This is a genomic window from Campylobacter sp. CCS1377, assembly GCF_040008265.1.
In the GTDB taxonomy this organism is placed as follows: Bacteria; Campylobacterota; Campylobacteria; order Campylobacterales; family Campylobacteraceae; genus Campylobacter_D.
Genome location: NZ_CP155620.1, coordinates 115,343 through 173,013, shown reverse-complemented (window position 1 = coordinate 173,013; position 57,671 = coordinate 115,343). Strand labels below are relative to the sequence as shown.

At 31.9% G+C, this 57,671-nt stretch carries 62 protein-coding genes and 1 pseudogene (1 of these 63 cut by a window edge); 18 read left to right on the top strand and 45 right to left on the bottom strand.

The annotated features are described in order from the left end of the window. Window positions 1-130 precede the first annotated feature (130 nt). The 6 genes from AAH949_RS00930 to ung form a co-directional block, all read right to left on the bottom strand. Window positions 131-811: an ATP-binding cassette domain-containing protein gene (locus tag AAH949_RS00930; RefSeq protein ID WP_348518696.1), complete on the bottom strand. Its 681-nt coding sequence runs from the start codon at window positions 809-811 to the stop codon at window positions 131-133. Then, on the bottom strand, window positions 802-1,566 hold the full coding sequence (locus tag AAH949_RS00925; RefSeq protein WP_134238373.1) for an ATP-binding cassette domain-containing protein: 765 nt from the start codon (window positions 1,564-1,566) through the stop codon (window positions 802-804). Before AAH949_RS00925 ends, AAH949_RS00930 begins: the two co-directional genes overlap by 10 nt. After that, a complete protein-coding gene (locus tag AAH949_RS00920) occupies window positions 1,566-2,351 on the bottom strand; it encodes an ABC transporter permease (protein ID WP_348518695.1) in 786 nt (261 codons plus the stop codon). The genes AAH949_RS00925 and AAH949_RS00920 overlap by 1 nt, the downstream gene beginning before the upstream one ends. After that, window positions 2,344-3,297: an ABC transporter permease gene (locus tag AAH949_RS00915; RefSeq protein ID WP_348518694.1), complete on the bottom strand. Its 954-nt coding sequence runs from the start codon at window positions 3,295-3,297 to the stop codon at window positions 2,344-2,346. The genes AAH949_RS00920 and AAH949_RS00915 overlap by 8 nt, the downstream gene beginning before the upstream one ends. Further along, complete coding sequence (locus AAH949_RS00910) at window positions 3,282-4,826, bottom strand: ABC transporter substrate-binding protein (RefSeq protein ID WP_348518693.1); 1,545 nt, start codon at window positions 4,824-4,826, stop codon at window positions 3,282-3,284. The genes AAH949_RS00915 and AAH949_RS00910 overlap by 16 nt, the downstream gene beginning before the upstream one ends. A gap of 375 nt (window positions 4,827-5,201) precedes the next feature. Then, window positions 5,202-5,903, bottom strand: coding sequence for a uracil-DNA glycosylase (gene ung / locus AAH949_RS00905; protein WP_348518692.1), 702 nt, complete (start codon window positions 5,901-5,903; stop codon window positions 5,202-5,204). A 223-nt stretch (window positions 5,904-6,126) separates the two neighbouring features. On the opposite strand from ung, the gene AAH949_RS00900 reads away from it, so the two are divergent. Together AAH949_RS00900 and AAH949_RS00895 are read left to right on the top strand one after the other, a co-directional pair. Further along, complete coding sequence (locus AAH949_RS00900; protein ID WP_134238332.1) at window positions 6,127-7,539, top strand: aspartate ammonia-lyase; 1,413 nt, start codon at window positions 6,127-6,129, stop codon at window positions 7,537-7,539. Between the two features lie 13 nt (window positions 7,540-7,552). Then, entirely contained in the window at window positions 7,553-8,890 is a 1,338-nt protein-coding gene (locus AAH949_RS00895) for an anaerobic C4-dicarboxylate transporter (RefSeq protein ID WP_134238331.1), read from the top strand. A gap of 790 nt (window positions 8,891-9,680) precedes the next feature. Here AAH949_RS00895 and AAH949_RS00890 read toward each other — a convergent pair. From AAH949_RS00890 to flgE, 3 genes and pseudogenes are all read right to left on the bottom strand, one after another. Next, window positions 9,681-9,975: pseudogene (locus AAH949_RS00890) on the bottom strand (type II toxin-antitoxin system RelE/ParE family toxin). A gap of 65 nt (window positions 9,976-10,040) precedes the next feature. Next, on the bottom strand, window positions 10,041-10,181 hold the full coding sequence (locus AAH949_RS00885) for a hypothetical protein (protein ID WP_348518691.1): 141 nt from the start codon (window positions 10,179-10,181) through the stop codon (window positions 10,041-10,043). Window positions 10,182-10,822: 641 nt separating this feature from the next. Further along, window positions 10,823-13,345 carry a flagellar hook protein FlgE gene (gene flgE / locus AAH949_RS00880; RefSeq protein ID WP_348518690.1) on the bottom strand — a complete coding sequence of 841 codons (2,523 nt, stop codon included), beginning with the start codon at window positions 13,343-13,345 and terminating at the stop codon, window positions 10,823-10,825. Between the two features lie 297 nt (window positions 13,346-13,642). Here flgE and AAH949_RS00875 point away from each other — a divergent pair, with 297 nt between their 5' ends. The 4 genes from AAH949_RS00875 (at window position 13,643) to cydB (ending at window position 16,961) form a co-directional block, all read left to right on the top strand. Next, a complete protein-coding gene (locus AAH949_RS00875; protein WP_134238329.1) occupies window positions 13,643-13,987 on the top strand; it encodes a cupin domain-containing protein in 345 nt (114 codons plus the stop codon). Window positions 13,988-14,068: 81 nt separating this feature from the next. After that, window positions 14,069-14,299 carry a DUF4492 domain-containing protein gene (locus AAH949_RS00870; RefSeq protein WP_134238328.1) on the top strand — a complete coding sequence of 77 codons (231 nt, stop codon included), beginning with the start codon at window positions 14,069-14,071 and terminating at the stop codon, window positions 14,297-14,299. Beyond that, window positions 14,296-15,834 (top strand): cytochrome ubiquinol oxidase subunit I, encoded by a 1,539-nt coding sequence (locus AAH949_RS00865; RefSeq protein ID WP_348519171.1) that lies wholly within the window; start codon window positions 14,296-14,298, stop codon window positions 15,832-15,834. Before AAH949_RS00870 ends, AAH949_RS00865 begins: the two co-directional genes overlap by 4 nt. Beyond that, on the top strand, window positions 15,834-16,961 hold the full coding sequence (gene cydB / locus AAH949_RS00860) for a cytochrome d ubiquinol oxidase subunit II (protein WP_348518689.1): 1,128 nt from the start codon (window positions 15,834-15,836) through the stop codon (window positions 16,959-16,961). The genes AAH949_RS00865 and cydB overlap by 1 nt, the downstream gene beginning before the upstream one ends. Before the next feature lie 189 nt (window positions 16,962-17,150). Here the strand turns inward: cydB and AAH949_RS00855 are convergent, their stop codons facing one another. Beyond that, complete coding sequence (locus AAH949_RS00855) at window positions 17,151-17,552, bottom strand: pyridoxamine 5'-phosphate oxidase family protein (protein ID WP_134238325.1); 402 nt, start codon at window positions 17,550-17,552, stop codon at window positions 17,151-17,153. Window positions 17,553-17,680: 128 nt separating this feature from the next. Here AAH949_RS00855 and AAH949_RS00850 point away from each other — a divergent pair, with 128 nt between their 5' ends. The 5 genes from AAH949_RS00850 (at window position 17,681) to ybeY (ending at window position 21,055) form a co-directional block, all read left to right on the top strand. Further along, window positions 17,681-17,869, top strand: coding sequence for a YjfB family protein (locus AAH949_RS00850; RefSeq protein WP_134238324.1), 189 nt, complete (start codon window positions 17,681-17,683; stop codon window positions 17,867-17,869). Between the two features lie 96 nt (window positions 17,870-17,965). Beyond that, window positions 17,966-19,114 (top strand): Na+/H+ antiporter NhaA, encoded by a 1,149-nt coding sequence (gene nhaA / locus AAH949_RS00845; RefSeq protein WP_134238323.1) that lies wholly within the window; start codon window positions 17,966-17,968, stop codon window positions 19,112-19,114. A 15-nt stretch (window positions 19,115-19,129) separates the two neighbouring features. Beyond that, window positions 19,130-19,879 (top strand): glutamate racemase, encoded by a 750-nt coding sequence (murI, locus tag AAH949_RS00840; RefSeq protein ID WP_134238322.1) that lies wholly within the window; start codon window positions 19,130-19,132, stop codon window positions 19,877-19,879. A 10-nt stretch (window positions 19,880-19,889) separates the two neighbouring features. Continuing rightward, window positions 19,890-20,651 carry a type I methionyl aminopeptidase gene (map, locus tag AAH949_RS00835; RefSeq protein ID WP_134238321.1) on the top strand — a complete coding sequence of 254 codons (762 nt, stop codon included), beginning with the start codon at window positions 19,890-19,892 and terminating at the stop codon, window positions 20,649-20,651. Continuing rightward, window positions 20,651-21,055 (top strand): rRNA maturation RNase YbeY, encoded by a 405-nt coding sequence (ybeY, locus tag AAH949_RS00830; protein WP_134238320.1) that lies wholly within the window; start codon window positions 20,651-20,653, stop codon window positions 21,053-21,055. The genes map and ybeY overlap by 1 nt, the downstream gene beginning before the upstream one ends. Here the strand turns inward: ybeY and AAH949_RS00825 are convergent. From AAH949_RS00825 to AAH949_RS00770, 12 genes are all read right to left on the bottom strand, one after another. Beyond that, window positions 21,052-22,401 carry a restriction endonuclease gene (locus AAH949_RS00825; protein ID WP_348519170.1) on the bottom strand — a complete coding sequence of 450 codons (1,350 nt, stop codon included), beginning with the start codon at window positions 22,399-22,401 and terminating at the stop codon, window positions 21,052-21,054. The two genes, ybeY and AAH949_RS00825, sit on opposite strands and share 4 nt — an antisense overlap. Continuing rightward, window positions 22,388-23,407, bottom strand: coding sequence for an AAA family ATPase (locus tag AAH949_RS00820; protein ID WP_348519169.1), 1,020 nt, complete (start codon window positions 23,405-23,407; stop codon window positions 22,388-22,390). Before AAH949_RS00820 ends, AAH949_RS00825 begins: the two co-directional genes overlap by 14 nt. Before the next feature lie 1,222 nt (window positions 23,408-24,629). Next, a complete protein-coding gene (locus tag AAH949_RS00815; RefSeq protein WP_348518688.1) occupies window positions 24,630-24,848 on the bottom strand; it encodes a hypothetical protein in 219 nt (72 codons plus the stop codon). Between the two features lie 71 nt (window positions 24,849-24,919). Then, window positions 24,920-25,342 (bottom strand): ribosome maturation factor RimP, encoded by a 423-nt coding sequence (gene rimP, locus AAH949_RS00810; protein WP_348518687.1) that lies wholly within the window; start codon window positions 25,340-25,342, stop codon window positions 24,920-24,922. Further along, window positions 25,332-25,694: a 30S ribosome-binding factor RbfA gene (rbfA, locus tag AAH949_RS00805; protein WP_348518686.1), complete on the bottom strand. Its 363-nt coding sequence runs from the start codon at window positions 25,692-25,694 to the stop codon at window positions 25,332-25,334. Before rbfA ends, rimP begins: the two co-directional genes overlap by 11 nt. After that, window positions 25,691-28,303 carry a translation initiation factor IF-2 gene (gene infB, locus AAH949_RS00800; RefSeq protein WP_348518685.1) on the bottom strand — a complete coding sequence of 871 codons (2,613 nt, stop codon included), beginning with the start codon at window positions 28,301-28,303 and terminating at the stop codon, window positions 25,691-25,693. Before infB ends, rbfA begins: the two co-directional genes overlap by 4 nt. After that, entirely contained in the window at window positions 28,290-28,544 is a 255-nt protein-coding gene (locus AAH949_RS00795; protein ID WP_208335061.1) for a DUF448 domain-containing protein, read from the bottom strand. Before AAH949_RS00795 ends, infB begins: the two co-directional genes overlap by 14 nt. A 24-nt stretch (window positions 28,545-28,568) precedes the next feature. Further along, window positions 28,569-29,447 (bottom strand): homoserine kinase, encoded by an 879-nt coding sequence (gene thrB / locus AAH949_RS00790; protein WP_348518684.1) that lies wholly within the window; start codon window positions 29,445-29,447, stop codon window positions 28,569-28,571. 7 nt (window positions 29,448-29,454) lie between these two features. Beyond that, complete coding sequence (locus tag AAH949_RS00785; RefSeq protein WP_348519168.1) at window positions 29,455-29,856, bottom strand: tRNA threonylcarbamoyladenosine biosynthesis protein TsaB; 402 nt, start codon at window positions 29,854-29,856, stop codon at window positions 29,455-29,457. 41 nt (window positions 29,857-29,897) lie between these two features. Beyond that, entirely contained in the window at window positions 29,898-30,782 is an 885-nt protein-coding gene (gene lpxC, locus AAH949_RS00780; protein ID WP_134238315.1) for a UDP-3-O-acyl-N-acetylglucosamine deacetylase, read from the bottom strand. Further along, window positions 30,779-32,155, bottom strand: coding sequence for a M23 family metallopeptidase (locus tag AAH949_RS00775; protein WP_348518683.1), 1,377 nt, complete (start codon window positions 32,153-32,155; stop codon window positions 30,779-30,781). Before AAH949_RS00775 ends, lpxC begins: the two co-directional genes overlap by 4 nt. Before the next feature lie 66 nt (window positions 32,156-32,221). Beyond that, window positions 32,222-33,049 carry a prephenate dehydrogenase gene (locus AAH949_RS00770; RefSeq protein ID WP_348518682.1) on the bottom strand — a complete coding sequence of 276 codons (828 nt, stop codon included), beginning with the start codon at window positions 33,047-33,049 and terminating at the stop codon, window positions 32,222-32,224. A gap of 81 nt (window positions 33,050-33,130) precedes the next feature. On the opposite strand from AAH949_RS00770, the gene bamA reads away from it, so the two are divergent. The 7 genes from bamA to AAH949_RS00735 are packed head-to-tail and all read left to right on the top strand — an operon-like array spanning window position 33,131 to window position 40,759. Then, a complete protein-coding gene (gene bamA, locus AAH949_RS00765) occupies window positions 33,131-35,347 on the top strand; it encodes an outer membrane protein assembly factor BamA (protein WP_348518681.1) in 2,217 nt (738 codons plus the stop codon). A 14-nt stretch (window positions 35,348-35,361) separates the two neighbouring features. Next, the gene (gene accD, locus AAH949_RS00760; protein ID WP_134238311.1) at window positions 35,362-36,204 is read left to right on the top strand and encodes an acetyl-CoA carboxylase, carboxyltransferase subunit beta; all 843 of its coding nucleotides are present in this window, start codon (window positions 35,362-35,364) and stop codon (window positions 36,202-36,204) included. Between the two features lies 1 nt (window position 36,205). Continuing rightward, complete coding sequence (locus AAH949_RS00755; protein WP_134238310.1) at window positions 36,206-36,658, top strand: 23S rRNA (pseudouridine(1915)-N(3))-methyltransferase RlmH; 453 nt, start codon at window positions 36,206-36,208, stop codon at window positions 36,656-36,658. Between the two features lie 8 nt (window positions 36,659-36,666). Beyond that, a complete protein-coding gene (dksA, locus tag AAH949_RS00750) occupies window positions 36,667-37,029 on the top strand; it encodes an RNA polymerase-binding protein DksA (RefSeq protein ID WP_134238309.1) in 363 nt (120 codons plus the stop codon). After that, entirely contained in the window at window positions 37,019-38,002 is a 984-nt protein-coding gene (locus tag AAH949_RS00745; RefSeq protein ID WP_348518680.1) for a hypothetical protein, read from the top strand. Before dksA ends, AAH949_RS00745 begins: the two co-directional genes overlap by 11 nt. Then, window positions 37,999-38,916 carry a tRNA-dihydrouridine synthase gene (locus AAH949_RS00740; RefSeq protein WP_134238307.1) on the top strand — a complete coding sequence of 306 codons (918 nt, stop codon included), beginning with the start codon at window positions 37,999-38,001 and terminating at the stop codon, window positions 38,914-38,916. The genes AAH949_RS00745 and AAH949_RS00740 overlap by 4 nt, the downstream gene beginning before the upstream one ends. A gap of 13 nt (window positions 38,917-38,929) precedes the next feature. Next, window positions 38,930-40,759, top strand: coding sequence for an aryl-sulfate sulfotransferase (locus AAH949_RS00735; RefSeq protein ID WP_348518679.1), 1,830 nt, complete (start codon window positions 38,930-38,932; stop codon window positions 40,757-40,759). Here the strand turns inward: AAH949_RS00735 and recO are convergent, their stop codons facing one another. The 23 genes from recO to AAH949_RS00620 all read right to left on the bottom strand — a co-directional run. Further along, window positions 40,760-41,374 (bottom strand): recombination protein RecO, encoded by a 615-nt coding sequence (gene recO / locus AAH949_RS00730; protein WP_348518678.1) that lies wholly within the window; start codon window positions 41,372-41,374, stop codon window positions 40,760-40,762. An 8-nt stretch (window positions 41,375-41,382) separates the two neighbouring features. Then, the gene (locus AAH949_RS00725) at window positions 41,383-42,090 is read right to left on the bottom strand and encodes a DUF2726 domain-containing protein (RefSeq protein WP_348518677.1); all 708 of its coding nucleotides are present in this window, start codon (window positions 42,088-42,090) and stop codon (window positions 41,383-41,385) included. A gap of 6 nt (window positions 42,091-42,096) precedes the next feature. After that, entirely contained in the window at window positions 42,097-42,618 is a 522-nt protein-coding gene (locus AAH949_RS00720; RefSeq protein WP_348518676.1) for a cysteine hydrolase family protein, read from the bottom strand. A gap of 18 nt (window positions 42,619-42,636) precedes the next feature. Next, window positions 42,637-43,392: an ATP-binding protein gene (locus AAH949_RS00715; protein ID WP_348518675.1), complete on the bottom strand. Its 756-nt coding sequence runs from the start codon at window positions 43,390-43,392 to the stop codon at window positions 42,637-42,639. Next, window positions 43,389-44,075, bottom strand: a complete 687-nt coding sequence (gene pfs / locus AAH949_RS00710) for an aminodeoxyfutalosine nucleosidase (RefSeq protein WP_348518674.1) — start codon at window positions 44,073-44,075, stop codon at window positions 43,389-43,391. Before pfs ends, AAH949_RS00715 begins: the two co-directional genes overlap by 4 nt. Further along, window positions 44,076-44,996: an ACP S-malonyltransferase gene (gene fabD / locus AAH949_RS00705; RefSeq protein ID WP_348519167.1), complete on the bottom strand. Its 921-nt coding sequence runs from the start codon at window positions 44,994-44,996 to the stop codon at window positions 44,076-44,078. A gap of 1 nt (window position 44,997) precedes the next feature. Further along, window positions 44,998-45,570, bottom strand: coding sequence for a peptidylprolyl isomerase (locus AAH949_RS00700; protein ID WP_134238300.1), 573 nt, complete (start codon window positions 45,568-45,570; stop codon window positions 44,998-45,000). 17 nt (window positions 45,571-45,587) lie between these two features. Continuing rightward, the gene (locus AAH949_RS00695; RefSeq protein ID WP_348518673.1) at window positions 45,588-46,619 is read right to left on the bottom strand and encodes a tetratricopeptide repeat protein; all 1,032 of its coding nucleotides are present in this window, start codon (window positions 46,617-46,619) and stop codon (window positions 45,588-45,590) included. Then, window positions 46,616-47,116: an OmpA family protein gene (locus tag AAH949_RS00690; protein WP_134238298.1), complete on the bottom strand. Its 501-nt coding sequence runs from the start codon at window positions 47,114-47,116 to the stop codon at window positions 46,616-46,618. The genes AAH949_RS00695 and AAH949_RS00690 overlap by 4 nt, the downstream gene beginning before the upstream one ends. 66 nt (window positions 47,117-47,182) lie before the next feature. Next, entirely contained in the window at window positions 47,183-48,388 is a 1,206-nt protein-coding gene (tolB, locus tag AAH949_RS00685) for a Tol-Pal system protein TolB (protein ID WP_134238297.1), read from the bottom strand. A 3-nt stretch (window positions 48,389-48,391) separates the two neighbouring features. After that, window positions 48,392-49,159 (bottom strand): TonB C-terminal domain-containing protein, encoded by a 768-nt coding sequence (locus AAH949_RS00680; protein ID WP_348518672.1) that lies wholly within the window; start codon window positions 49,157-49,159, stop codon window positions 48,392-48,394. A gap of 5 nt (window positions 49,160-49,164) precedes the next feature. Beyond that, window positions 49,165-49,554, bottom strand: coding sequence for an ExbD/TolR family protein (locus AAH949_RS00675; RefSeq protein WP_134238295.1), 390 nt, complete (start codon window positions 49,552-49,554; stop codon window positions 49,165-49,167). A gap of 2 nt (window positions 49,555-49,556) precedes the next feature. Then, on the bottom strand, window positions 49,557-50,114 hold the full coding sequence (locus tag AAH949_RS00670; RefSeq protein ID WP_348518671.1) for a MotA/TolQ/ExbB proton channel family protein: 558 nt from the start codon (window positions 50,112-50,114) through the stop codon (window positions 49,557-49,559). Window positions 50,115-50,117: 3 nt separating this feature from the next. Next, on the bottom strand, window positions 50,118-50,498 hold the full coding sequence (atpC, locus tag AAH949_RS00665; RefSeq protein ID WP_348518670.1) for an ATP synthase F1 subunit epsilon: 381 nt from the start codon (window positions 50,496-50,498) through the stop codon (window positions 50,118-50,120). A 3-nt stretch (window positions 50,499-50,501) separates the two neighbouring features. Further along, window positions 50,502-51,899: a F0F1 ATP synthase subunit beta gene (atpD, locus tag AAH949_RS00660; protein ID WP_134238292.1), complete on the bottom strand. Its 1,398-nt coding sequence runs from the start codon at window positions 51,897-51,899 to the stop codon at window positions 50,502-50,504. A gap of 25 nt (window positions 51,900-51,924) precedes the next feature. Further along, window positions 51,925-52,809 (bottom strand): ATP synthase F1 subunit gamma, encoded by an 885-nt coding sequence (gene atpG, locus AAH949_RS00655; protein ID WP_134238291.1) that lies wholly within the window; start codon window positions 52,807-52,809, stop codon window positions 51,925-51,927. Between the two features lie 8 nt (window positions 52,810-52,817). Beyond that, the gene (gene atpA / locus AAH949_RS00650) at window positions 52,818-54,323 is read right to left on the bottom strand and encodes a F0F1 ATP synthase subunit alpha (RefSeq protein ID WP_348518669.1); all 1,506 of its coding nucleotides are present in this window, start codon (window positions 54,321-54,323) and stop codon (window positions 52,818-52,820) included. Between the two features lie 14 nt (window positions 54,324-54,337). Continuing rightward, the gene (locus tag AAH949_RS00645) at window positions 54,338-54,859 is read right to left on the bottom strand and encodes a F0F1 ATP synthase subunit delta (protein WP_348518668.1); all 522 of its coding nucleotides are present in this window, start codon (window positions 54,857-54,859) and stop codon (window positions 54,338-54,340) included. Next, the gene (locus AAH949_RS00640) at window positions 54,859-55,371 is read right to left on the bottom strand and encodes a F0F1 ATP synthase subunit B (RefSeq protein WP_243832583.1); all 513 of its coding nucleotides are present in this window, start codon (window positions 55,369-55,371) and stop codon (window positions 54,859-54,861) included. The genes AAH949_RS00645 and AAH949_RS00640 overlap by 1 nt, the downstream gene beginning before the upstream one ends. Window positions 55,372-55,378: 7 nt before the next feature. Continuing rightward, window positions 55,379-55,804: a FoF1 ATP synthase subunit B' gene (locus AAH949_RS00635; protein ID WP_348518667.1), complete on the bottom strand. Its 426-nt coding sequence runs from the start codon at window positions 55,802-55,804 to the stop codon at window positions 55,379-55,381. Between the two features lie 58 nt (window positions 55,805-55,862). Then, window positions 55,863-56,708, bottom strand: coding sequence for a ParB/RepB/Spo0J family partition protein (locus AAH949_RS00630; protein WP_134238286.1), 846 nt, complete (start codon window positions 56,706-56,708; stop codon window positions 55,863-55,865). A 3-nt stretch (window positions 56,709-56,711) separates the two neighbouring features. Beyond that, on the bottom strand, window positions 56,712-57,494 hold the full coding sequence (locus tag AAH949_RS00625; protein ID WP_134238285.1) for an AAA family ATPase: 783 nt from the start codon (window positions 57,492-57,494) through the stop codon (window positions 56,712-56,714). Further along, a protein-coding gene (locus AAH949_RS00620) for a biotin--[acetyl-CoA-carboxylase] ligase (protein ID WP_134238284.1) crosses the window boundary here: on the bottom strand, window positions 57,491-57,671 show its end. The gene runs 455 nt beyond the window's last position; 181 of the gene's 636 nt are visible here — the last part of the coding sequence; its start codon lies off the right edge, out of view — the gene reads right to left on this strand; it ends in the stop codon at window positions 57,491-57,493. Before AAH949_RS00620 ends, AAH949_RS00625 begins: the two co-directional genes overlap by 4 nt.

Here is a 57,671-nt window from a genome sequence, read left to right as displayed (position 1 = left end):
ACTTAAACAATTCTAAAAAAATTGTTTGAAAAACTTCTTATATTCTACTTAATCTTTTCTATATAAAAACTTATAAAAGTTAATTATAAAATTTTCAATTTAAAAATGAGAATTTTTGAAATAATTAAAATTACAAAACTTTATCCAAACTAAATTCCTTATGGCAATAATTTTTAATCAAAGTATTTTTATGCGAAATGAAAATGCAGCTCATCAGCGTTTGCTCTCCAAGTTTATTTAAAAATTTCAATATTTTTTTTTCACTTAAATAATCCAAAGAAGCTGTTGTTTCATCCAAAATCAGTAATTCAGGTTTTATAATCAAAGCCCTTATAAGTCCTATTCTAGCTGCTTGTCCGCCACTTAAATAAAAAGGCTTTAACTCCAATACTTCTTTTTTTAACTCAAACAAATCAAAAAATGCCAAAATTTCCTCCAAATTAACTTTTAAAGAGAAATTTTGATACACATCAAAAAGTAAAGTTTTAACTTTTTTACAAGGGTGCAAAGCGGTTTTTTGATCTTGAAAAACAAATTGTAATTTTTTTCTAAGCTCTCTTTGCTCTTCAAATTTTAAAGAATTTAAAGAGTGGTTTTGGAATTTAATTTCTCCTTCGTCTATATTTTCAAGCATTGCTATCATCTTAGCCAAAGTACTTTTTCCACAACCGCTTTGCCCTGATAAAAGCAAATTTTGCCCTTTTGCAAGATTAAAACTAATGTTTTTAAAAATACAATTTTTTTCTTTTTTTAAATACCAATGCCTTTTTAAGGTATAAAATTTAGACACATTATCAAGTTTTAAAAGCAATATTTTTCCTTTTTAAATTCAGCCAATAAATTCTTTGCGTATTCGCTTTTTGGAGCTTGAAAAAATTCATCTTTCAAAGCTTTTTCAATACATTTACCCTCTTCTAAAACCAAAATTTCATCAGCAAGTTCCCTTGCACCATTTAAATCATGAGTAATTAAAATAATGCCCAGATCTTTTTTTAATTCTTTCAAAAACTCATAAATTCTAAGTTCATTTTCATGGTCTAAAGAGCAAGTGATTTCATCGCAAATTAAATACCTAGGCTCACACACTAAAGCCAAAGCTAAACTCACTCTTCTGGCCATACCAACGCTTAATTGGTGCACATAAGAATGCCAAATAAGCTCCAAATTTTCAAGCCCAAAACGATGGAGATAAAAAAAGGCTTTTTCTTTTCTCATCTTAGCATTCAATCTTGTATGAGTTTTTAAAATCAAATGAAACAAAGCTCCCACATCTAAAAAAGGATAAAAACTCGCCATCACATCTTGAAATACTAAAGCCACACGTGTTCTTAAAATTTGCAATGTCTTAGAATTTGCTTTTAAAGGCTTAATTTCATCAACAAAAAACTCATCTGCTCTAAGATAAAAATCTCTATCCAATAAAGCCAACAAACTCCTAGCCAACAAACTCTTTCCAGAACCACTTTTACCTATAATAGCAAGAGCTTGTTTTTCTTCTAAATTTAAGCTAATATTTTCTAATAATTTTTTATCCCCAACTTGGCAATTTAAATTCCTAACGCAAATCAAATTTTAACCCCCAAATTTTTCCTTAAATTATCCGCCAAAGCCAAAAGGGGTAAAACAAGTGCAAGCAAAGCAATAATAGGAAAAACAACAATCCACCAAGCCCCGCTAAAAATGCCCTTACTCGCATCATTTAACATGGTCCCCAAACTTGCCTCGCTTAAATCAAGCCCTAAGCCAAAAAAACTCAAAGTCGCTTCAGCGGCAATTGCGTGAGTGATATTAAGCAAAAAAAGCAAAAAAAATATATGAAAACAAGCAGGTAAAAGCTCGAAAAAGAAAGCACGAAATTTAGAACTTCCAAGCACTAAAGCCGCTAAATAAAAATCGCTTTTTTCAAAATAACAAAGCTTAGAATCCAAAAGTTTTGCCATAAAAGCCCAATGTCCTAAAGCTATAACAAAAATCATCACAAAAATATTACCCGCTAAAATGCTTTGAAAAAACATGATAAAAAGCAAAGATGGCATTGCCAAAAACATATCCAAAATTCTAAGCCAAAACTCCCTAAAAGCAATTCTCATTAACCCCACATAAAAAATCGCAAAACATAGTGCTAAAAAACTTGCTCCAAGGCCGACAAATAAAGAAATTCTAAAAGAATACCCAATCCTTGTAAATACATCTCTACCAAGCAAATCACTACCAAAAAAATACTCCCAGCTAGGAGAAATTTTAGCATTAGACAAATCTACAACATCGACTTCATGGGGACTAAGCGGTATGCAAATTGCAAACACAACACATGATAAAAAAATACCTAGATAAATATAATTTTTAAGCATTATCAAGCCTTGTATAAATGCTTTTTATGATTAACTCACAACACAAAGTGATAAAAACAGCCAAACAAATACTTATGACAATCACAGCAAGCACCACAGGATAATCCTTAAAAAGAATACTCTTTAGTGCAAGTTGACCCAAGCCTCCATAAGAAAAAACACTCTCTACAACATAAGTCGTACCTAAAAAACTTACTATGCACGAGCCAAAATAACTCACAATACTTGGCATAGCATCCTTTAAAACCAAATGCCAATAAATTCTTTTTTTACTAAGTCCTCTTGCAAAAGCATTTTGGATATAGTTTTGATTTAAACTTTCTAAAAAAGCTTCTCTGCTAAAACGCAAATAAATAGCCAAATGCGTTAAAACAAGCACACTCAAAGGTAAAATCAAATTCTTAAAACTAAAATTTCCTTCAAAAGTTAAAGCCCCAGAACTAGGCAAAATTTTAAGCTCCACACTAAATAGCAATATTGCTAATAAAGACAAAGCAAAAGAAGGTAATGCCAAAAAACTCATGCTTATAAAATGCAAGAACTTATCAAAAAAACTATCTTTATAATACACACAAAGCATAGCCAAAACAATGGATAAAACAGACAAAACAAAAAATGCTCCAAGTCCAAGTATAAGCGTTAAGGGCAAGGTTTGCATTAAAATCACACTCACTTTTTCGCCACTCACAAAAGAAATGCCAAAATCTGCTTGCAAAAAGTGAGTAAGCCAAGATTTATACTGAATAAAAAGTGGCTTGTCTAAATTTAAATTGCTTTCAATCTGACTCACAAGCTCTGTATTTACAGGTGCTAAACTCATAGCATGAGCCACACTTCCTTTGGAATAAAAAATCAAAACAAAGCACAAAAAACTTCCAAACAAAGACAAAAAACAAGCCCAAAGAATACGCTTTATAAGCAAAATAAGCACTAATTTTTGCTCCACTCATAAGCATTAAAAGTAAATCCTACACCATGGTGACCCAAAGTCGTTGCTTTTAAACCTTGTATATTTTTAGCCGCTACAACAGGAAATTCTAAATAAACAAGAAAAATATAAGCAGGATCTTCATTTAAAGCTTTGATAAATTCTTCATAATGTTTTTTTCGTTTGTCAATATCCAAAACACTTCTTGCGTTCAACAAAGTCTTATCCACTTTTGCATTCTCATAATGTCCGTAATTCCAACCTCCAGCGTTATTCTTAGTATCACCTATGGAGCTAAAAACCCTAAAAGTATGCAAATCTGGATCATAAGGACTTCCCCAGCCCACTAAAAAACTATCAACTTTAGAATAATCAAAACTCCCACGAGGCTTTGCCATCGCCCTTGCTTTAATGCCAATTTTCCTCAATTCACTTTGCAAAAAATTCACCAAAGCCACACGCAAAGGATCATCACTCATAGCATACATTTCAAATTCAAATTCCTTGCCATCTTTTTCTAAAATTCCTTTTTGATTTTTCGCCCAACCCGCTTCTTCTAATAAACTCTGTGCTTTTTTCATATCATAAGCATAGCCAAAATTTTCTTTTGGACTCGCCCAAGAAAGCTGCAAAGGTTGATTAGCCACAAAGCCATAACCATGCAATAAAGAATCAATCAGAACTGCTTTATTCACCGCATAATTTAAGGCCAAACGCACTTTTTTATCTTTGAAAAGCTCATTTTCAAAATTAAACATCAAAGCCCTATAATCAGCCCCTTTCATTTTTAAAACATTAAAATTTGCATCATTTTCAAAATTTTTTGCCAAAGTTGCATCAACTACAGCCACATCAACACTTGAATTTTTTAATTCTAAAGCCGCGATAGAAGGATCTGAAATGAATTTTAAAATAAGCTTTTTACTTCCTACTTTGCCTAAATGATAATTTTCATTGGCTTCAAGACTAAGATATTGTCCTTTTTTCCATTCTTTAAATTTAAAAGGCCCTGTGCCTATGGGTTTTTGATTGAAAATATCTTTATTTAAATCTTTATTTTCTAGCAAATGTTTTGGCAATACCCCCAAGCTCAAAACATCTAAAAATGCTGGAAAAGGTTCTTTAAGCGTAATTTTTATCTTATAATCATTTATAATTTTTATATCTTCAATCATTTCAAAATTCACCCATACAGGAGTATTTAGCTTTTTATTTTTAAATGCCTCTAGGCTAAATTTCACATCTTTTGCGCTAAATTTTTCTCCATCATGCCACAAAACATCTTCCCTTAAGTCAAACTCATAGACCAAGCCATCTTTGCTGATTTTCCAAGATTTTGCCAAATCAGGCTTGATATTCATCTTCTCATCAAAGCGTGTAAGTCCTGAAAATATCAGTGCAATGGCCGCATCGTGATCTTCGCTGAAAATTGGATTAATGCGTTTGGGTTCATTTTCTACTGCAACCACTATAGTATCTTTTGGAGTTAATGCTTGGGAATTTAACACAAATATTGAAAATAAAACTAGAAATATTTTTCTTAACATTTTTTCTCCTTAATTTTTGCAAAACACAAAAAATTATAAGGCAAAAAAAAATTTCGTGCAAGCCTCATAGGGGGTTAAGAAATTTAAAAAAAGAAAATGGTTTAAATTCTTATAAAAATACAATCAAACATAAAAAAATCTTAAAAATAGAAGACAAATTTTTGTTTAACTGTATTTAATTAAGAAATTGAGCCCCCTCTTAGATAAGCTATCTAAGCATAGATGTTGTTTTACATTATGAAAACATCATTAAAGTTTTTTAAAAAACCGAACTCATTCTAGCCCAATAAAACTTAACTTTTTATAAATTAGTGTAATATAGTTTAATAATTTTTATTTTTCATTTAAAAAATAGTAAATATAAATATTTAAATTTTAAAACTTACCCAAATCCCACTCTATCTTCTCTTTACCTTGATTTTCCAAAAGCTGATTTGTTTTAGAAAAATGCCTACATCCTAAAAAACCACTCCTAGCTAAAGGACTTGGATGTGCTGCCTCTAATACAAAATGCTTGCATGTATCAATCAAAACTTTTTTGCTTTTTGCATAATTGCCCCAGAGTAAAAAAATCAAACCCTGCTTTTGCTCACTCAAACGCGAAATTACCGCATCACTAAATTCTTGCCAACCCCAAGAACTATGGCTTGCTGGTTTATTTGCTTCTACGCTAAGTATAGAATTTAAAAGCAAAACTCCTTGTCTTGCCCAAGCACTCAAATCTCCATTATGATGAATTTTAATGCCTAAATCTGCTTGTAATTCTTTATAAATATTTAAAAGACTAGGCGGAATTCGCACTCCACAAGGCACAGAAAAACTAAGCCCCATCGCTTGATGCGGTTGATGGTAAGGATCTTGCCCTAAAAGAACAACTTTTAAGGAATTTAAAGGAGTGAGATTAAAAGCATTAAAAGTTAAATTAGAAGGTGGATATATCACCTTTCTTTCATCTAAAGCTTGTTTGTAGTGTTTTTTTATTTCTAAAAAATAATCTTTGCAAAATTCATCTTTTAAAAATTCTTTCCATTCAGGATTCATTTTGATTTTTTCTAGCTCAATTTTAAGATTTTCCATATATCTTCCATGAAATAAAAATTTATTTTAAATAAAATAATTATGGCAATATAACACATTAAACTTAAAATTTACCATAGTTTGAGTTATAAAAAGGACTCAAAAAGTCCTTTTTATTGGATCTAGAAAGACTAAATTTTTAAACTAAAATTAAAATTATGAGTGTTAATATTACAGCAAGTAAGATTTATTTCTTACAATATCTTTTTTAGAAAGGTTTATCATGGGAACAAGAAAAGAACATGATTTCATTGGAGAACTTGAAATTTCTGATGATGTGTATTATGGCGTGCAAACTTTTAGAGCGCTAGAAAACTTCCATATGAGTGGAAGAAGTCTAAAAAATTACCCTTATTTTGTTAAGGCTTTTGCGCAAGTAAAAAAAGCTGCTGCCCTAAGCAATAAAGAATTAGGAGTTCTTGATGCCGATAAGGCTGATGCTATTGCGAAAGCTTGTGATAGATTAATAAATGGCGAATTTATAGATCAATTTGTTGTAGATATGATCCAAGGTGGTGCTGGAACTTCAACTAATATGAATGTTAATGAAGTTTTAACTAACATTGCATTAGAAAGCATGGGACACAAAAAAGGTGAATATCAATACCTTCATCCAAACGATCACACAAACCTAGGACAATCAACAAACGACACTTATCCAAGCTCCATTAAAGTAGCAACTCATGCTAAACTTGGAGATTTATTAAAAGCTATGGAAGAATTAAAAAGTGAGCTTTTAGTAAAAGCCAAAGAATACAAAGATATGATTAAAATGGGTAGAACAGAGCTTGAAGATGCTGTACCAACAACGCTAGGTAATACTTTCAACGCTTTTGCAAGCTACATTCAAAGTGACATAGAAAAACTTACCGCTGCAAGAGAGGTAATGACAGTTTTAAATTTAGGTGCAACTGCGATTGGGACAGGAATTAACTGCCACCCAGATTATAAAGTAAAAGTAGAACAAAAATTAAAAGAAATCACAGGTGTAGATTTTAAACCAGCAAAAGATTTAATCGCCGCAACTCAAGATACTGCAGATTTTGTTTTTGTAAGCGGTGCTTTAAAAACTGCAGCTGTTAGACTTTCTAAAATTGCCAACGACTTAAGATTAATGAATTCAGGTCCAAGATGCGGACTCGGCGAAATCACTTTACCTGCTATGCAACCAGGAAGTTCTATTATGCCAGGTAAAGTAAATCCTGTAATTTGCGAAGCAGTAGGCGAAGCTTGCTATGAAGTAATTGGAAATGATGTAACCATCATGCTTTGCTCTGAAAGAGGCGAATTTGAACTTAACGCTTTTGAACCAGGAATTGCTTATGGGCTTTTCAATTCTATTGTATTGCTTGAAAATGCGATGAAAACTCTAGCACAAAAAGCAGTAAAAGGCTTAAAAGCTAATCCAGAAGCTTGCAAAAAAATGGTATTAAATTCTATCGGTATCGTTACAGCATTTAATCCAGTACTTGGCTATGAAAAATCTGCAAGCATTGCTAAAGAAGCTTTGCAAACTGGAAAAGCAGTAGGTGATATTTGTTTAGAAAGAGGTTATCTTCCAAAAGAAGAGATTGATAAAATTTTAACACCTGAAAATATGCTAAATCCTCAAATGACAGAGAAAAGAAAAGCTTAATTAGGAGTTAAAAATGGATCTTATGCTGATTTTACAATTAATCGTCTTTTTGGGTGCTATTTTCATCGGTATACGCTTAGGTGGTATTGCCATTGGTTATGCAGGTGGACTTGGCGTTGTTGTTTTAGGTCTTGTTTTAGGAATGAAACCAGGAAATATTCCTTGGGATGTTATTTTAATCATTGCAGCAGCTATTGCTGCAATTTCTGCTATGCAGCAAGCTGGCGGGCTTGATTATATGGTTAGAGTAACTGAAAAAGTTTTAAGAAAACATCCTAGATTTATCAACTATCTTGCTCCAGCTTGTGGTTGGTTGCTTACTATTTTAGCAGGAACCGGAAATGCAGTATTTTCTTTAATGCCAGTTGTTGTAGATGTTGCAAAATCTCAAAACATCAAACCTAGTGCGCCACTTTCATTAATGGTTGTATCTTCGCAAATCGGTATTACTGCATCTCCTGTAAGTGCTGCAGTTGTTTATATGAGTGGTGTTTTAGAGCCTTTGGGTTGGAACTATCCAACTTTAATTGGAATTTGGATCGTAACAACCTTTGTTGCTTGCATGCTTACAGCTTTCATTGTAAGTCTTATCACTCCTATGGATTTAAGTAAAGATCCTGTGTATCAAGAAAGATTAAAAGCTGGGCTTGTAAAAGATGCAGGCGAGGTTTTAGCTGGCGAAGATAAACCAGGTGCAAAACTTTCAGTTGCAATTTTTCTAATCACCGTTTTAGCTGTTGTACTTTATGCTACCGCAATTTCAAGCAACATCAAGTGGATTGATCCTGTTGTTGTGCCAAGAGATGCAGCGATTATGAGTTTCTTGCTTACTGCTGCAGCACTAATCACTTGGCTTTGCAAAGTTGAACCGGCTAAAATTTTAGATACAAGCGTATTTAAAAGCGGTATGACTGCTTGTGTTTGTGTATTTGGTGTGGCTTGGCTTGGAAATACTTTTGTTGCAGGACATGAAACAGCTATTAAAGAAGTAGCAGGAGATTGGGTTAAACAAGCTCCTGCTATGCTTGCTGTGGCATTCTTCTTTGCAAGTATGCTTTTATATTCTCAAGCAGCTACTGCAAAAGCTATTGTTCCAGTTATCATTGCAGCATTAGGAATCAGTGCTACTAATACAGGTGATTCTTATATGCTAGTTGCTTGTTTTGCTGCAGTTTCTGCACTTTTCGTTTTACCAACTTATCCTACACTTTTGGGTGCGGTTCAAATGGACGATACAGGCACAACTAGAATTGGCAAATTTATCTTTAACCACGCTTTCTTTATCCCAGGCGTTGTAGCGATCATCATCGCTGTTGCACTAGGATTTTTAGTGGCTCCTTTATTTGCTTAAAAATTTCCCTTTCCTTTTGGAAAGGGTTAAATTCTTGCAAAAAATTATTTCAAGCTACTTTATTAAATTATTTTCATAAAAAACACATAAATTTTAAACTTACAGAAAAAATCGCCACAATAGAAATCATTTCCAGAAATAAACTTGATAGTAAATTTAACAGATGGATAAAATTCCAATGATAAAAAAATTAAAAAAGAATTTTATCCCATCAGCATCTTTCTTGTATAGGCTTAGGAGCAATTATTTATCTTATCAAATAAAATAAGGTGTAAAATTTTGCGATGAATTTAAAAAATATTAATTTTACACATTATGATCAATGCAATAGAAATTTATTTTTGAAAATGGAAATAAGTTGTGTTTTAGGAATATATAAAGTTTAGATATAGTTCTTAGTCTATTCAAAATTTAAGGAATAGGAATTATCGCTAGGAAAATATTTTATAAAAACAACAAAAATAGCAAAAGCTTTCTAAGATTAACTACAAAAATTGAAAGCATCCACAGGACTTAATCCTAAGAATAGAATTATTGTTTAGATTTAATCAAAATGCTTGATGAAGAAATTTTGAAGCAATATTAAAAAAGGTGGGCTACCAGGAAGCCCTTTTGAATTTAATTGTAACTGTATCAATAAAAATATTCTAAAAACAACAAAAACTCTTGAAAATCATAAAAATAAGTGGGACACAAGAAGTCCCTCGAATTTGATTGTAATTATCGACAATAAATTAAAATAAGCACAAAAATTGCACTTTCTTTAAAAAAGCTTAAATTTAAAGATAAATCAAAAATCAAGCAAATTTTCTTTATAAATGTCTAAAATGATGATTAAGTCTTTTTCCTTGTCGATTTTATAAGGTATCACATAACCTTTAAAGATAAAATCTCTTATATTTTCATCATCAAAAATAAAAGATTTTCTGAATTTATAAGGCATAAAATCAAGCCCCGTCAAGCCTTACGCAATTCTTTTTAAGGTATTTTTAGCCCTTAAACTACCGCACCTTGAGTAAAAGACAACACAAATTTAACTCATCGGTAAATATATCACTCTCTAAATTTGCATCATAGCCACCCACTGCCCAAAGGCGTTAGCCTAGCCTTCCCGCTTTCATAATCAGCCAAAGCTTTGTGAGGTTTGCTCTCAAGTTTTACCGCTTTCACATTCGCTTAAAAGCTTTTCATATCCATCTGCTTCTATCTCGTAGCTGATATTTAGCTCTTTAAAAAGCTCTAAAAGTTTGCTAAGTTGCTCTTCATTTGCTTGTAAAGTTATGGTTTGCATTTTTTCCTTTGCTTTGATAAAAATCATAAATCATCTAAAGATTATAGTCAATTAATAAAAAGAAGTTTAGGAAATTTAGTTTAAAGCGAGGGAAGGAGCTTCCCTCTAGAGTTTCATAATGTAAAACATTCAATCTATGATGGGGGGGGGGGATTGAAGTTGTAATTATAATAATCAAAGGAAATGAAACTCTGGGCGTAATTTTATATCAAAAAAACAAAATTTTAGCTTAAAGAAAATTGCAACCCGCTCAACGAAAAAGAGAGCAGGTTAGCAATAGATTGAAGGTCAAGTCTATAAATCTAGTATTACAAAGCTATAATCATAGACTTGTAAAGCTAGATTTAAGTTTAAAATATTTAACACAAATTACATTTTTGTTTCATTTGGAAAATTAGCATTGATTTTATCTTATTTCTAAGCACCGAAATTTCAATATCCAAAGCGAATTCAAAACTTTAAATAAAATATAAATTTAAAGCTCGAAAAACAAAATTCTTAAAAATTTCATAACTCTTTAACAAAGCAAATTCGCCAAAAATTTTCACAAAATACAAAAATTTAAAAGAACAAAAACTCACCAAAACTTAAAACAATCACAAACCAAAAATAGCCAAGCACTAAGCTTGACTGTTAAAAAATTATTGTTTGAGTTGAAGTAAGGTATTAAGCATTTGATCGCTAGTTGAAATGGTTTTTGAATTCGCTTGATAACCCCTTTGCACCACGATAAGTTGAGTTAAAGAGCGACTCAAATCCACATTTGACATCTCAAGTGCACTTGAATGCATTTTTCCACGACCGCCTGTTCCTGCTTCACCTATGATTAAATCTCCAGAATTTGCAGTAAGTTTAAACATATTTCCGCCAATTTCTTCAAGCCCTGCATTATTGCTAACATTTGCGATACCAATTTGTGCTAAAGCCAAAGCCTGTCCATTGGTAAATTCACCCCAAATATAACCACTTTCATCGACTTTTAAAGACTCAGGCTGCAAACTACCTCCGGCATAACCATCAGTTTTTTGTGCTGTGAGTGCTGATTGTTGGGAATTACTTACTATACCATCAAAACCACCGCTTGAACCAAAAGAAAGTTTGATTTGTTGATTTGGCATTGCACCGTTATTTGGTGAGAAATTAATAGTTTTTGGATTATAAGCAACCAAAGAACCATCATTGTTAAATCTCGCACTACCCACGATAATATTGTTTGGACCTTCGCCTGTGGCATTGATCTCTGCAGGTTCAGGCACTTTAATAATCATCGACCATTCATTACCACCATCTGCTGTAGTATTAAGCTTAGTAAATTCAACAACAATAGTATGTTTTGATCCTAAAGAATCATATATATCCAAACTTGCAGAAAAAGAGCTAAGATACATTGCTTCACTTTCTTTAATCGCTGAACCCACAGTCATAGGACCATCAAAACCTTTGAAAATCTTAGTAAAGGCATCATTGGTGCTTACAGTGCCGGCTTTATCCTTATAAGCAGTAATATTAAAATTCATATCTTTTGGATTAGATTTTCCATCTAAGGTATTATCTCCATCACTATCAATATCGCTTTGAGAGTTTGGATTGGAAATCACAAAAGCGCCTGAAGAATTTACAGTCACCTTAACCGCTCCATTAACATCTCCAGCTCCACTAAAATCGCCACTTCCATCATAATCAACCCCATATCTTGCATCTCTTTGCAAAAGCTCTCTTAAATCCTCAGTAGTTCTAAATACCCTTGTATTGGTATTTAATAAACTTCCCATAAGTGCATCTTGGTAATTTGCCGAAGCACTTCCAGGAGTATCAGCTTCAGCAGGGTTATAGGCAGGGCCACCATCAGGGTTGCTCATAGGTGGTATATCTACAGGAGATGAGCTATATGTATATTTATGGGCTGTGATAACTTGGACATGATTATTTGTCCCAGCATTTGCCATAGCATCCGGAAACCAGTCGCTATCTTGTCCTGCTTGAGTTAGAGTTACTTCAAATTTTTGATCAGTATTGTTCCAAGTTACATTTTGAATTTCACCTGCTTCATTGCCTGCATTGACAGTTAAATCAATATTTTTCATATTGTCTGTAGTGCCATCTGCATTGGTATTAACAAAATCAATACCCGAGCCATCAGCATTTCTTGTTGCTTTAACCCCTGTGCCATCTCTATTATCATCAGGTATAGCAAAGGTATTGATATAAGCAATGGCTTCGTCTATGCTTTTAATATTTTCATTATAAATATGCACCCCATTGATAGTGATATCTAAAGTCACAGGATTGTCTTCATTTCCCCAAAACACAACATTGTTTTGATCTTGTTTGCTATCAGGATTAAAAACTGGATTTTTATCGGTATTGGTTGAAAATTTCGCATCTGCATAACTTACCCAAATTCCTTGTCCATCTCTTAAATTTAAACCTTCGCCATTTCCATTATACAAACTTCCAGCATCAACACCTTTTTCGATGATTTGATTTGCATTTTTTTCAGTAGTATAAAATTGTGTTTCGCTTGGATCATTTTCATTGATAGTTTCAGCATTTTTGGTATTAAAACCGTGCACAGAATCAAGCGCATAAATAGGAGATTTCGCATTTCCTATGCTAAGTCCACTGTTAAGATTTGCTTTAATAGCAAGCTCTGTACTCATTTTCGCAGGGATATTCATACCTGGATCGATGAAAATATTTGTTGGAGATGCAGAGTTGTTTATAAGCCCACTCATAGGATCACGGTTCCAACCTTGCACGACATAACCGGCATTATTAACGAAATTTCCTGCCGCATCAAGCTTAAAGTCCCCATTTCTTGTAAGATAACGAGTTAAACCTCCATCATCAGAAACCATAAAAAATCCATCACCCTCTATCGCCACATCGGTGGTTTTCTCAGTACTTTGAATAGAACCTTGAGAATGAATTCTTGTCGTAGAATTTACTGCAGAACCAAGTCCCACTTGTAAAGGATTCTGACCACCTTGATTACCATTTGGTCCTGTTGCAATTTTTACTGTTTGACTAAACATTGTTCCAAAATCCACACGAGAATATTTAAAACCAGTCGTATTGACATTGGCGATATTGTTACCTTCTACATCCATTGCTACTTGATGTGTTTGAAGTCCAGATACTCCAGACCACAGAGATCTCATCATGTTAAATCCTTTATAAAATATTGAGTTGCAAAACTCAAGCAAATAGCGTTCCAAATTTATAAAATTTGTAGATAGTTTTGTAAAAATTTAGTATTTTAAAATTAAAATTTGTAGTGTCGTTGGCGTGAGTGATGAGTTTAAAATCCTTGGAATTATCATAATTTATAAGTTCGTGGCAAAATTTAGCGATTTTTTAAACTCGTCCAAAATCAAATGCCACTTATAAACATTTTTGCTTTTAATAATGTTTTAGTCAAAAAATACTTATAATACCAAAAATTTAGTAGGGGAAGTGAAATGCAAAAAATTACAAGAGAAAATGCCAAACATTATAATTGGAAAGAAATTTGCGACGGTTGGCACTTTGTTGATAGTAAACATTTAAGCATTATTGCCGAAAAAATGCCTCCACATACAGCTGAAGATATGCATTATCATGATAAAGCTGAGCAGTTTTTTTATATTTTAAAAGGAAAAGCCTTGATGAGACTAGAAAATGCGGATATCGAACTAGAAGCAGGGGAAGGTATACATATCAAAGCTCATCAAATTCATCAAATGATAAATCAAACTTGCGAAGATTTAGAGTTTATAGTCGTATCTTGCCCAAAATCACACAATGACAAATTCATCGTAAAGTAACAAAATCACCGCCATATAAAGCAAATTTTTATAAGATTTATTTTAAGATTTGCATTTTTGAATTTATTTCAAGGATAAAATATGCTTTTAAAACGCTATTTTAATGCTTTGTGTGAAATTTTTAATTTTTACAAAGAAGGTTTTATGAATTTAAAACTAGGTAAAACCTTATGGAAAATCATCATTATTAAGCTTTTAGTGATGTTTTTGTTTATCAAAATGTTTTTATTTGATAACACTATAAATTCCGCTTTTAACACTCAAAAAGAAAAAACAAATTTTGTTATAAAAAATCTTACCAAGGAAGAATAATGGATCTTAGTAGCGTTGATTACTCAAGAGCACAATTTGCACTAACTGCACTTTATCATTTTTTATTTGTGCCTTTGACTCTAGGGCTTTCTTTTATCATTGCCATTATGGAAACAATCTATGTTAAAACAGGCAATGAAAAATGGAAAAAAATCACCAAATTTTGGCTTGCTTTATTTGCTATAAATTTTGCCATCGGTGTAGCAACGGGCATTATAATGGAATTTGAATTCGGGACAAATTGGGCAAATTACAGCTGGTTTGTAGGTGATATTTTTGGCGCACCTTTAGCGTTTGAAGGCTTGATGGCATTCTTTTTAGAGGCAACCTTTTTTGCAGTAATGTTTTTTGGCTGGGATAAGGTTTCTAAAAAATTCCACTTGTTTTCGACTTGGTGTGTAGCAGTTGGAAGCAACCTAAGCGCCTTTTGGATTTTGGTTGCAAACGGCTGGATGCAATACCCTATCGGAATGAAATTTAATCCTGATACCGCAAGAAATGAAATGCAAAATTTCTTTGAAGTGGCTTTTTCTCCTGTGGCTGTTTCGAAATTTTTACACACTGTGGCGAGTGGCTATGTGATTTCTGCTTTATTTGTTATGGGAATTTCAGCTTGGTTTTTACTCAAAAAACGCCATATTATAGAAGCCAAAAAAAGCCTTGTAGTTGGTGCTAGTTTTGGGCTTATTTGCTCGGTATTTTTATTTTTTAGCGGCGATGAGAGTGCCTATAGGGTCACTCAAACCCAGCCGATGAAACTTGCAGCGATGGAAGGAATTTACAAAGGCGAACATAGAGCGGGTATCGTTGCTTTTGGGATATTAAATCCTAAAAAGACTTTAGATAATAACGAAAGTGTGTTTTTATTTGACTTAAGCATACCTTACGCTTTATCGATTTTAGGAAACCGTGATGCAAATTCTTTTGTAGCTGGCATTGAAGATTTGGTTTTTGGCAATAAAAAACAAGGTATAAGCCCTTTGCAAACTCGCATTGATAATGGTAAAATCGCCATTGATGCCTTAAAAAATTACAAAATAGCTAAAGACAATAACGACACAAATGCTATGAATTTAAATAAAATTTTACTCGAAAAGCATTTTAAAGATTTTGGTTATGGTTATCTAGAAAAGCCAAGCGATGCTGTGCCGCCGATTGCTCTAACCTTTTACAGTTTTCACATCATGGTGGCTTTGGGAAGTTATTTTTTCATACTCTTTATCATCACGCTTTATTTAACTATGGCAAATGATATTGAAAAATTCCGCAAAATTTTATGGCTTTGCGTTTTAACAATCCCACTAGGATATATAGCTGCAGAAGCTGGATGGATCGTAGCTGAAGTGGGCAGACAACCTTGGGCCATACAAGATCTTATGCCTACTAGCATTGCGGCTACAAATTTAGCAAGCGTGAATGTGAAAATTTCTTTTTGGATTTTTGCTGTGTTATTTACTGCACTTTTACTTGCGGAAATCAAAATCATGCTAAGTCAAATCAAAAAAGGCTTTAGCGAGGATAAAGGGGTAAAATAATGTTTTTTGGTTTAGAATTAGCAGAGCTTCAAATTTATTGGTGGGTGGTTTTAAGTTTGCTTGGTGCTCTTTTAATTTTTATGTTTTTTGTACAAGGCGGACAAACCCTTATAGATACTTTAAGCACTAATGAGCTTGAAAAAACTATGCTTATCAATTCTTTAGGACGCAAATGGGAACTTGGTTTTACAACTCTTGTAATGTTTGGCGGAGCAGCTTTTGCGGCTTTTCCACTTTTTTATAGCACAAGTTTTGGCGGGGCTTATTGGGCTTGGCTTATCATACTTTTTTGCTTCATCTTGCAAGCTGTGTCTTATGAATACCGCAAAAAACAAGGTAATTTATACGGTGCAAAAAGCTATGAATTTTTCTTAAAAATCAATGGCTACTTGGCTACCTTTCTTATAGGTGTTGCTGTGAGTAGTTTTTTTAGCGGATCTGAGTTTTTACTTGATGAGCACAATTTTGTCGTTTGGGAGCATACTTTTAGAGGACTTGAACTTCTTTTAAATCCTTATAATTACTTACTTGGCTTGGCTTTGATTTTTTTAAGTCGTATTTTGGGTGCGGCGTATTTTATGAATAATATCAAAAATGAAAGCATTAAATTTAAAGCTTCAAAACAAATTTTCATCAATGCTCTTCTATTTTTACCATTTTTCCTAGCTTTTCTTGTTTGGATTTTTTTAAAAGATGGCTTTTTTGTTGATGAAAATCATTTTGTGAGTATGAGTGCAAATTTGTATTTTTATACTTTTTTGGAACAACCATTACTGCTTGTTTTGCTTTTACTTGGAGTGCTTTTTGTTTTGCTAGGAATTTACTTGGGTGCCTTTGTAAAAACTGCTTGCGCAATCTGGACTTTGGGTTTGGGAACTATTTTGTGTGTGTTTGCTTTGCTTTTAAATGTTGGGCTTGGAGACAGTGCGTTTTATCCATCAACTACACATTTGCAAAGCTCATTAACGATAAAAAATGCGAGTTCGAGTTACTACACCCTTAGTGTGATGGCTTATGCTTCTTTGCTTGTGCCTTTTGTTTTAGCTTACATTACTTATGTGTGGCGTGCTATGGATAGGGAAAAAATCACACGCGAAGAAATCGCAAATGATGATCATGCTTATTAAAAAGGAATTACAATGCTACATGCTTTATTTTTACTTACTTGGCCTTTAGTAATTTATCTTTCATATAAATTCATTGTGCTAAATATAAAACAACTTGAAATTGAAGAAAAACTATAAAATTTTTTAAATTCTTTCCGATATAAAGTTTGAATCTTTTCAAAATATTGCTTAAAAGCCCTTTTTGGGCTTTTATTTTAATTCTAAAACTTCAATTTCTAAACCTTTATGAATTTCAGCCTTAATATCACTAAGATAAAAAATAGCAAAATTATCATCTTTTGCATTTTGAAATCTAGTTTTGTTTTTATCAATAAAAATTTGCTTTACACTTAAATCATCATCAAAACAAACCTTAGCATAAATTCTAACCCAAGTATAATTTTCCAAACACACACAAATGCAAATTTGATTGTTGATACAAAGCTGAGTATACATTGCTTTATTTTTATTCATACAATAATAAATCCTATCTCTTGCTAATATCATACTTCCAATAGGTCTTGAATGAACGATATTATCTGCGCTAGTGCTTAAAATATGAATTGTATTTTGTGAAAGATAAGAAAATAATTTTTCTAAAGAATTTTTCATTATTTATCCTTATTTTATATTTTATTGTCAAATTTTACTTATATTTAAAAAATTTACTTTAGAAATGTTAATTATTTGTATTTTTTTCCGATTAATATTAAGTGCTTAGTTTCACAAAGGAGGGTGTAATGATACCTGATATGAGTAATGCTTCCTTAATGGTTGCGGTAAATACCAGCGTTTTTAAAAAAGCTATGGACGCAAACGAAGCGGCAATGGCACAACTTTTAGAAGGACTAACAAGCGGAACAAATACTTCAAGCACTCCTGCTGTAAGCTCTTCTGCAAATTCTGGCGGGATTGATATCTACGCTTAAGCCTTGGAAACAAGGCTTTACTTTTCTCAAATTTTAAACTAAAAATTTGTATTTTAACGGTAAAATAAGCTTTTTAAAAACTTTTCAAGGATTATGATGCAAAATTTTAAAAAAATTATTCAAAGCGAGTCTTTTCCAGGTGTTTTGCTGATCTTTTGTACTTTTTTTGCTTTAGCATGTAAGAATTCTTCTCTAAGCCTAATTTATGATAATTTTTTACATACAGATTTTGGCTTTAAAATCAATGATTTTGAAATTTTCAAACCCTTACTTTTATGGATAAATGATGGTCTGATTGCTGTTTTTTTCCTTAGCATAGGACTTGAATTAAAACATGAAGTTTTAAGGGGACAACTTCGCAATATCCGCTCTGTTTCCTTGCCTATTTTTGGTGCATTAGGCGGTATGATAGCTCCTGCTTTAATCTTTGCCTCTATCAATCATCAAGATATATTTGCAATGAAAGGTTGGGCGATACCAACAGCCACAGATATTGCTTTTGCGGTGGGAATTTTAATGCTTTTGGGAAATAAAATTCCTACAAGCTTAAAACTATTTTTGCTTTCTTTGGCAATTTTTGATGATTTAGGAGCAATTATTATCATTGCTTTATTTTACACTAGTGAGCTCTCTACTCTTGCGATTTTCATTTCTTTACTTTGCATAGGGGCATTGTTTTTACTTAATTATTTTAGAATTTCACATCTGCCTTTTTATGTTTTAGTGGGCGTTGTATTATGGGTAGCAATGCTAAAAAGTGGAGTGCATGCAACTTTGGCGGGTATTATCGTTGCTTTATTTATACCAATGGAACGCAAAAATGGGCAAGATTTCGTGCAAGATTTACATCATGATTTAAACCCTTGGGTAATTTATTTTATTTTGCCTTTATTTGCTTTTGCAAACGCTGGAATTGACATTAGCGGAATGAGTTTCTCTTCCTTGCTTGCTCCTGTAAGCTTAGGTATTATTTTAGGACTTTTTATAGGCAAACAAGTCGGAGTGTTTTTATTTTCTTATCTTAGCATTAAACTCAAACTTGCAAAATTGCCAGAAGGTGTAAAATATTCACAATTCTATGGAATTTGCATTTTAACAGGAATTGGCTTTACTATGAGCTTATTTATTGATGGTTTAGCTTACCAAGACAGTGCTATTTTTGAACACGCCGATAGGCTTGCTATTTTGATTGCGAGTTTTTTAAGTGCCTTAGTGGGATATTTGTATTTAAGAATTATCAAATAAATTTTGTAAATAATGATGAAAATCGGTGTTTTTGATAGTGGCGTTGGTGGACTTAGTGTTTTAAAGTCTTTGTATGAGGCGAATTTATTTAATGAAGTAATTTATTACGGCGATACCGCACGCGTTCCTTATGGAGTAAAAGATAAAGACACTATCATTAAATTTTGCCTTGAAGCACTTGATTTTTTTGAAAAATTTGACATTGATATGCTGATCATTGCTTGCAATACCGCAAGCGCTTATGCACTCAAAGCTTTACAAGAAAAAGCTAAATTTCCCATTTATGGTGTTATTGACGCTGGGATCGAGGCTACCAAAAAAACTCTAAAAAAAAATCAAAACATTCTTGTCATAGCTACAAAAGCCACTATAAATTCAAAAGCCTATCAAGATCGTTTGCAAAAAGAAGGTTTTAATCATATCAATGCTCTTTCCACTAGTCTTTTTGTCCCTATGGTTGAGGAAGGAATTTTCGAAGGTGAGTTTCTACAAAGTGCTTTTGAGTATTATTTTAAGGATATTCAAAAGCCCGATGGACTGATTTTGGCTTGCACGCATTTTCCGTTAATCTCAAAAGCTTTAAGCGAGTATTTTGGAGAAAATACCAAGCTTATACATTCTGGCGATGCCATTGTGGATTTTTTAAAAACCCATAAAGATTTACCAACTTTAAAACATAAAGCAAAGCTAAATTTTTATGCGTCCAGCGATGTAAATTCTTTAAAAAACACTGCCAAAATTTGGCTTAATATTAATGAAAATTAAGGATTAAAAAATGATAGAATTAAAAAAACCTGAAGAAATAGAAAAACTAAGAGCAGCTAATAAAATCGTAGCCAAAACACTGGATTTTTTAGAAAAAGAAATTAAAGTGGGTATGAGCCTAAAACAAATCGATAAAATGGCTGAAGATTTCATACTAAGTCATGGTGCAAAACCATCTTTTAAAGGGCTTTATGGCTTTCCTGGTGCTATTTGCATTTCTTTAAATCAAGTTTGCATACACGGAATTCCTGATGAAAAAATCATCAAAGAAGGCGACATTTTAGGGCTTGATGTGGGAACTTTTTTAAATGGATATTATGGCGATGCAGCGCGCACCATAGCCATAGGAAAAATTTCAAGCCAAGATGAAAAACTCATCGCTTGCGCCAAAGATGCCTTATATGGCGCTATCGATGAAATTCGCGAAGGAATGCGATTTAAAGAACTTTCGGCATTTTTGGGCGAATTTATACATTCTCGTGGCTTTGTGCCACTTCGCGGATACTGCGGACATGGCATAGGTCGCAAACCACACGGCGAGCCTGAAATTTTAAACTATCTTGAAAATGGCGCAAGTGCAAAAAGCGGACCAAAAATCAAAGAAGGTATGGTTTTTTGCATAGAACCTATGATTTGTCAAAAAGATGGCACTCCAAAACATTACAATGGAAAATGGGATGCGGGTAGTGCTGATGGACTCAATGCTGCACATTATGAGCATTGCGTCGCCATTGTAGGTAAAAAAGCGCAAATTCTTTCTGTGGATGAGTGATGATACTTTGTGATGAAAGTTGTGCTTTTTTAGAGAAAATCGCTAACAAAATGACTTCTAAAGATGTGGAACTTGTTTTTGTTGATGATAAAGAGATGAGAGAAATTAACCTTTCTCAAAGAAATATCGACAAAACCACCGATGTGCTTTCCTTCCCGCTTGAAAATATCCACGACAATTTGCCTTTAGGTTCAGTTGTGATTAATAAAAATTTAGCGGAGCAAAAAGCAAAGGAATTTGGGCACAGTTTTGAAGATGAAATTTCCTTGCTTTTTATCCACGCACTTTTGCATTTAATGGGCTTTGATCACGAAAACGATCAAGGGCAAATGAGAGAGAAAGAAAGAGAGTTGATAGAATTTTTTAAACTTCCGCCAAGTTTGATTATAAGAACTCAAAGTTAGAAGGGCAAAGGTACGAAAAAGACTTGGACTTTTATATTTGTTTTCAAAAAACCATCATTGTTTAAAAATGCCAAATGCTTACTTGCGTTAAATTCTAATTCTTTTATTTTATTTTTTAACTCCATTGTTCTTTTACAAAGCGGATAAATAAGCTTTATATCATTTATCTTAAAATTACAAGCATAAGCAAACATTTGGTATAAATCGCTTTGCGATATGCCATGCTTTTTCTCATCTTCGTTATCATCTGGAATTTTCCATTTGGTATCTAAAATCATTTCATTTTCTATATATAAATCAGGCTTTAACATAAAGCATTTTTCATTATTTTTTGAGATTAAATACTTTCCACTACTTTGGGCTTTTACATTTTCACTAGGATTAGCAAGTTTAAACATATAAGCCACATAGTTTTCAAAAAGTTTTTCCATAGGAAAAAGTAAAGCAAAGGCTTCGTTTTTACCTTTATATGGAGCAAAGCTTTGATTTTGCAAAAATATCTTACACCAAGAAAGTATATTTTCATAATAATCAAAATGTCTTGAAATTTTAAAGCTAAAATCTTTTTCATAATTTTTAGAAAATTCTACCTCATCAAGAATTTGCATAGCTTTGATGATTCTAAATTTATTAGTAGTTGTTTTGGATTTTAAGAAATTTAGAGTTGATTTGATGAGACGATTTGGCGCTATATCCAAAACAAACTCATCAAAACTTGTAAAAAATCTTTCTTTGTGGATTAAATTTGATTTTATATGCTCATTAAATAGTAATTTTCCTTTTAAAAAAGCTCTATTTTCTTCGCTATTTACATAAGATCTCATCAAACCTTTTTTATGCACACTATCAAATTCATCTAAAAACATCATAATAAATACTTCAAGCAAAGGCGTTTTAGAACTTTGCAAAGATGAAATTTGAGATTTTTTAAAAGGAGAGTTTTTTAAGGTTTTTAACATATTGATTAAAAGAATTTTGGGGTTAAATTTAAAATCTTTTTCATAAAAATCATCATCTTGATTCGTTTTATTTATTTGCGATAAATCATAAGCTTTTATTAGTTTTTCTTGTGAAATATTCGATGAATTTTTTTCTTCTTTATAGCCTTCTAAGTCCGTACATTTTGGCAAGATCTCCAAAACTCCGCTTTTGGTTTGTATAACACCTACATAATTTTTAGCTTTTAAAGTGTTTTTGTTTTTAAAGCCTAGAAAATTTTCGTTATTTTTTGCGAAATTTTCTAGTTCTTCATAAAATTTTCCAGCCTTTTCTTTAAAAATTTCTTTTAAATCTTCTTCGCAAAAGGCTTGGTGCTCGATGATGGAAAAAATGTTATTGTTCATCATTTTTTGTTTTATTTTTCTTATCATCATAAATAGCTTGATATGTTTCTGGTTTATCCCAAATTTCATCATTAAATGGGGTGATATTATAAATATTTTTTTCGTTATCTACATTATCTAAATTTTTTATTTTTTGTAAATATTTATTATCTTTTTTATCTTCAAAAATCATACCATTATCATTTAAAACCGCGTCAATCAATGCATAATCATTATAAAAATACTCTTGCAATAATGGGATAATTTTATTTTGAAAAACATTTTTTAATTTCTCTAAACTATCAATGCCTATAAAAAATGCGTGTCCTATAGTCTTTTCTCTATCTAGCAAATATTCTATGCGTGTATTTATAGCTTGTAATAATTCTTGCAAATTAATAGTTACATTTTCTGTTTTATTGATAATTTCACCTTTTATTTCTATGCTTTTTAGCTCTTCAGGTTTAGGCATCATCTCAACAAATTCAAATCTTCTTCTCAAAGCTGTATCAAGTGAAGTGATGCTTCTATCAGCTGTATTCATAGTGCCTATGATATACACATTTTTAGGCACTCCAAATTTTTCACCGCTGTAAGATAAAGTTACTTTTAGCTCTTCATTAGCACCTATCCTTTTGCTAGGCTCTATCAAAGTGATAAGCTCACCAAAAATTTTACTTACATTACCACGATTAATCTCATCTATGATGATTATAAATTTCTTTTTTGTATTATCTTCTACAATTTTTAAATTATTGGCATTATCTTTCATTCCATTAGGATTACTTGGCTTTATCTTTGTTAATAAATCATTAGGACTAATTCTATGTAACTCATAAACGGTTTTTTGCACTAAAATTTTATCATTATTTAAGTCAAGAATATTTATTTCATTTTGAGAAATCCAATTAACTTCTCTATATGTTTGATATTCTTCATCTTTGCTGTATTTAACATCACTTGTAATAACCCCAACACCCTTTATACTTTTTGAAGTATTAAAAACACATACCAAATCCCCTATTTGCATGTATTCTGTAAAACTTATTATGCTATTTTTATTATTTGAGCCCAAATTTAAAAAATGTACATCTTTATTTTTTGGAATATCACCCCAACCTATGCAAATTTTATTTTCTTTAAAACACTTATCTCTTAATGAAGCATTAACCCCTAAAGAAATTTTCCAAACTTTTGAATTTTTATCGATAGATATATCATTATTATTTGCAATTTCTCTTTTTTTATCCAACGCTTTTTTGCAAAGTTCTTTAAAAACTCCATCTTTTATTTCATATTCTACTTCTTTAGAATTGCCTTGCTCGCTATCCATAACAGGTTTTATACCTTCTACAAATTCTTCATACCCATAGCTTTGATGAAAGGTAGTAAAAACTATTTGTCCATTTTTTATATACTCATCAAATAACTTTTTTCTATTTACTCTATCATCTTCACTTGGAATTTGTATTTTTTCTTCTTTTGATATAATTTCTAAGGCTTTATCAATGGTATGATAAGTTTTCCCTGTCCCTGGAGGCCCATAAAGAATTTGATTTAAAGGTGAATTTTGATTTAACATTTTTTGTGTATTATTTGATTCAAATTCTTCATTTATTTTTATAAAATCTTTTTGAGGAAATCTATTAAACAAATCAACCAAGCTACAAAATTTACTATATAATTCTTCTTTATATTCATCAAAATCTTCAATACTGAAATTCCTTATATTATAAGTATAATCATAATTTGTATTATCAAATATACCTCCTGTATATTTTTCTAAATCTTGCAAAGCCTTGCAATCAAATTCAATTTTTTTATATTTATTGGACGCGGTAAGTGCTAAATATAAAGTTTTTTCTTTGTGAGCATAGGAAAACCAAATATACATACCACATTGTTGCGAAGGTATCTCTCCATTCGAGTAGCCTTTATGAAGTATATCTTTTCTAAAAAAATTTATAGCAGGATAATCACTTAAATTTCCACTGCCAAAATTAACACTACATACATAATCAAAATCTTGTATTAAACCATCAATTTGTTTTTTCCATTCGCTAGGTTCAGAACCTGCTATAGTTCCTTGCTTTTTTAATTCTTCCACTTTTTCAACAAATTGTTTTAGACATTGTTGTAATTCACCTTTCAACCGCATAAAAACCTTTCTTAATGTAAAAAATTATAGAAAATAAACTTTTGTTTAATAAAAATTTACTATTTATTATATACTAAAAAATAGTAAATATACTTTAATTTTTTACAAAATAATATTGAAATATAATTTTATAACCTTGACTTTTCGTATGAAATTCATCTATTAATTTATCATCTTGATAAACATACACATTCATACCACCATTTTTTACAACTGCTTCTTTAAACTCATCCTCATCTTTTGGAAAATGGCAATACACATTGCCATTTTTATCCGCCTTGCTTGTTTCCCAATCGTACTTTTTTTCTAGCATTGTATGCCTTTCTATTTTTTATTTAATTTTAATTAAATAAAAAATAAGTAAAAATTTAAAAATCTAAATTTTTACCACTCCACGAAGGTTCTAGCTTTTTTAATATCGCTGAATTTTAAAGTAATTTTTTCTTGATTTTCTAAATTTTCTAAAGTGATATTTTCATCATCTACGGCTATGATTTTTGCCTCGATTTTTTCTTTTTCGTTAGTTGTGATTTTTACAAGTTCGTTAATGCTTTTTGCAAAATGCTCGATTTTGCTAAGTTTTCTCTCAAGCCCACAGCTTGATACTTCTAAAAAATACTCGCCGCTAACTGGCGGTTCTACATCAAAAATAGGCGATAAAATCTCACTAAGTCTAGCACAATCATCAAGATTTACCCCGCCTTCTTTTTGCACATAAATTCTATAAATCTTTCTACCATTTTCACTTACTAGCTCATCATCATAAAAGCTAAGCCCTGCTTCTTTACAAAGTGCTTCAAGATTCATTTCTTTCCTTTTTTATTTTTTCAAAAAGTGCATCCATATGGTTTTGATATTCAAGCCTATCATCAAATTTAAAGTGAAAATTCGGGCACCTATACCAGCCTTGCTCACTCATACAATAATTTTGCAAAGCCTTGCTTGCTTTTTTCAAAGAAAGCAAAATCTTTTCTTGCTCATGAGTATTAAAAAACATTTTATCCAAATACACAAAGGCATCGTATCTACCTTTTTTACACTCCACATCAACCACGCAAAGATTTTTTAAATTCTCATCATCTAAACTCGCCAAAGCTTCAGGAATAAGCTCTTTTAAAATACTTTCTGTGCGAAGTTTTTTGATTTCAGCTGGATTCATAGACTTGCTTGTTCCTCTACTTCTTTATAGCTTTCTATATAATCGCCCACTCTCATATCATCACATCCTTCTATACCAACGCCACACTCATAGCCTTTTGCCACTTCTTTAGCATCATCTTTAAAGCGTTTAAGTGAGTTTACATTGCCTTCATACACAACAACTCCTTCGCGGATAAGGCGAATTTTAGCCCCGCGGTTGATTACACCTTCAGTCACCATGCAACCTGCGATTTGTCCGATTTTTGGCACATTAATCACCTGTCTAATCTCTGCTTGTCCAAGCTGCTCTTCTGAAATAATAGGACTCATCATACCACCAAGCAAAGCTTTTACATCATCAAGTAAATTATAAATTACATTATAAGTTTTAATTTCCACGCCTTTATCTTTTGCACGCTCTTTTACTTCACCAGTTGGGCGGATATTAAAGCCTAAAACGATGGAATTTTCACTCGCACTTGCAAGTTCTATATCGCTTTGTGTAATTCCCCCTACTCCGCTGTGAATAATATTAACTTTAATTTCATCGTTTCTAAGTTTCTCCAAACTTGCTTTTAAGGCTTCTAATGATCCTTGCACATCGGCTTTTAAAATCACAGGTAAGGCTTTTAAATTACCTTCTTTAATCTTTGCCCCAAGCTCATCAATACTGACTTTAGTTGATTTGCTAAGCTCTTTTTGACGATTATATTCATAACGCTTAGCAGCATACTCTCTAGCTTCTTTATCGGTTTTTACAGCGATCAAAGTTTCTCCAGCATCCGCTACCTCACTAAGACCTATAATAACACCACACTCACCAGGTTTAATCTCTTTCAAAGCCTTACCTTGATCATTGCTTATAGCACGAATCTTTCCATAAGCCTCACCCGCAACAACAGTGCTTCCCACAGTTAAAGTCCCATTTTGCACGATAATGGTTGCAACAGGACCTCTGCCTTTTTGCACGGAACTTTCTATGATGCTTGCCTTAGCAAAATGTTTAGGATCGGCCTTAAGCTCTAAAATATCAGCTTGCAAAAGCACAATTTCAAGTAACTCTTCTATCCCCATACCTGTTTTAGCAGAAACTGGAACAAATTCATAGCTTCCGCCCCACTCTACAGGCATAATTTCCATTTCAGCAAGTTGAGTTTTTACCATATCAGGATTTGCAGCTTCTTTATCCATTTTATTTACTGCTATGATGATAGGCACACCGGCAGCTTTTGCGTGATTAATCGCTTCTTTAGTTTGTGGCTTTACTCCATCATCTGCCGCAACAACGATAATAACAATATCTGTTATACTCGCACCCCTTGCACGCATTGCTGTAAATGCTTCGTGGCCTGGAGTATCGATAAAAGTGATTTTGCGACCATCTTTTTCTATCATATAAGCGCCTACATGTTGAGTGATCCCTCCTGCCTCGCCACTTGCAATACGCGAATTTCTTATGTAATCCAACAAAGAAGTTTTTCCATGATCAACATGTCCCATAATGGTAATAACCGGTGCTCTAGTAACTAAATTTTCACCCTTATGATGCTTGTCATATTCTTTAACATAATCAAATTCATCAGTCTCATTAACAATATTAATCTCTATACCAAATTCAGCAGCTAAAATTTCAATCGCATCTTCATCTAAAAAGTCATTTTTTGTAGTCATCATTCCAAGCATAAAAAGCTTTGAAATGATTTCGCTTGTGTTTTTTCCTATTTTATCCGCAAATTCATACACACGAATTTCTTTTGGAATTTCTACACTGGTTATAGCTTCACTTTCTTTTTTCTCTACCTTTTTAGGCGGCTTTTTACGACTTCTTCTTTGGATACCGCCTTCTGAAAATTGATTAATAGAATTATTAAAAGACTGTCTTAACACACTAGGTTGTTTTTTTATAGCAGGAGCATTGTTTTGCTCTTTGATACTAAAATCAGGCAAAACCACCATATCTTCATCTTCTAAAGCAATATCGCCGAATTCATGATTGCTCAAAAAGTCCATTTTTTCAGCACTTTCTTTTTTTACTGCAAGACTTGGTTTTTTATCTTTTTTCTTTTTTTTCAAATTTTCATCTGCATTGGAAAACATCATTGAAAGACTGATTTTATCTTGATTTAATTTTGGCTCTTCTTGTGCAACCTGAGAAGAACCAGAAGATAACTCATCTTTTTTCTTTTTAACGATAACAAGCCCTCTTCTCTTTGCTAAGGTAGCACTTGCAATACTAGGTGTAACGACGCTTTCTTCACTCTGAATTTTCTTTTCTTCTGGCAAAGTAGAATGAGTGATACTTGGCTTCTCTCCAACTCTTTTATCAGCATCTGCTGTAATTTTTTCTGAAGGTTTTTTTTCTTCTGAAATTTTAGTAGTTTTTGTTTCTTTTTCTTTATTTTCGTCTTTTTCTTTAGCTTTTTTTATACTGCTTTTCTTTTGCGTTTTTTTAAAGGCCTCTGGAATGGTTTTTGTTTGTATGTATTCATAAATCGCTGCTGCGACTTCAGATTCTACCGCATTTGAAGCAGTCTTGATATTTAAACCTAATTCATTTGCTTTTTCGATAATCTCTTTACTATCATATCCTAATTCTTTTGCAATTTCATGAATTCTAATCTTTGCCATTTAAAATTATCTCCTTTAGATCCTGCTGTAATGTATTTAAATTCAAAGTTTTACACACTCTTAAAAATGCCTTGTATATTTTCTTTTCTTGCAATACACATTCATCACAAATATACAAACTCCGTCCAAACCCACTTGCTTTAATGATTTTAGATGATTGAATTTGAAATCTATATAACTTTTGTTGCTCAAAACGATTCTTGCATACAATGCACATTCTAATGGGTATATGATTTTTCAAAATTATATCTTTTTTTATAAGTTTTTAGCAAATTTCAAATCCTTTATCATCAAATTCTAAAATTTCAACTCTAAAATGAGGGAATTTAGTTTGTAAAATCTCTTGCAAATGTTTTGCATCATCTTGATAAGTTATAGAAAAAAAGCTTGAACCTGAGCCTGAAAGTGTACTCATTAAAGCTTTATTTTCCAAAGCTATTTTTTGCACCTCAAAAAGCTCCGGTAAAAGCTTCATTCTTTTATATTGATGAATTCGATCCAAACTTGCAATTTTTAATAAATCATATTTTTTCTCTAAAAAACAAGCTGTTAAAAAAGAAGAATGCGAAAGATTAAACACGCAATCTTTTATTGGATATGATTTTGGTAGTAAAGTCCTACTTTTATTGGTATTCATTGGCACATTAGGGATAAGCACTACAGCTTTTAAATCTTTATCAATAGCTTTTTTTATACTATAGACTTGATTGTTTGCAACCATAGAACAAACAAAACCACCAAGCGTGGCTGGAGCGATATTATCAGGATGACTTTCATATTTTAAGGCTTCATTTAGAATTTCTTGTCTTGAAACTTTAACTCCGCTCATTTCATAAGCACTTGCAATGGCTGCCACAATGACCGCGGATGAACTACCAAGACCCCTAGAAAAAGGAATTTTATTATGGAAAATAAAACGAAAATTATCCTTTTGTCCTGTTAGTTTTTCATAAATTGTATTAAAAATATTTACAAATACATTATTTTTTTTAACATAGACATTCTTAGCACCCTCTCCTTGAATGCTGATACTAAAAAATTTAGTTCGCTCTATAATCACTTCATTAAAAAAGCCAAGACTAAGCCCCAAACAATCAAATCCTGGACCTAAATTAGCACTGGTAGCTGGCGTTAAAATCTTCATATTTTCCTCAAACAGCGTCTATAAAATAAAAAGGTAAGTTATCTTCATTTAATTTCAATTTTTCAATATTTTCAGGCATAAAAAATTCGCCCGCCTTTTCTTTTTTAAGCAAAATCTTCCCTTCTTCAAAAACAAAACAAAAATGATTATTTGCACTAATTGGCTTAAAATCATTCAAACAAAAAGCATTAATAGCATATAAAGGAATGTTTTTTACTATACTTAAAGTTTTAAATGTCAAAAAACTTACCTTAATTCCCATATAAGAACCTGGTCCATTTGCATAAATGAGTTTTTGCACATCAAAATCTTGCAATAATTCATCTAGAATTTTAGGTAAAAATTCACTCGCTCTTTCATCACTTTGATATTTTTTCATTAAATTATTATTTTCATAAACGCCTAACATAATAGGTTTTGATAAGGCATTTAAAAGCAAACTAACTTTTTTTATGCAAATACCTTTTCATAAATTTTTGCTTGTTCTTTTTCAAGGGTGACAAGCTCATAAGCATCTTTATTTTTCAAAAGCTCTTTTGTTAAAAGATGATTTAATTTATGCGAACCTGCATAAGAAGTATAATCACCATACACTCTATAACCAAGCAAAGTCAAATCGCCAATAGCATCTAAAATTTTATGTCTTACAAATTCATCTTTAAAACGCAAACCCTCAGGATTTAAAATGCGATTTTCATCTACAATGATAGCATTTTCTAAGCTACCACCAAGTCCTAAATTCATAGCCCTTAAAGCCTTGACATCTTTTAAAAATCCAAAAGTCCTAGCTCTAGCTATATTTTCAATATAATTTTTTTTACTGAATTCAAAACTAAAACTTTGTTTAGCGATTATAGGGTTGTCAAATTTAATAGTATAATTAATTTTAGGGCATTGCGTTGGGCTAAGTCTTACAAATTTATCCCCATCTCTTACTTCAACATCTTTTTTAATAACCAAAATTTGTTTTGGTGCATCAAGTTCTTTGATTTTAGCTTCATCTAACATCATACAAAAACTCACACTACTGCCATCCATAATAGGCACTTCATTAGCATTCAAACAAATTCTAATATTATCAATACCATAAGCATTAATAGCACTCATTAAATGCTCTATTGTCGAAATATAACCCCTATCATCGCCAATTACAGTTGCCATTTGTGTATCAATCACATTATTTAAATCAGCTCTATAAGAAATATTCAAATCGCTTCTATAAAAAACGATTCCACTATTTGCCTCCAAAGGCTCGAGAACTATTTCAATAGGTTCGCCTTTATGAAGTCCTATCCCTACACCTTTAACAATATTTGAAATAGTTAATTGATTCATTTTATTTCACCTAAAATAATTTTTTTTCCATCTTCCAAAACTTTATAAATATTATTATTCATCCAATTTACATCTTGCCATTGCTCTGGACGCGTTTCAATTCCTTGCACTAAAACACCAAAATGCAAATGATCGCCCAAAGCAAGTCCGCTAACACCTGTATTTGCAACTATATCTTTTGCATGTACCGTATCGCCCACCTCAACATCTTTTGACGAACAATGTCCATAAAGCGTATAGACACCCAAACCATGATAAATAATAATATTTAAACCATAAATTCCATTCTCTTCAGCAAAAACAACTTTGCCATCATTATTTGCAATAATATTATCCCTTGCAACGCTGGCTAAATCAAGTCCCATATGATAAGAATCGCTAACAAATTTTCCTTCATAATGATAATACCTATGATCGGCAAAATCTGCTACCTTCATACTATTTTTCAAAGGAGTAAAAAGATTAAATTTTATATTATGCTCTATTTTTTCCTCAGGTATTTCTGAAGTGATTTTGTGGATAGTTTCTTCATCAGAAAGCCTTAGTGTTTCATTAACAAACTTAAATTTTTGCAAACGATCAAAATTGCTTCCTTGTGGAGCATATTGATTTGCTAAATCTTCGATTTTACCATCTAAAAATCTATCAGTTAAACTAATATTTGAAACCCTGTATTTACGATTTGTAAGATAATATCTAATACGCTCTTTTGTTATATTTCCTGCTTTATCACTTGCGACCACATAAGCCCTAAATTGTTCTTCTCTTGCATCCCAAGCAATCAAAGCTACATAATAACCCTCTTTGATATAAGGAGTAACTTTAAATTTTTTACCCTTATTATCTTCAATATAAAGCTCTGCTAAATTTTCATCTTTTGCCTCAAAAACAACACTAGCTGCGCCACCTTGTTCTATTTGATAAGAATTACTTAAAATCTGCACATTAGGTTTTTTGTTATCTACGGTGATAGAAACAATCTTGGTTGCTTTGTTGCCTGCAAAAAAATTCCAAAAACTAGAATCACTTGCTTCAATCTCCATAACATATGAATTTACTTTTTCCTTGAAACCAACCTTTGGCAAAGGAATTTGTAAATTAATATCTTTTTTATTCTGAATATTTGAATCCCACAATACTGCACCTACATCATTAATATCTTTTTTAAGAGTTACTTTAATATTTTTCAAATTTGAATCTTTATCCGCAACTCTTACCACAATAGGATCGACCAAATTGCTATAAATATGATCAGGAATATCAATTTCTGGCTTATTTTGTTCAAAAATATTCAACTGAGTTATACCAACCCCAGCTGCAATAACCAAAATAAAAAACAATATTATAAAAGATTTATTTTTCCTTCTTGCCATACATTTTAACCTATAGTTTATTTTTCGCCAAGAATTCTATATCAAATATGTAAATAATTATAAAACTTATAAAATTTCCCTTAAAGTGTTTGCTCTCTTCATCCACGCATACAACTCATCCTTATCGGCATTTTCTAGCATTTTCTTGCAACGATCCAATTCTTTTTGAAAACATTCTATACTAGAAAGTATATTCTCTTTATTTTGCTCAAAAATACCTCCCCACATATCAGGATTTGATTTTGCAATCCTACACATGCCCTTAAAAGAAGGACCACCTAAATGGGCTATGTTTCTTTTATCCTCTTCTTTCATTACATAATTTGCTAAAGAAAAGCTAATTACATGGGGTAAATGCGAAATAATGGCTGTATGATGATCGTGTGCAACACTATCCATAAATACAATTCTCATCCCCAAATGCGAAAAAATTTCCACTGCTCTTTTCTGATGCAAATCATCAGCCACTTCACTATCACAAAGCACACAAACCGCATCTTTATAGAGTTCTTTAAAGGCCGCCTTTGGTCCGCTATTTTCTGTCCCTGCCATAGGATGAGCTGAGATGAAATTTTTCTTCAAACTTTGCGGCAGGGATTCTATAATTTTTCTTTTTGTGCTTCCAAGTTCTATAATCGTTGTTTTAAAAGAAATATCTTTTAAGGCCTGCAAAAGCTCCAAAATAGCATCAACAGGCACAGCCAAAAAGACTATATCGCACTCCTCAAGCCTATCAAGAGTGATAAGCTCATGCACGAGTTGTAATTCCAAAGCTTGTTTTTCATTCTCTTTACTTTTATCATAACCATAAACCGTGCTGATTAATTTATTTTCTTTTAAACAAAGTCCAAGCGAACCGCCCATCAATCCAAGTCCTATAATAGCAACCTTCATAATAATTTCACCCTTTAAATAAATTGTTAAATTTTTTTTGCTATTATAGCGAGTTTATTAATCAAAATTAGGTAAGACATAATGAAAAAAATCTTAAATTTATGCCTATTATGTAGTATTTCTTCAGCTGCTGTTATAAAAGAAATTCGGTTTTCTAATCTTTCTTATCTTTCAGCAGAAACTGCGAGTCAAATTTCTGGCTTAAAAATTGGCGAAGAAATCGACGAAGCAAAAATCAATCAAGCTATTCTAAATTTATATAATCAAAATTATTTTAGCGACATTGTTGTTGAAGAAAAAAATGGAATTTTAAATTTTAAATTCACAGAAAAGCTTACTATTGCAAAAATCAATATTAACGGTATAGCATCAAATGACCGCAAACAAATTGATCAAGTTTTAGGCATCAAAAAAGGAATTTTATATGATGAAAATTCAGTCAAAGATGCCGCTGAAAAGATTAAAATGTTTTATGAGTCCAAAGGCTATTTTGATACCATAGTAGAAATAGAAAAAGAAAAACTTAGCAATTCTGAAGGTTTGGAATTAACTTTTATCGTAAATCGCGGCGAAAACATTACTATAGAGAATTTTTATCTTAGTGGAAGCGACAAGCTATCTTATTCAGATATTGAACCTGCAGTTAGCAATAAAAAAAGAGAATTTATGGGTTGGATGTGGGGTAGAAATAGCGGAGAGTTGAAAATTTTTGATCTTGAAAATGATAGCTCTAGAATCGCTGATGAATACATGAAAAAAGGCTATCTTGATATTAAAGTTTCTCCTGCTTATCTTAAAACTTATACCGATACCTATAAGGCTGATTTGACTTATTATATCAAAGAAGGAAAACCTTATAAAATCAAAAGTATTTCTATCGAAAATCCTGTATTTAGTTCTGAAGAAAATGTACAAAAAGTGCAAGATTTAAAATCAAGCGTAGGTAAAACCATTAATATAGAAAAAGTCAGACAAGATATCAAATCCATAGAAACAGATACTGCAAACTTAGGCTATGCCTTCGTTCAAGTCATTCCCGATATTCAAAAAAATGAAATAGATAGTGAAGCGAGTATAATTTTTAGAGTTATTCCAAATGAAAAAGTTTTTATAAGAAATGTTATCATCTCAGGAAATTCAAGAACAGCAGATAAAATCATCAGACGCGAACTTTATCTTACAGAAGGAAATTTATACCACAGAAGTGATTTGACGGACTCAAGAAATGCTTTGAGGAGAACTTCTTACTTCGAAGATGTGAATATCAAAGAAGAAAGAGTGGATGACACTCACATGGATTTAATTGTCGAAGTTAAAGAAACTTCAACCGGAACCATATCGGGGGGTATAGGATATGGATCTAGCGATGGTTTGCTTTTAAATGCTTCTTTGTCAGATACAAATATTTTTGGCTCAGGCATCAAAAGCTCTATTAATGTTGATAAAGACGATGATATGCTCTCAGGGAGAATCAGCATAACAAACCCAAGAGTTAGAGACTCTAAATACAGTCTTGGTGGTGCTGTTTATGCCAATGACTACGACTGGGATAATTATTATGAAAAAAGTTACGGCTTTGAAATTACAGCAGGAAGATTGCTCACAAGACATCTTAGTGCAAGCCTTACTTATAATCTTGAACAAAGTGATATCTATCATCTTAGTGATACCTTGTTGCGTTCGGGCTACAAATTAGGTAAAAGCATTAAAAGCTCAATCATCCCAGCACTAACCTTTAATAATACAGATGATTATTATTTGCCACGATCAGGCATTATTGCATCAACAAGTCTTGAATTTGCAGGAGTTGGCGGAGATCAGCAGTTCTTATCTTCTAGTTCTAGTTTTAATTTTTACCAAGGTCTTGAAGAATATATAGGCTGGGATTTGATTTACCGCTATAAAGCTAATTTATATAAGGTCTGGGATCAAGGATACTTGCCAATTAACGAAAGATTTTATTTAGGAGGCATACGTTCTATTCGTGGCTTTGAAAGCCGTACTGTTAGCCCAAAAAACCAATGGGGAGATGAAATAGGCGGAACAATTGCTTTTGCAAACTCCGTCGAACTCAGCTTTCCGCTAATCAATCGTATTAAATTAAGAGGTAGTGTCTTTTTTGACTATGGTATGATAGGAAAAAGTAGAATTGATGAAATTCAACGCTACAGCACAGGTGTTGCACTTGAATGGATTACTCCAATTGGACCTTTGCAACTTGTATTCGCTAAACCTCTAAACGACAAAAAAGGCGATGATACCAATTCCTTTGAATTTATGCTAGGAACAAGATTTTAACAACAGGTGAATTTATGAATTTTGCAGACATTTTTTCAAAAATTAGACGAAAGCAATCCAGTCCTCATGAAGCTCCAAATCATTGGATTAAGTGCGGAAGTTGCCATTCTTTAATGTATTATAAAGAAATTGAAGCTTGTTTTAATGTATGTCCAAAGTGTGGTTTTCATATGAGAATTTCTCCTAAAAAAAGAATAGAAATATTAAGTGATGAAAATACCTTTGTTGAACATGATGTAAATTTACAAGCCATCGATCCGCTAAAATTTGTGGATAGTAAATCTTACAAAAAACGCTTAAGCGAGAGTTTTGAAAAAACTGGGCGCAATAGTGCTGTTATTAGCGGAGAATGCTTGATTAATGGACTTAAAATTCAACTTGTCGTATTTGATTTTTCTTTTATGGGTGGAAGTTTAGGGTCTGTTGAAGGTGAAAAAATCGTTCGTGCAGTCCAAAGAGCCATTACAGATAAAACGCCTCTTGTTATCATCAGTGCAAGCGGGGGTGCTAGAATGCAAGAAAGCACTTATTCTTTAATGCAAATGAGCAAAACAAGCGCTGCCTTAAAACTTTTAAGTAAAGAAAAACTTCCTTATATTAGCATTTTAACAGATCCTACCATGGGCGGGGTGAGTGCTTCTTTTGCTTGGCTTGGGGATTTAATCATCGCTGAACCAGGTGCCTTAGTGGGTTTTGCAGGCGCAAGGGTGATTAAACAAACCATAGGTGCAGATTTACCCGAAGGCTTTCAAAGAGCTGAATTTTTACTTGAACACGGTTTAATTGATGGTATTGTCGCAAGAAATAATCACAAGCAATATATCTATGATATGTTAAAATTATTTTCTAGGAATTAACTTGCAAATCAATATTTTCTCCATACAAAAAAATGATAAAGAATTTGATGAGCTTAAACATAAATACATCAAACTTTTAAAACCTTATGCTGTTGTAAATGATACTTATATATATAATAAACATATTACGCATGCTCAAAATTTAGGTGCAAAAGAAGCCAAAAAAAGCTATGGAGAAGCTTTAAATCCTTATAAAAAAGGTTTTTGCATAGTATTAGATGAAAATTCCAAAGAAGTGAATAGCATAGAATTTGCAAATTTACTCAAAGATAAAAATGAAATATCATTTTTCATAGGTGGAGCTTATGGCTTAAGTAAAGACTTTATTGCGAGTTTTGATTTGGCTATCTCTTTAAGCCGTCTTACTTTGGCACACAAATTTGTGAAAATTTTATTATTAGAGCAAATTTATCGTGGTTTTTGCATCAATCATGCACACCCATATCATAAATAGGAAAAAACATGGAAAAATCAAAACTTTCTTTTTTTAAGCAAATTTTAGAAGATAGAAAAATTGCTATTTATAATCACCTCAATGTCAATGTAGAAGAAATTGAATCTTTGCACAATAGCGAGCCTAGTGATAATGTAGATTTTTCATCTATCAATACAAGTTCTCAAATCGAACAAACCATCAACTCAAATTTAAAATTAGAATTAAGTGAAATTGATATCGCTCTTGCAAAAATTAAAGATGGAGAATATGGAATTTGCGAGTCGTGCAATGATGATATTCACATTGAAAGACTAAAGATTAAACCTCATGCAAGATACTGCATCAATTGCAGAGAAAATTTTGAAAAGGAAAGAAAATATGAGAATTAAATTATTTATTCTTGCAAGTTTAATTTATATTCTCTTATTAAGCATTTTTACTTTTAAACTAAATCTTGGTAATTACACGCTTAGTCTTGGTGCCAATGCTTTTGATTTACCTGTGGTTTTATGGCTCATTTTGCCTGTGCTTATATTTTTCATTTTTACCCTTTTACATATGAGTTTTTATAGTTTTTTAAAATATATTAATTTTAAAAATTTTTCCAAAGACGCACAAAAATTTGCAATATTTATTGAAGATTTACTGCTTGAAAAAGACAGCAAAATTAAATTTAAAACAAAAGAATTTCAAAACAGCGCAGAACTTGTTATAAGTTTAAAAAAAGCTCAAAAAGCTCAAAATTTTGCAAAAATCAATGAAATTTTAGATATTTTAGAAAAGCTGCACAAAGGCGAATATCTCGATCTTAAGAAATTTAAGTTAAATCAAGACAATCCTCTATCAATTTTAAATGAAAAAAATCTCATTTCAACAGATATTCACTACGCTTTTAATAAAATTAAAGGCAAAGATGAAAGCAAAAATGATCTTGATGTTTTTGCTTTTAATTGTTTGCTAGAAAAAGGCGAATATGCACAAATAAAAACTATTAAAATTCAAAAAAATTCTGGACAAATTATCAATCTCATTAAGCGCTTTAAAGCTGGAAATTTAGACTTAAATGCTGCAGAATTTGAAGTGCTTTTAAGTCATTCAAATTTAAATGAAAAAGAATATTTAGAAGTTGCAAAGATGAGCGTTAAACTTTTAAACCCTGATGCGATTTTAGGAATTTTTACTAAGATTAAGAACGAAAAAAACGAAGCTTTAAGGGCACATTTATATCTTTTGGCTGAATTTGGACTAATAGAAGATTTAAGAGAGCAAATCAAAGATGAAGCAAAATTTAGCGATTTTAAAGCCTTTTTAATACTGCGTGAAAAAAATATCAAAATCGATTTAAACCAACTCATACAATGATAAATTTTAGCGAAAAACCTTTATTTTTAGCACCTATGGCAGGTTTTTCTGACTTGCCTTTTCGCAATGTGGTAAAAAAATTTGGTGCAGATGTAACCATAAGCGAAATGATAAGTTCTAATGCTCTAGTTTATGAAAGTTCAAAAACTCTACATATGCTAGAAAGAGCCGAGCTTGAAAGTCCTTATATCGTCCAAATTGCAGGCGGTGACAAGGAAGTATTAAAAAAAGCAGTTAAAATGCTAAATGAGATGGATTTTGTTGATGGGATTGATTTTAACTGTGGTTGTCCTGTAAATAAAGTCGTTAAACAATGTGCTGGTAGCGCTTTACTAGAAAATTTAGAACTTTTTAAAAGTCTTGTAGGAGTGATTAAAGAAAATAACAAAAAAAGCCTTACAAGTGTTAAATTTCGCCTTGGATTTAATGAAAAATACCCTGAAAAAATGGCTAAAATTTGTGAAAGTTTGGGGGTAGATTTTATAAGCATTCATGGACGCACAAGAAAGCAGCTTTATAGTGGAAAAGCCGATTATAAATCCATTGCTAGTGCTAAAGAAAGCGTGAAAATTCCCGTTGTTGCAAATGGTGATATTAACGCACAAAATGCCACGGAAGTCTATGAAATCACAAAATGCGATGGACTGATGATAGGGCGTGCAAGCGTTGGAAATCCTTGGATATTTTATGAAATTAAAAGCGGTAAAAGCGTAGATGAGAATTTAAAAAAACAAATCATACTCACACATTTTGATGAAATGATTAAGCATTATAAAGAGCAAGGTGTAAGCATATTTCGCAAGCATTTGCACGAGTATTCTAAAGGCCACAAAGACGCTTCAGCCTTTAGAGATAGCGTGAATCGCATTGATGATGCCAAAGAAATGAGAAAAAAAATAGAAGATTTTTTTTAACAAAGGAGAAAAAATGAAATATTTTATTATTTGCATTTTGCTAATTCCTAATTTATTATTAGCTTTGGGTGGGGCAAGTGGAACCAAAACCAACTGGGAAATTCAAGGCAAAATTGGCACAATTAAGCTCAATCCCTACGGCTTGTCGCCACTGACTGCAATCATTACCAATGGCGGATATGAGTTAAGTGATATTAAAGTAAGCATAGTTCCAAAACCCAATGGACAAGCACTCGATTATAGCGTGAGTGATCAATTGGCCAAAACCCATGGCGGTATTCCTATTTTTGGTCTTTATTCTTCTTATACTAATACAATCAAAGTGAGTTATACAAAAAAATTTGCAGGAAAAAGCGAAAAAATAAATGATGAAATTTATAAAATCACAACTGCTGGTATTGCCCTTGAACCAAGCGGAATTATGGCTCAAACAGGTATTCCTTTTCAAAGCGTAAAGATTTTAAAGCTTGAAAAAGAATTTAAAGACAGGCTTTATCTAGTCAATAATGTCCCCGGAAAACAACTCTCCAAAGGTTCGCAAAGTGTTTGGAATAATCCAATCGGTGGTGCTATGGAATGGGATGAAAACTCCAATGTTTTTATCATAGATACAATGGGAGAAATTCGCTGGTATTTCGATCATGATAAATTAATGGATTGGGATAATATTTATAAACGCGGCATTATGATGGGTTTTAGGCAAAATGAAGATGGGGCACTGACTTGGGGATTTGGACAAAGATATGTGAAATATGATGTTTTAGGACGTGAAATTTTCAACCGCAAACTTCCTTTAAACTATATCGATTTTTCACATGCCCTAGATACCATGCCAAATGGGCACTACCTTTTGCGCGTTGCTTCGGTCAATGTTTTGCGTGAAGATCTTAAAAATGTTCGCAGTGTTAGAGATGTGATTATTGAAATTGATGAAAATGGCAATGTAGTGGATGAGTGGAGATTATTTGAAATTCTTGATCCTTATCGTAGCACTATTATCAAGGTTTTAGATCAGGGCGCAGTATGTCTTAATATAGATCCTAGTCAAATTGGCAAAACCCTTAGCGAAGCCGATTTAGTTAAAATGGATACAGAAGATAAATTTGGAGATATTGCAGGCGTTGGAGTTGGAAGAAACTGGGCTCATGTTAATAGTATTGATTATGATCCAAGCGATGATAGCATCATCATCTCAAGCCGCCATCAAAGTGCAATTGTAAAAATTGGACGCGATAAAAAAATCAAATGGATACTTTCAGCACACAAAGGCTGGAGCGATAAATTCAGACCCTATTTACTCAAACCTATAAATTCGCAAGGCAAAAGCATAGAATGCAAAGATGATTTTAGTAAATGTCCTGGTTTTTTTGATGCAAAAGGCGGTTTTGATTTTACTTGGACTCAACATACAGCTTGGAGAATAGACTCAAAATCAGATAAAAGATATATCTATATCACCGCTTTTGATAACGGAGATGCTAGAGGAGCAGCGCAGGCTATTTTTGCAGATGAAAAATACAGCCGTGCAGTGGTTTATAAAATCGATCAAAAAAATAAAACCGTAGAGCAAATTTGGGAATATGGCAAACAAAGAGGCAAAGAGTGGTTTTCTCCTGTGACTTCGCTAAGCGAATATCAAAAAGATAAAAATTCGATTTTTGTGTATTCAGCCACAGCAGGAATGAATTTTGATCTAAAAAATGGAAAAAGTATTGGTGAAGCTAGACCTGAGATTGATGAATTTAAATGGGGCGCAAAAGAACCTTCTGTACAAATTCAATTTTTTGGCACAGGTATGGGCTATCAAGCTATGCCTTTTGACTTAAATAAAGCTTTTAAATAATCACAAACCTTCTTTAATGATGAGATAAAGTTTTTCTATCTCATCATTATCAAAAATCGCACTATTTTTGTTTGTATAAAATTCTATTAATTTTTTTTGCTCAAATTTATAACTAAAAGCACAATGCTCATGTGCGGGTAAAAATGCCCTTAAAAGTGTGATATCGCCTTGAATTTTTTCATCGCAAGCAAAACATATGAAATCTTTATGAAGTCTTCCTTCAAATTCTAAAATTTTAAGGTAAGCGTCTACAATCACGCGTTTTGGATTTTGTTTTTTAAAACGCTTTATACACTCTTCTAAAAGCTCAAAATAAAAACCATCTAAATGCTCCACATCTTTTAAATGCCAATAAAAAAGTCTAATAAATTCTTGCCAAAAAAACATTTTTTCTCTATCTAAAATCCACTCAAAACCTATATGCAATACATCTTTTAATCTTGGTAAAAATCTAGAACTTTCCTCTAACTCAAAGTCAATCTTATAACCACTTAAAATACTAGAATGCCTCATACCATAAAATCTATAAGATTTAATCACACTCTTAGGACTTAAAATATACACGATTAAATCTTCATCTTTTACGCTTTGCGTGTGGAGTATAAAGCCTTGCATAATTATTTTTAACTTGAAATTTGCTCTGAATTTGATTTTAAAATTTTAGCAAAAATATGGATTTTGATTTTAAGTTTTTCTTCATCAATAAAGTATTGATTCTCCTTACAGACATCGTTTGCCTCTAAAATAAAAAATAAAAGTCCCGCTTTTATGATAGCTTGTTTTTTAATCTCATCATTTTTTTTAATTTTTTCTACATTATCAAGATCTGACTTGTCTCCATAATGCCCACCACCATTAAATTCTAACACCGCAAAAGGCTTGGTTGTTTTGTTTTTAAAATCTTTAATCACAAACAAAAAATCAATTATTAAATTTGAATAAGCCTTCCAAACTTCGCTTTCTTCTTCGTTTTTTAAAAAACTTTTGAGTGAAATTTGCGGAAAAACAATGAAATTATTCTTAATATCTTCACAAAAAATCAACTCTTTGTAAATCATAAATTCTTGCAAGCCCATTAATTTATCACTAGCCAAGATGTTATGATTTTTAATTAATTCTAACTTATATTCTTGGCTTTTTTTATATTCTATTTCTTCATCTTCTTGTCTTTTTTGCTCTAAAAAAAAATGATTTTTAAGTTTTCTTTCTTGTTCTTTTTGACTTTGTTCTAAAATGATTTTGTTTAAATTCTGATTTGTTTTTTCTTTATTATAATTTATAAAAAGCAAAATAAAAATAATGATAAATAGTATTATTATAAAAAATATCATTTAACTTCACACTAGTTCAACACCATAAGCTTTTAATAAATCAAAGGCTGATTTTTCTAAATTTTCATCAAAACTTGCACTTAAATTTTGATGGAGCACAAGCCTTGCATTGGGCTTTGCGCTAAAAGCTAAAATGATGTTACAAAATACACAGATATGTGAAACAAGTCCAGCAAAATGGATTTCTTCATATTCACTTTTTGCAATAAAATTTGCAAATTCTAAACTTCCAAAAGTATTTTTATAAAAAATTTTATGTGCTTTTTGCAAAAAAGGTTCAAAAACTTCTGGCATTTGCCAACCAAAACTTTCTTTTATGCAGTGTTTGATAGGCAAATTTATGCCCTCTTTGCTCTTTAAATAATTTTCATCGTGTGTATCATAGGTAAAAAGCAAATGCGTGGTATTAAAATCGAGTTTGCTAAGCTCATTAATGATATTTTCTTTAATTTCTAAAGCTTTTTCAAAACCCAAACTTCCATCAATAAAATCATTTTGATAATCTATCACAACAAACGCTTTTTTCATTTCAAATCCAAAAGAAATTTAATTATTATTTAGCCAAAAACTCTCGGTGTGTAAATTTGAGAAAGCGGTTTTTAGACTTGTAAAAAGTTTAGGATGTTCTTTTTCTAAATTAGCTAAAAGTTGCTTTGCTTCTTCTCTTGCATGTGGAAATTTGACATTTTTTTCACTTAATTTCATACCTGGACAAAATTCATTTCCTATTACGCTAAGCTCATTTTGCGTGGCATTATCTCTAAGCTGTCTTTCACGCACAAAAATCAAAGGACGGATCACTGTAATACCGCGTTTACTTTTATATATAGGCGCTAGAGTTCTTAAAGCTCCATTGTGGATAAAATTCATAAAAAAACTTTCCACTGCATCGTCTAAATGATGTGCAATAGCTAGTTTATTAAAACCTTTTTCAAGTGCATAAGTGTATAAAGCTCCGCGACGCATTCTTGAAAAATAACTACAAAAACTCGAATTTTCTCTTATCGTATCGCCTGAAACTTCATAAATATTAGAATCAATTATACTATGCTTAATACCATGTTCTTCACAATGTGCATGAAGTGCTGAATAATCCTCGCCCATACCATAGCTCAAAGTTGTTGCTTCAAGCTCAAATTTAAAAGGAGCATGAGCTTGCATTCTTTTTAAAAGATGAGCCAAAGCTAAAGAATCTTTTCCACCGCTAAGCCCTAAAAGGACTTTATCTCCGTCTTTTATAAGATTAAATTTCGCATTAGCCTGTGCGACTTGGCGTATTAATTTCTTACTAAGATTTATCATAATTTCTCACACATCTTAAGTACAAAATTCGCTGAAATTTTAGCAGAATTAATCACGAATTCATCAAAATCAAATTCAGCCTTTTCTCCAGCCTTATCACTCATCGCTCTTAAAATAAAACAGGGCACCTTTAAAGCGTCACACACTAAAGCTACACTAGCACCTTCCATTTCACAAGCATCAGCATTAAAAATTTCTCTAATTTTTGCTTTTTTGGCTTCATCACAGATAAATTCATCGCCTGTTGCAATAATTCCTGCACGAAGTTTTATATTTAACTCTTTTGCTACTTCTAGGGCAAGATTATTTAATTTATCATTTGTTTTAATGAAAATTTCATTTCCCGGAACAAAACCCAAAGGATGACCAAAAGCTGTAATATCAAGATCGTATTGTACTAGTTTGGTTGCATAAAGTAAATCACCTATTTCAAGCTCTGGATTAAAAGCTCCTGCAACTCCGGTAAAAAGTAAAACTTGTGCACCAAATTTTTCTATCATCACACTAGCGCTTAGAGTTGAATTTACCTTGCCTATCTTAGAATAAGCAAGAATAAGTTCGTGATTTTTATAATTTGCAAAATAATAAGTATTATTTGCGTATTCTAATTTTGTATAATCTTTTAGCGTTTCAAGCAAAGGGGTAATCTCTTCGCTCATTGCACCTAAAATCGCTATTTTCATTTATAAAACCTTTAAAAATTCATCAATATCATTTAAATTTGTCAAAGAATAAGTTTCTTTTGCGGTGATTTTTTTATTTAAACCCTTAAGTACACTTGCACCAAATTCCACAAAAAAATCCACTTCCTCTTCGTAAGCTTTAATACTCTGTTTATAAAGCACAGGAGAGATGAGTTGTGCTTTTAACAATAAAAGCGCTTCTTCCTTGCTTGTGTAAGCCTTTGCATTTGCATTAGAAATTACGGGATTAAAATTTGTTTTTAATACCTTTTCAAGTTCTACGCAAAGCTTAGCTGAAGCATTTTCTAAAAGCGGACAATGGCTTGCAACACTCATATTTAAAAGCATAGCTCTTTTAGCGCCTGCTAATTTAAATTCACTTTCAAAGCTTGTCAAATCAGCCCTTAAGCCTGCTGCTACAATTTGTCCATCGCAATTATAATTGGCTGCAAAAATTTGCTTATTTTTATCTCTAGCTTTCTTACAAAGCTCTTCTACCTTGCCATCATCAAGTCCCAAAATCACCATCATACCCGCTTCAACTTTTGCGCAATCTTCTTGCATAAATAATCCTCTTTTATTCACAAGCAAAATGCTTTCTAAAAAATCAAACGCACCACTAATTGCCAAAGCTGAAAATTCACCCAAAGAATGTCCTAGTGCAAATTTAGCTTTTAAATCAGGTTTTTTTTCTAGTAAAGCAGTATAAGCCATAAGAGAATTTAAAAGTATAGCAGGTTGAGTGAATTCGCTTTTATTTAAGTCTTCATTTTGAGTAAATAGTAAATTTTTAAAATCAATTTTACAAAAATCACTTGCATTACCTAAAAGTTCTTTTGCGCCTTTAGAGTTTTCATAAAAATCTTTACCCATGCCAAGACTTTGAGAGCCTTGACCTGGAAAAATAAATGCGGCATTCATCTTAGTGGCAACCGCAACCACCGTGTCCGCCACCACCGCAGCATCCACCACCGCCATGCCCGTGATGATGATCATGTCCATGTCCGCTTCCACAACCGCAACTTCTGCTTCCTGCTATAATGCCTGTAAGAATTTCATCTTCGCTTGCAGCTCTAGCATCTACAATGTTTAGAGAAAATAGTAAGTCGCGTCCTGCATAAGGATGATTATAATCAATTGTTACATCGTTTTCGCCGATTTCTTTTACACTCACACGAACGGTTTCGCCATTTTCGCCCTCTCCAAAAAGCTCCATGCCTATTTTTAAATCAATGCCAGCAAATTGCTCTTTTGGCAAAGTTTGGATCGCATTTTCATCGTATTCGCCTAAACCCTTATCTTTTTTAATGATAACATCAGCATTGCTAGGACAATCAAGCTTCATCACTTCTTCTTCCAAACTTTCTAAAATTTGTCCTTTACCTAAAATAAATGAGATAGGTTCTGCATACAAATTTGATTCTAAAACCTCATTAGTATTTGCATCTTTTAATTCGTAAAACATCGACACTACACTATTTTTTTCTATAGCCATTTTTTTCTCCTTACTTTTTATTTTCTATCTGGGGAAGCTTTTGCTTCAGGTGATTTTGGATAATTAGTTTTTAGAGCTTTATAAAAGCTATTTGCATTTTGAACATCACCAATTTTATCTAACGAAATAGCTGTATGATATAAAAGCTTTGGAGTAAAACTATTTTTTGAACTAATCATAGAGCTTTTTTTATAATAAGTAATAGCCTCATGATAATTTCCTTGCTTATATTCAATTTCTCCGAGATAAAAATTTGACTCAGAAGGTTTGTGTTTATAAACAATTAAAAGTTCAAATTTTTCCTTAGCTTCTTTAAATTTTGAATCTTCAACCTCTCTAATAGCAAGTTCCATAATTTCTCTTGGGGTCTTTTGCTTCCAAGAATTATCCACCACAGGTGCTTGATAAGATTGATTTAGATTTTCTTGTGTAACATTATTTTCAACCAAAACATCTTGTGATACACTTGTATTATTAGAATCTTCTAAAATTCCGATTTGCGAAGTAATATTTTTATCAGAAATATTAACTACTGGCTTTACTGTTTGGTTAGAAGTAATGGTTGTTTTAATATTTGCACTTTGATTAACATCAACTTTTTTTGACATATAATTACTATTAATAGAATCCACAAGCTGACTAAGCTCCATAAGAACTTTTTTAAACTGTTGATTATTTGCTTCTTGAATTCTTCTACTTTCTTCAACATAAATTTTTAAATTCTGAATTTCTTGAGATAAATTTGCATCATTACTGCTTAAATTTGCATCTTCTATCCTACTAAGACGCACATCTGTTTTTGCATATTGCAAGTTAATACCTTCGATAATACTCTGCAAACCATCTATTTTTTCACTCAAAATATTAATTTGCGAATTAACTTGGGAATATCCATTATCTAAAATATCTAATTTCTCTTTAAATACTTTTTCGTTAGGCGTTAAACCATAAGGCGATGAATTTTGCAAATTTCCTGCATCAAAAGCTGAAGTTTCTGCATAAAGAAGTGTAGCTCCAAAAAGAGCTACTGCTAAAATATACTGTTTCATTTAGCTAAAACAAACTCCGCACGTCTATTTTGTGCATCACAAGACTTAGTTCTATCTGTACATACTGGATTAGTTTCTCCATAGCTTTTTACTGCAATTCTGTTTGCATTTACGCCTTGAGAAACTAGAGATTCTTTAACCGCTTTAGCTCTTTTTAATCCCAAAGCTTGGTTATACTCATCTGTTCCCCATTCATCACAATTGCCTTCAACTGTGATTTGTGCTTCTTGCACTTCATTATTAAAAATATTTGCATTGTTTCTTACAACCGAATACATATCAGCTCTAACATTAAATCTATCAAAATCAAAATAAACTTTTCCTAAAGTATTATTTAATCTATCAATCTTAGCATCGATATTCTCAAATTTATCAGCTCCACCTGTTCCACGTCCAGAACTTACATCAGAACCACCACTTACACTAGCGCTTTTTGAACTACAACCACTTACAATAATTGCAAATGCTGCAACAGAAGCAAAAAGAATTTTTTTCATTTTGTAAACCTTTCAAAAATTTAATTTCCAAAGATTATAACCGAATTTATTTAAAATTAAGTTAAACTACCAGTCAATAGACTGAATTTTTCCAACTTTAAGAGGAAAATAAAATGTTTTATTAGCATTTACCCTAATCACTCCCAATGCGCTTTGAGAACCTAAAAATTTGATAAAAACTATACTTCCACCATCACTAGAAAATCTTGGAAAAATATTTTCCCCATTTGCGGTCAATTGTCTGATGTAATCACTTTTTGTTGACATTAAATAGATATTAAATGTTCTATTTTTTCCTTCCTCTCTACTTGAATAAACTATATAATCTTTATAAGTCGAAACTGCGGAATTATTACGTCCATGAAAAACAACCTGCTGAGCTACACCATTATCTAAACCTTGTATAAATACATTCGGATACCCCAGACGATCGGAAATAAATACAAACTGGGTGTCATTTTCTATAAAATTTCCATTCACATCAATACCAGAAAAGTTAGTTAATTTTTTTGTTGTCTTTTTGGTCAAATCATATAAATAGACATCGGGCTGATCTTCAGGAGCCATAGTGATAAGAATTTTTCGTCCATCTTCACTTACATCAGAAGCAACAATCATTCCGCCACTAGATAAAATTTTTGCAATTTTATTGGTATTTAAATCATAACGATAAAGAGTTGGAACTTTATGATCATAAGCAGTATAATAAAAATAACTTTGCTCTTTATCACCCCATTTAGGAAACAAATTCAAGCCACCATCTACAACAATTTTTTGATAAGTTAGAGTATAATCGGCCATAATAATTTGACTGCGTTTTGAAGCATTTGTTCTTGCAATTAAAATTTTATGATCCATCCATTCGACTGGAGCAAGCCCCAAAACATTTACAGAATCTTTAACACCCTTATGTGCTAAAAAAGGATATTGCTCTATGGCGGGCAAAGAATAATTTTGATTTGATTTATATGTCCCGCCTGCTTTAATTTTTACATTAAGACTAAGTTTTGAATTTTCTTTAGACAAAGCATATTCAAAAACATAATTAGCCTCTTCATTGCCTTCATTAACAACTTCAAAATTTGAGCTAACTTTTAAATCGTTGATCAAAATATTATAAAAACTCTTTTTCAAATTTAAATCATCAAGAGTTGAGTTATCTCTAACAATAATTTTAGGCAAAGCTACATTTTCATTTACTATAGAGATAGTTGCATCTTCTGCTAACAACAAAGATGCCAAAAATAAAAACAAACTTAAAAATTTTTTCATTATTTACTCCCCAATTTTAATTTTATCGCTTAAATTTAAGTTGCCGTTGTAAGTTTCATTTTTAGGCGGTAACGCTATATACTTACCTGTTAAATTGTCTAAAAATTCTAAAACCTTGGCGTCAAATTTTTCATCATAGGTTTTTGAAACTGAAGTATATCCAAATTTTCCGTTACTATCTACAAAAAAGGTAACCTGTGCTTCGAAATTGCCTTCAGCCTCATAAAGTCTCCAACGTTCTTCTAAAATGCGTCTTAATGTTCCCAAAAATTCATCATAAATCCCAGTCATTTGTAAATTTGTTGTTTGCCCATTTACTTGAGCTTGTTCTTGAATTAAATTTTGATCTAATTGTTTTAATAAATCACTCGCGGCTGTGCTTGGAGCCGAGTTTTGCTCTACTGTTTTGGCTGAAGATTGCACTTTATCGCTTGTTTCTGGCGGAATTTCCTTGATATTTGAAAATAAAGCATTATAGTCATTTTTAATTTCTTTATCTTGTGTTTTTACTGCTTGTTGGATTGTTTTTTTTTCTACTTTGACACTTTTTATTTCACTATTAACCGGAGTAGGAGATGTATTTTTTTTTGGAATAACTGTAGTACTCTCTCCAAACTGAATGTCTATAAAGCTTTCTTTAATATCCGTATACCTAATAGCTTGATCTTTAAAAATACTTAAACGAAAAATAACAAAAGCTACTAAAGCAATATAAATAAAAAAAGCTAAAATAAAAGATTTTACATCGCCTAAACCCTGATAATCATTCATTTTTCTTACTCGGTCTGCAATGCTACTTTATTAAATCCCAAATTTTTGACATTTTTTAATACAAACATCACATCATCATATTTTAAATTTTTATCCGCACGAATAAACACAACTTCTTCGGTATTAAACTGTGGTTTTAATAAGGCTAAATTGTCAGCAAAAGCAATAAAAGTAAATTTTTTATCATTGATTAAAATTTCTCGCTTTTCATTAATACTAATAACAAGGCTTTTTAACTTAACATTACTTGAATTTTGCTGTGAACCTTGAGGAAGATTAATCTTTTCTTCATAAGTAATACTTGGAGCCGTTACCATTAAAATAGCCAAAAGCACTAGCATAATATCCACCAAAGGCGTAATATTTAATTCAGGCTTTTCATCAAAAAAATGCAAGGTTAAACCTTTTTAGAACTTAAAATTTTAATTTCACTGTCAATCAAACTAATAAGCTCATATCCTTTTCTCTTGATAATAAGATGAAAAGTGTAAGCAGGAATTGCAATTAAAATACCGCAACCTGTAGCTACCAATGCCTCACTAATCTTTGGTGCAATAATACTCAATGAATTTTGACCCCCAAGCCCTCCAAAGGTTTCCAAGATAGAAATAACTGTACCAAAAAGCCCTATAAAAGGTGAAGTAGAAGCAATGATACTCAACCAAGTAAGTCCTACAGAAGCTCTTTTTTCAGCTAAATTTTTATAAATCTCTAAGTGTTCTTTATCAATAATATTACATTTACGCAAAATAGAGTCTGTATGCACAAGCTCAGCTTTTCCTATCAACAACATTTCTAAACTTGCCTTCTCTTTTTGCTTCCAACTTAATAAATAAGTTAACCTTGAAAATAGAATCGTAAAACTCATAATAAAATAAATTGACAACCAAGCCAAAACTATGTAAGTAATAGGACTTGAATTATCAATAAAATGAAAAACTGATAAAAAATCCAAAGCTTATCTCCTATCAAGCTTTGAAAAAGTCGCCGCAAGAGCTGCATTATCAGAACTCATTGACTTTATAAGCTCTTTTGCTTTATCCAAATTTTTAGCTATTTCACTATCAGTACTTCCAGCAATCCAAACAGCACCTTTAGCCAATACTGTAACTTTAAATTCATCAACCCTTGCATAACCGGAGTCAATAGCAATTAACTCATGGTCTAAATTACTTTTTTCAATATCAATAATGCCTGATTTCAAAGAAGCAATCAAAGAAGCGTGGCCTTTTAAAACTCCAAATTCTCCTTCACTTCCTGGTAATACCACAGAATGAATCTCATCTTGATAAATCATACCCATAGGAGTTATTACTTCTAAATGTATTAAATCATTCATTTTTTAACCTTTTAATTTATCTGCTTTCGCAATTGCCTCTTCAATATTTCCAACCATATAAAAAGCATTTTCTGGTAAGTGATCATATTTACCTTCTAAAATACCTTTAAATCCTGCTATAGTTTCTTCAAGGGTAATGTACTTTCCAGGACTTCCTGTAAAAACTTCAGCAACAAAGAATGGCTGAGATAAGAATTTCTCTATTTTTCTAGCTCTTTCAACCACAAGTTTATCTTCTTCGCTAAGCTCATCCATACCCAAAATTGCAATAATATCTTGCAAGTCTTTATATTTTTGAAGTACAGATTGAACACCACGAGCCACCTTATAATGCTCCTCGCCGATGATATTTGGATCAAGCATTCTTGAACTTGAATCAAGTGGATCAACAGCAGGATAAATACCTTTTTCTGCGATCGATCTATTTAAAACAGTAGTCGCATCTAAGTGCGCAAAAACAGTCGCTGGAGCAGGATCCGTTAAATCATCTGCTGGCACATAAACCGCTTGAACTGACGTAATAGAGCCTTTCTTAGTTGAAGTAATTCTTTCTTGGAATTTACCCATTTCGCTTGCTAATGTTGGTTGATAACCAACTGCTGATGGAATTCTTCCTAAAAGTGCTGACATTTCAGAACCTGATTGCGAAAATCTAAAGATATTATCAATAAACATCAATACATCAAGTCCCATTTCATCTCTAAAATACTCAGCCATAGTAAGACCTGTTAATGCGATACGATTTCTTGCCCCTGGTGGCTCATTCATTTGACCATAACATAAAGCAACTTTATCTAAAACATTACTTTCTTTCATCTCATTGTAAAGATCATTTCCTTCACGCGTTCTCTCACCCACGCCTGCAAATACAGAATAACCACTATGCTTAAAGGCAACATTATGGATAAGCTCCATAATAATAACGGTTTTTCCAACACCGGCACCACCAAAAAGTCCCACTTTACCACCTTTGGCATAAGGTGCAAGTAAATCTACAACTTTAATGCCGGTTTCAAAAATTTCACTTTTTGTGCTTTGTTCTTCAAAAGCAGGTGGATCTCTATGAATGGACCAGTGCTTATCAAAACTTACATCTTCACCCTCATCAATTAAATCTCCAGTTACATTGAAAATTCTTCCCAAAACTTTCTCACCAACTGGAACGCTAATAGGTTTTCCCAAAGCTTGAACTTCAAGACCTCTGACCAAACCATCTGTCATATCCATAGCAATAGTTCTTACCCTATTGTCTCCTAGATGTGCAGCAACTTCTAAAACTAATTTTTGTTTTTTACCTTCTACTTCAAAATTCACCACAATCGCTTCGTTGATTTGTGGCAAATAATCATTAAAATCCACATCAACAACCGGACCTAATACTTGCGAAATAAATCCTTGCATTATTTGTCTTCTCCTTAAAAATTTACTATTTCATTGACTCAACGCCACTGATAATCTCTATAAGTTCAGTGGTAATTGACTCTTGTCTTGCTTTATTATAAGCTAAATTAAGTTCCTTAACTCTTGCTTTTGCGTTATTAGTCGCATTATCCATTGCCTGCATTCTCGCGCTGTGTTCTGCCGCTAAAGAGTCAATCAAAGCAAAATACATATTATATTCAAAATATGTTTTAATTAACTCATTTAAAATCTCATCATCTTCTGGCTCCAAAGCTAAAAGAGACTTTGACTCCTGCTCTTCATTGATTTTTAATGGTTCAACTGGAATAAGATGATTAATAGCAATTTCTTGCGATATCATATTTTTATAGCCATTATGAATCAAAACCACTTCATCACAATTTCCAGCAATATAATCATCCACAGCTGAATGAATTACCAAACAAGCTTTATCATAATCAGGACTAGAACTTAAATGCAAATGCTTTTCCAAAAGCTCTATTTTTTGAAAATTAAAGTATTCAATACCCGTTTTTCCAATAGCTCTTAATCTAACTTTAGCACCTTTTACTTGATATTCTTCTATCATTTGAGTCACAGCTTTTAAAGTGCGTATATTAAAACCTCCGCACAAGCCCTTATCCGCAGTAATGAAAATAATATCAACAACTTTTATCTCAGATCTTTTTTGAAATAAGATAAATCTTTTATCATCACTCAAAATATTATTAATTTGAAAAGAAATTTCAGACAATACTTCATCAATTTTATTTGCATAAAGTTTAGACTTTTTAGCCGCTTCTTCTGCCTTTTTAAGCTTAGCAGTCGAAACAAGCTTCATAGCATTGGTTGTCTTTTGAGTGTTATGGACACTTTTAATTTTTCTTTTAATTTCTTTTAAATTAGACATAAAAGTCCTTATATGTGATTTGTTTTATATTCTTCTAAAACTTTAGCTAATTTTTCTTCTAAATCTTTATCTAAAGCTTTTTTAGAACGAATTTGCTCAAATACTTCAGGATATTTTGCCTCAACAAAAGGATATAAACCTGCTTCAAATTCATTAATCTTATTTACTGCAACATCATCTAAGAAACCTCTTGTACCAGCAAAAATCAAAATCACTTGTTTTTCAACACTAAGCGGCGAATATGGAGGCTGTTTTAACACTTCAACCATTTTTTGTCCGCGTTCGAGTTGTTTTCTACTTGTTTCATCCAAATCACTTGCAAATTGAGCAAAAGCTTGAAGTTCGCGATATTGCGCAAGATCAAGTCTTAAAGTTCCAGAAACTTGCTTAGTTGCTTTAATTTGTGCAGCACCACCTACACGAGAAACAGACAAGCCGACATTGATAGCTGGACGAATTCCTGAATTAAACAAATCTGTTTCTAAGAAAATTTGTCCATCTGTAATTGAAATAACATTTGTTGGAATATATGCTGAAACATCACCTGCCTGAGTCTCTATAATAGGTAATGCAGTTAAAGAACCCGCACCCAATTCATCATTTAATTTACTTGCCCTTTCTAAAAGTCTTGAATGCAAATAAAAGACATCGCCTGGATAAGCTTCACGACCTGGAGGACGACGTAAAATCAATGACATTTCACGATAAGCCACAGCATGCTTACTTAAATCATCATAAACAATCAAAGCATGTTTTGCATTATCTCTAAAAAATTCGCCCATAGTTACACCAGTATATGGCGCCAAATATTGAAGTGCTGCAGAATCACTTGCACTTGCATTTACAACGATAGTATAATCCATAGCCCCATGCTCTTCAAGTCTTTTTACAACTTGTGCTACGGTACTTTGCTTTTGTCCTATAGCCACATAGATACAAATAACACCTTGACCTTTTTGTGAAATAATTGTATCCACCGCAACCGTAGTTTTACCTGTTTGTCTATCGCCAATAATTAATTCTCTTTGACCACGACCAATTGGGACAAGAGCATCAATTGCTTTAATACCTGTATGTAAAGGCTCATGAACACTTTTTCTAGCCATAATACCTTTAGCTTTTTCTTCAACAAAACGATATTCTGCGCTATTTATTGCTCCTTTTGCATCAATTGGTTCTCCCAAAGCATTAACAACGCGACCCACCAAAGCCTCTCCAACAGGAACCCTAAGAAGACTCTTAAGCCTTTTAACAGAACTTCCTTCTTTTAAACCCAAACCTTTACCCAAAATAACAATACCAACGCTTGATTCTTCAAGGTTTAGCGCCATACCTTTTTCGCCATTTTCAAATTCGACCATCTCGCCAGCCATAACATTTTTAAGTCCATAAACTTTTGCAACGCCATCTGCGACCGAAATAATTTTACCAGTTTCTTCTATTTCAAGATTAAGATCGAAATTTTCAATTCTCTCTTTTATAATAGAACTGATTTCATCGGCTTTAAATTTCATCAAATTTCTCCTTGTTAAATTATTTTTAATATATATTCATTAAGTTTTGTTTTTAAATTATCCATAGAAAAAGATATTTCATATCCAAGTTCTTCAAGACTAATTTTAATACCTTGCTGATCTGTTTGTTTGCTGTCTAATTTAATTTTTGCATCAAAACGCTTGCTCAGCCCTTGCTCCAATTCATTGATTTTGTTTTCCTCTAAAGACTCTTTGCTATAAATAGTTCCAAAATAAATATTCTCTTCCAATGCCTTTTGTTTCTTTAGTTCTTCTACAATGTTAGGGATAAGAGCAAGCCTTGAATTTAAACCCAAAAGCTGAATCAAATGATGTAAGCTTGGCTTAACCTCCCCCAATATAGACATCACAAATTCAATCTTTTTTTCTTTTTTTATATCATAAGATTCTAAAATTGCCTTAAATCTTGATATAGAAAATGCTTGTGAAATTTTATTCAACTGCTCGCAAATATAATCTGCATCTTTGCTTAAAAAAATAGCTTTTGCATATTTTTTAACAACTAAACACTCCATTACGAAACCTTCTTCAACATAATTTCAAGTATATTCTTTTGGCTTAATTGCACTTCTTTATCATCAAATAACTTGATTAAAATTTTATTAATGACTTCTTTTTCCATTTTTCTAAATTCATAGTCCTTTTGCTCTTCAAAATGTTTCTCAAGCATAATAAGCTCATCTTTTGTTTCTTCTCTAACTTTATTTGCTAAAATTTCAGCTTCTTTTTTTGCTAAAACAATTGATTCCATAGAGTCTTTTTTAAAATCCTCAAGCTTTTTAAGCATCTCTAATTTTTTATTTTTACTTTCAAGTAATTTTTTTTGTATTTCTTCAAGTTTCATTGCAATGCCAGCAATACGGTTTTTGTAAAAATTCTTAAGAGGAGTTGCTATGAAATAATATAAAATAGCGGCAAATAAAAAGAAATTAACTGTTCTTGGTATGATATCATAATCCCCATTTCCAGATCCTGCTGCAAAACACAATAAAGGTGTTAAGGCAAATAAATAAAATATTTTCATCACTTTCCTTCTAAATATTTTGTAAATTATTTTTCAAAGCATTTTTTAAAATAGGCAGTCTATTTTCAAGCTCAAGCTCTAAATTTTTTTTATCTTCAGCAAGTTTTGCATAAAACACATCCATCTTTCTTTCTAACTCTTCTTTTTTTTGATTAATTTGTTCTTGAGCAGATTTTTTAGCCTCATCTAATGCTTCTTGTTTTATGCGATTGATTTCCGTTCTTGTTTCTTGATGAATTTTTTCCAATTCATCATCAACGCCTAACATATCTTGAGAATTTTGTTTAACCTTTTCTTCATCATTCTTAATAGATGCACTTCTTTCGTCCATAAACTTTAGAAGCGGTTTATACAAAATAATATTTAAAATAAAAATACAAGCAATAAATATCGCCATAGTTGTAAAAATAATCGACAGATGAACGCCGTCAAACATTAACTTTCTCCTTTTTCTAATTATACAAAAACTATTATTCTAACTCATTAAAGTAAATTCACACACAAGTAGCAAGTATTTTATTTAGTTTTCTAATTTTTGTAACATCAGAACATGACAAAACAATTTCTGATTGCTTAACCTTACTTACCACACCTAACTTATTGAATATCTCTTGTAATTTTTTCAGCTCAGAACTAATTTCATCATTCATTGTACTTTGATGTTTATTTTTCATTTTCTGGACTATTTTTTCTGTATCTCTTACGCTCAACCTTTGACCCAATATGGTATTTACAAGCATTTTTTCATCTTTTGCTTCAAGTCCCGCAATCACTTTAGCATGTCCTTGTGAAATTTTACCTTCTCGAATAAGTTTTTGTGTATTTTCATCAAGAGTTAATAAACGCAAAGTATTGGCAATTTGAGATCTTGACTTATGAACAATAACTGCAAGTTCTTCTTGGGTAATCTTATGCTCATCAATAAGATCTTTATAAGAGTAAGCTAACTCAATAGGGTTTAAATTTTCTCTTTGAATATTTTCTATTAAAGCAAGCTCTCTTAATTTATTCTCATCAATATCAGCCACAACAGCTTTAATTTTATCAAAACCTAAAATTTTACATGCCCTAAGTCTTCTTTCACCTGCAATAAGAATATAAGAATTTTCATCTTTTTTTAATAAAATAATAGGCTGAATCAAACCGTAAGTTTGAATTGATTGTGCAAGTTCATTTAAAGCTATTTGATCAAAATCTTTACGCGGTTGAAAGGGATTGGTTTTGATATTGTCTATAAAAATTTCTTCTACCCTATCTAAATCAAGCCCCAATTCCCTGCTATAAACCTCATCCATATCGCTAATAAGCGAACTAAGCCCTTTATCTTTATTTAAACCCATTTTTCACCCCAAAATAGAATAAGCTAAATTTTTATACGCAATTGAACCTGGAGATTTTATATCATAAAGTATAATAGGCTTACCGAAACTTGGACTTTCTGCTAACTTTACATTACGCGGAATTACAACAAAATCTTCTTGTCCGTTAATGGTAAAAAGATGCTGTTTAAAATTTTGCTTTAAATCTTCAACAACATCTTTAGACAAGTTATTTTGAGAACTATACATAGTTGGCAAAAACCCACGCACTTTTAATTTAGGATTAATAGCTTTTTTGATTAATTTTATAGTATTTAAAACCATAGCTACACCTTCAAGTGCATAAAATTCACATTGAATTGGAATAATCACGCTATCACTTGCTGCAAAAGCATTAATAGTAATACTTCCAAGTGCTGGCGGAGAATCTATAATAATAAAGTCATAATCTTCCACCACTTCTTTAAGCTGAGTTCTTAAAAGCGTTTTTTTTTCAGTTTTATCATCTTTTGCCAACTCTTGCTCTATGCCTACAAGTCCTATATTTGAAGGAGCTAAATGAAGCTGCGGTAATTCTGTCTTTAAAATAATATCCGAAAATTTCTTTCTTCCTGTAAATACATGATAAATATTGTACTCATAATTATTACGATTGAAACCAAGTCCAGTGGTAGCATTTGCTTGAGGATCAATATCTACAAGTAAAACCTTTTTTTCTGCTACTGCCAAAGATGCTGCTAAATTTATCGCTGTAGTGGTCTTTCCAACGCCACCCTTTTGATTTGCTATGGTTATTACTTCACTCATCTTAAACTATATATCCTTTTATTATCCAATAAAATAGAACCATCTTCATATAATAATGCTTCTTCAAGCGAAAAAATCTTACCTTCGTGATGAATACTAAATTGTCTTGATTTTTCGAATTCTAACATATACTTGCTAAAAATATTCTTCCATAAAGAAAATTTTTCTAAGCTTTGC

What these genes read in the sequence shown, in the direction of transcription:
- AAH949_RS00920 (WP_348518695.1), bottom strand. Translation starts at nt 2,351, where the DNA reads ATGCTTAAAAATTATATTTATCTAGGTATTTTTTTATCATGTGTTGTG.
- AAH949_RS00910 (WP_348518693.1), bottom strand. Translation starts at nt 4,826, where the DNA reads ATGTTAAGAAAAATATTTCTAGTTTTATTTTCAATATTTGTGTTAAAT.
- ung (WP_348518692.1), bottom strand. Translation starts at nt 5,903, where the DNA reads ATGGAAAATCTTAAAATTGAGCTAGAAAAAATCAAAATGAATCCTGAA.
- AAH949_RS00900 (WP_134238332.1), top strand. Translation starts at nt 6,127, where the DNA reads ATGGGAACAAGAAAAGAACATGATTTCATTGGAGAACTTGAAATTTCT.
- AAH949_RS00895 (WP_134238331.1), top strand. Translation starts at nt 7,553, where the DNA reads ATGGATCTTATGCTGATTTTACAATTAATCGTCTTTTTGGGTGCTATT.
- AAH949_RS00885 (WP_348518691.1), bottom strand. Translation starts at nt 10,181, where the DNA reads ATGCAAACCATAACTTTACAAGCAAATGAAGAGCAACTTAGCAAACTT.
- flgE (WP_348518690.1), bottom strand. Translation starts at nt 13,345, where the DNA reads ATGATGAGATCTCTGTGGTCTGGAGTATCTGGACTTCAAACACATCAA.
- AAH949_RS00875 (WP_134238329.1), top strand. Translation starts at nt 13,643, where the DNA reads ATGCAAAAAATTACAAGAGAAAATGCCAAACATTATAATTGGAAAGAA.
- AAH949_RS00870 (WP_134238328.1), top strand. Translation starts at nt 14,069, where the DNA reads ATGCTTTTAAAACGCTATTTTAATGCTTTGTGTGAAATTTTTAATTTT.
- cydB (WP_348518689.1), top strand. Translation starts at nt 15,834, where the DNA reads ATGTTTTTTGGTTTAGAATTAGCAGAGCTTCAAATTTATTGGTGGGTG.
- AAH949_RS00855 (WP_134238325.1), bottom strand. Translation starts at nt 17,552, where the DNA reads ATGAAAAATTCTTTAGAAAAATTATTTTCTTATCTTTCACAAAATACA.
- AAH949_RS00850 (WP_134238324.1), top strand. Translation starts at nt 17,681, where the DNA reads ATGATACCTGATATGAGTAATGCTTCCTTAATGGTTGCGGTAAATACC.
- nhaA (WP_134238323.1), top strand. Translation starts at nt 17,966, where the DNA reads ATGCAAAATTTTAAAAAAATTATTCAAAGCGAGTCTTTTCCAGGTGTT.
- murI (WP_134238322.1), top strand. Translation starts at nt 19,130, where the DNA reads ATGAAAATCGGTGTTTTTGATAGTGGCGTTGGTGGACTTAGTGTTTTA.
- map (WP_134238321.1), top strand. Translation starts at nt 19,890, where the DNA reads ATGATAGAATTAAAAAAACCTGAAGAAATAGAAAAACTAAGAGCAGCT.
- ybeY (WP_134238320.1), top strand. Translation starts at nt 20,651, where the DNA reads ATGATACTTTGTGATGAAAGTTGTGCTTTTTTAGAGAAAATCGCTAAC.
- AAH949_RS00825 (WP_348519170.1), bottom strand. Translation starts at nt 22,401, where the DNA reads ATGATGAACAATAACATTTTTTCCATCATCGAGCACCAAGCCTTTTGC.
- AAH949_RS00820 (WP_348519169.1), bottom strand. Translation starts at nt 23,407, where the DNA reads ATGCAAATAGGGGATTTGGTATGTGTTTTTAATACTTCAAAAAGTATA.
- AAH949_RS00815 (WP_348518688.1), bottom strand. Translation starts at nt 24,848, where the DNA reads ATGCTAGAAAAAAAGTACGATTGGGAAACAAGCAAGGCGGATAAAAAT.
- rimP (WP_348518687.1), bottom strand. Translation starts at nt 25,342, where the DNA reads ATGAATCTTGAAGCACTTTGTAAAGAAGCAGGGCTTAGCTTTTATGAT.
- rbfA (WP_348518686.1), bottom strand. Translation starts at nt 25,694, where the DNA reads ATGAATCCAGCTGAAATCAAAAAACTTCGCACAGAAAGTATTTTAAAA.
- infB (WP_348518685.1), bottom strand. Translation starts at nt 28,303, where the DNA reads ATGGCAAAGATTAGAATTCATGAAATTGCAAAAGAATTAGGATATGAT.
- thrB (WP_348518684.1), bottom strand. Translation starts at nt 29,447, where the DNA reads ATGAAGATTTTAACGCCAGCTACCAGTGCTAATTTAGGTCCAGGATTT.
- AAH949_RS00785 (WP_348519168.1), bottom strand. Translation starts at nt 29,856, where the DNA reads ATGTTAGGCGTTTATGAAAATAATAATTTAATGAAAAAATATCAAAGT.
- lpxC (WP_134238315.1), bottom strand. Translation starts at nt 30,782, where the DNA reads ATGAATCAATTAACTATTTCAAATATTGTTAAAGGTGTAGGGATAGGA.
- AAH949_RS00775 (WP_348518683.1), bottom strand. Translation starts at nt 32,155, where the DNA reads ATGGCAAGAAGGAAAAATAAATCTTTTATAATATTGTTTTTTATTTTG.
- AAH949_RS00770 (WP_348518682.1), bottom strand. Translation starts at nt 33,049, where the DNA reads ATGAAGGTTGCTATTATAGGACTTGGATTGATGGGCGGTTCGCTTGGA.
- bamA (WP_348518681.1), top strand. Translation starts at nt 33,131, where the DNA reads ATGAAAAAAATCTTAAATTTATGCCTATTATGTAGTATTTCTTCAGCT.
- accD (WP_134238311.1), top strand. Translation starts at nt 35,362, where the DNA reads ATGAATTTTGCAGACATTTTTTCAAAAATTAGACGAAAGCAATCCAGT.
- dksA (WP_134238309.1), top strand. Translation starts at nt 36,667, where the DNA reads ATGGAAAAATCAAAACTTTCTTTTTTTAAGCAAATTTTAGAAGATAGA.
- AAH949_RS00745 (WP_348518680.1), top strand. Translation starts at nt 37,019, where the DNA reads ATGAGAATTAAATTATTTATTCTTGCAAGTTTAATTTATATTCTCTTA.
- AAH949_RS00740 (WP_134238307.1), top strand. Translation starts at nt 37,999, where the DNA reads ATGATAAATTTTAGCGAAAAACCTTTATTTTTAGCACCTATGGCAGGT.
- AAH949_RS00735 (WP_348518679.1), top strand. Translation starts at nt 38,930, where the DNA reads ATGAAATATTTTATTATTTGCATTTTGCTAATTCCTAATTTATTATTA.
- recO (WP_348518678.1), bottom strand. Translation starts at nt 41,374, where the DNA reads ATGCAAGGCTTTATACTCCACACGCAAAGCGTAAAAGATGAAGATTTA.
- AAH949_RS00725 (WP_348518677.1), bottom strand. Translation starts at nt 42,090, where the DNA reads ATGATATTTTTTATAATAATACTATTTATCATTATTTTTATTTTGCTT.
- AAH949_RS00720 (WP_348518676.1), bottom strand. Translation starts at nt 42,618, where the DNA reads ATGAAAAAAGCGTTTGTTGTGATAGATTATCAAAATGATTTTATTGAT.
- AAH949_RS00715 (WP_348518675.1), bottom strand. Translation starts at nt 43,392, where the DNA reads ATGATAAATCTTAGTAAGAAATTAATACGCCAAGTCGCACAGGCTAAT.
- pfs (WP_348518674.1), bottom strand. Translation starts at nt 44,075, where the DNA reads ATGAAAATAGCGATTTTAGGTGCAATGAGCGAAGAGATTACCCCTTTG.
- fabD (WP_348519167.1), bottom strand. Translation starts at nt 44,996, where the DNA reads ATGAATGCCGCATTTATTTTTCCAGGTCAAGGCTCTCAAAGTCTTGGC.
- AAH949_RS00700 (WP_134238300.1), bottom strand. Translation starts at nt 45,570, where the DNA reads ATGGCTATAGAAAAAAATAGTGTAGTGTCGATGTTTTACGAATTAAAA.
- AAH949_RS00695 (WP_348518673.1), bottom strand. Translation starts at nt 46,619, where the DNA reads ATGAAACAGTATATTTTAGCAGTAGCTCTTTTTGGAGCTACACTTCTT.
- AAH949_RS00690 (WP_134238298.1), bottom strand. Translation starts at nt 47,116, where the DNA reads ATGAAAAAAATTCTTTTTGCTTCTGTTGCAGCATTTGCAATTATTGTA.
- tolB (WP_134238297.1), bottom strand. Translation starts at nt 48,388, where the DNA reads ATGAAAAAATTTTTAAGTTTGTTTTTATTTTTGGCATCTTTGTTGTTA.
- AAH949_RS00680 (WP_348518672.1), bottom strand. Translation starts at nt 49,159, where the DNA reads ATGAATGATTATCAGGGTTTAGGCGATGTAAAATCTTTTATTTTAGCT.
- atpC (WP_348518670.1), bottom strand. Translation starts at nt 50,498, where the DNA reads ATGAATGATTTAATACATTTAGAAGTAATAACTCCTATGGGTATGATT.
- atpD (WP_134238292.1), bottom strand. Translation starts at nt 51,899, where the DNA reads ATGCAAGGATTTATTTCGCAAGTATTAGGTCCGGTTGTTGATGTGGAT.
- atpG (WP_134238291.1), bottom strand. Translation starts at nt 52,809, where the DNA reads ATGTCTAATTTAAAAGAAATTAAAAGAAAAATTAAAAGTGTCCATAAC.
- atpA (WP_348518669.1), bottom strand. Translation starts at nt 54,323, where the DNA reads ATGAAATTTAAAGCCGATGAAATCAGTTCTATTATAAAAGAGAGAATT.
- AAH949_RS00645 (WP_348518668.1), bottom strand. Translation starts at nt 54,859, where the DNA reads ATGGAGTGTTTAGTTGTTAAAAAATATGCAAAAGCTATTTTTTTAAGC.
- AAH949_RS00635 (WP_348518667.1), bottom strand. Translation starts at nt 55,804, where the DNA reads ATGTTTGACGGCGTTCATCTGTCGATTATTTTTACAACTATGGCGATA.
- AAH949_RS00630 (WP_134238286.1), bottom strand. Translation starts at nt 56,708, where the DNA reads ATGGGTTTAAATAAAGATAAAGGGCTTAGTTCGCTTATTAGCGATATG.
- AAH949_RS00625 (WP_134238285.1), bottom strand. Translation starts at nt 57,494, where the DNA reads ATGAGTGAAGTAATAACCATAGCAAATCAAAAGGGTGGCGTTGGAAAG.